General features: G+C 68.4%; 42 protein-coding genes and 1 pseudogene. 20 read left to right on the plus strand and 23 right to left on the minus strand.

Going from position 1 to position 50,133, the window contains the following annotated elements; genetic code table 11:
- Both MMB92_RS27805 and MMB92_RS27810 read right to left on the minus strand, forming a co-directional pair.
- Positions 1–303: pseudogene (locus tag MMB92_RS27805) on the minus strand (hypothetical protein); the annotation flags it as partial.
- 13 nt (positions 304–316) lie between these two features.
- The gene (locus tag MMB92_RS27810; protein ID WP_048987733.1) at positions 317–643 is read right to left on the minus strand and encodes a hypothetical protein; all 327 of its coding nucleotides are present in this window, start codon (positions 641–643) and stop codon (positions 317–319) included.
- Between the two features lie 469 nt (positions 644–1,112).
- Here MMB92_RS27810 and MMB92_RS27815 point away from each other — a divergent pair, with 469 nt between their 5' ends.
- The 3 genes from MMB92_RS27815 to MMB92_RS27825 are packed head-to-tail and all read left to right on the plus strand — an operon-like array spanning position 1,113 to position 3,713.
- On the plus strand, positions 1,113–2,525 hold the full coding sequence (locus MMB92_RS27815; RefSeq protein ID WP_034203182.1) for a cytochrome ubiquinol oxidase subunit I: 1,413 nt from the start codon (positions 1,113–1,115) through the stop codon (positions 2,523–2,525).
- 29 nt (positions 2,526–2,554) lie between these two features.
- A complete protein-coding gene (gene cydB / locus MMB92_RS27820) occupies positions 2,555–3,562 on the plus strand; it encodes a cytochrome d ubiquinol oxidase subunit II (protein ID WP_006494372.1) in 1,008 nt (335 codons plus the stop codon).
- A complete protein-coding gene (locus tag MMB92_RS27825) occupies positions 3,534–3,713 on the plus strand; it encodes a hypothetical protein (RefSeq protein ID WP_034187692.1) in 180 nt (59 codons plus the stop codon). Before cydB ends, MMB92_RS27825 begins: the two co-directional genes overlap by 29 nt.
- A 196-nt stretch (positions 3,714–3,909) precedes the next feature.
- Here MMB92_RS27825 and MMB92_RS27830 read toward each other — a convergent pair whose 3' ends face one another.
- On the minus strand, positions 3,910–4,104 hold the full coding sequence (locus MMB92_RS27830) for a YqaE/Pmp3 family membrane protein (protein ID WP_034203179.1): 195 nt from the start codon (positions 4,102–4,104) through the stop codon (positions 3,910–3,912).
- A gap of 179 nt (positions 4,105–4,283) precedes the next feature.
- Positions 4,284–5,960: an alkaline phosphatase family protein gene (locus tag MMB92_RS27835; protein ID WP_006487965.1), complete on the minus strand. Its 1,677-nt coding sequence runs from the start codon at positions 5,958–5,960 to the stop codon at positions 4,284–4,286.
- A 251-nt stretch (positions 5,961–6,211) separates the two neighbouring features.
- Here MMB92_RS27835 and MMB92_RS27840 point away from each other — a divergent pair, with 251 nt between their 5' ends.
- Entirely contained in the window at positions 6,212–6,433 is a 222-nt protein-coding gene (locus tag MMB92_RS27840; protein WP_034203178.1) for a hypothetical protein, read from the plus strand.
- A 68-nt stretch (positions 6,434–6,501) separates the two neighbouring features.
- Here the strand turns inward: MMB92_RS27840 and MMB92_RS27845 are convergent, their stop codons facing one another.
- Positions 6,502–10,323, minus strand: a complete 3,822-nt coding sequence (locus MMB92_RS27845) for a DUF748 domain-containing protein (RefSeq protein ID WP_275524826.1) — start codon at positions 10,321–10,323, stop codon at positions 6,502–6,504.
- Between the two features lie 151 nt (positions 10,324–10,474).
- On the minus strand, positions 10,475–11,911 hold the full coding sequence (locus tag MMB92_RS27850) for a DUF1254 domain-containing protein (RefSeq protein WP_006486342.1): 1,437 nt from the start codon (positions 11,909–11,911) through the stop codon (positions 10,475–10,477).
- A 448-nt stretch (positions 11,912–12,359) separates the two neighbouring features.
- On the opposite strand from MMB92_RS27850, the gene MMB92_RS27855 reads away from it, so the two are divergent.
- On the plus strand, positions 12,360–12,683 hold the full coding sequence (locus MMB92_RS27855; RefSeq protein ID WP_006494366.1) for a toxin-antitoxin system HicB family antitoxin: 324 nt from the start codon (positions 12,360–12,362) through the stop codon (positions 12,681–12,683).
- Positions 12,684–12,872: 189 nt separating this feature from the next.
- Positions 12,873–15,923 carry a heavy metal translocating P-type ATPase gene (locus MMB92_RS27860; RefSeq protein ID WP_277563074.1) on the plus strand — a complete coding sequence of 1,017 codons (3,051 nt, stop codon included), beginning with the start codon at positions 12,873–12,875 and terminating at the stop codon, positions 15,921–15,923.
- 134 nt (positions 15,924–16,057) lie between these two features.
- Here the strand turns inward: MMB92_RS27860 and MMB92_RS27865 are convergent, their stop codons facing one another.
- The 4 genes from MMB92_RS27865 to MMB92_RS27880 form a co-directional block, all read right to left on the minus strand.
- Positions 16,058–16,537 (minus strand): GNAT family N-acetyltransferase, encoded by a 480-nt coding sequence (locus MMB92_RS27865; protein ID WP_034203175.1) that lies wholly within the window; start codon positions 16,535–16,537, stop codon positions 16,058–16,060.
- 174 nt (positions 16,538–16,711) lie between these two features.
- Positions 16,712–16,867: a hypothetical protein gene (locus MMB92_RS27870; RefSeq protein WP_006481665.1), complete on the minus strand. Its 156-nt coding sequence runs from the start codon at positions 16,865–16,867 to the stop codon at positions 16,712–16,714.
- A gap of 175 nt (positions 16,868–17,042) precedes the next feature.
- Entirely contained in the window at positions 17,043–18,407 is a 1,365-nt protein-coding gene (locus tag MMB92_RS27875) for a flagellar hook-length control protein FliK (protein ID WP_277563075.1), read from the minus strand.
- Between the two features lie 92 nt (positions 18,408–18,499).
- The gene (locus MMB92_RS27880) at positions 18,500–19,198 is read right to left on the minus strand and encodes an MgtC/SapB family protein (RefSeq protein WP_006481660.1); all 699 of its coding nucleotides are present in this window, start codon (positions 19,196–19,198) and stop codon (positions 18,500–18,502) included.
- A gap of 115 nt (positions 19,199–19,313) precedes the next feature.
- Here MMB92_RS27880 and MMB92_RS27885 point away from each other — a divergent pair, with 115 nt between their 5' ends.
- Positions 19,314–20,423: an AGE family epimerase/isomerase gene (locus MMB92_RS27885; RefSeq protein WP_012493609.1), complete on the plus strand. Its 1,110-nt coding sequence runs from the start codon at positions 19,314–19,316 to the stop codon at positions 20,421–20,423.
- On the opposite strand, the gene MMB92_RS27890 is transcribed toward MMB92_RS27885, so the two are convergent.
- A complete protein-coding gene (locus tag MMB92_RS27890) occupies positions 20,396–22,015 on the minus strand; it encodes a methyl-accepting chemotaxis protein (RefSeq protein ID WP_060211041.1) in 1,620 nt (539 codons plus the stop codon). The genes MMB92_RS27885 and MMB92_RS27890 overlap by 28 nt on opposite strands.
- Before the next feature lie 281 nt (positions 22,016–22,296).
- Here MMB92_RS27890 and MMB92_RS27895 point away from each other — a divergent pair, with 281 nt between their 5' ends.
- Positions 22,297–22,740: a PaaI family thioesterase gene (locus MMB92_RS27895; protein WP_006480333.1), complete on the plus strand. Its 444-nt coding sequence runs from the start codon at positions 22,297–22,299 to the stop codon at positions 22,738–22,740.
- A gap of 57 nt (positions 22,741–22,797) precedes the next feature.
- Here MMB92_RS27895 and MMB92_RS27900 read toward each other — a convergent pair whose 3' ends face one another.
- Together MMB92_RS27900 and MMB92_RS27905 are read right to left on the minus strand one after the other, a co-directional pair.
- Positions 22,798–23,850: a CaiB/BaiF CoA-transferase family protein gene (locus MMB92_RS27900; RefSeq protein WP_277563076.1), complete on the minus strand. Its 1,053-nt coding sequence runs from the start codon at positions 23,848–23,850 to the stop codon at positions 22,798–22,800.
- 125 nt (positions 23,851–23,975) lie between these two features.
- A complete protein-coding gene (locus tag MMB92_RS27905; protein ID WP_048987749.1) occupies positions 23,976–24,725 on the minus strand; it encodes a helix-turn-helix domain-containing protein in 750 nt (249 codons plus the stop codon).
- 134 nt (positions 24,726–24,859) lie between these two features.
- Here MMB92_RS27905 and MMB92_RS27910 point away from each other — a divergent pair, with 134 nt between their 5' ends.
- The 7 genes from MMB92_RS27910 (at position 24,860) to MMB92_RS27940 (ending at position 32,374) form a co-directional block, all read left to right on the plus strand.
- Positions 24,860–25,642, plus strand: a complete 783-nt coding sequence (locus MMB92_RS27910; RefSeq protein ID WP_006481671.1) for a crotonase/enoyl-CoA hydratase family protein — start codon at positions 24,860–24,862, stop codon at positions 25,640–25,642.
- Positions 25,643–25,722: 80 nt separating this feature from the next.
- Positions 25,723–26,943 carry a CoA transferase gene (locus tag MMB92_RS27915; protein WP_006481673.1) on the plus strand — a complete coding sequence of 407 codons (1,221 nt, stop codon included), beginning with the start codon at positions 25,723–25,725 and terminating at the stop codon, positions 26,941–26,943.
- Positions 26,940–27,737, plus strand: a complete 798-nt coding sequence (locus tag MMB92_RS27920; protein ID WP_006481661.1) for an enoyl-CoA hydratase-related protein — start codon at positions 26,940–26,942, stop codon at positions 27,735–27,737. Before MMB92_RS27915 ends, MMB92_RS27920 begins: the two co-directional genes overlap by 4 nt.
- An 81-nt stretch (positions 27,738–27,818) precedes the next feature.
- Positions 27,819–28,871: a porin gene (locus MMB92_RS27925; protein WP_277563077.1), complete on the plus strand. Its 1,053-nt coding sequence runs from the start codon at positions 27,819–27,821 to the stop codon at positions 28,869–28,871.
- 10 nt (positions 28,872–28,881) lie between these two features.
- Positions 28,882–30,204: an MFS transporter gene (locus MMB92_RS27930; protein ID WP_006481669.1), complete on the plus strand. Its 1,323-nt coding sequence runs from the start codon at positions 28,882–28,884 to the stop codon at positions 30,202–30,204.
- Between the two features lie 38 nt (positions 30,205–30,242).
- Positions 30,243–31,397: an acyl-CoA dehydrogenase gene (locus tag MMB92_RS27935; protein WP_006481666.1), complete on the plus strand. Its 1,155-nt coding sequence runs from the start codon at positions 30,243–30,245 to the stop codon at positions 31,395–31,397.
- 38 nt (positions 31,398–31,435) lie between these two features.
- Positions 31,436–32,374: an alpha/beta hydrolase gene (locus MMB92_RS27940; protein ID WP_006481650.1), complete on the plus strand. Its 939-nt coding sequence runs from the start codon at positions 31,436–31,438 to the stop codon at positions 32,372–32,374.
- Between the two features lie 58 nt (positions 32,375–32,432).
- Here MMB92_RS27940 and prpF read toward each other — a convergent pair whose 3' ends face one another.
- The 4 genes from prpF to prpB all read right to left on the minus strand — a co-directional run bounded on the left by prpF (position 32,433) and on the right by prpB (position 38,434).
- Positions 32,433–33,623 (minus strand): 2-methylaconitate cis-trans isomerase PrpF, encoded by a 1,191-nt coding sequence (gene prpF / locus MMB92_RS27945; RefSeq protein ID WP_058902414.1) that lies wholly within the window; start codon positions 33,621–33,623, stop codon positions 32,433–32,435.
- Positions 33,624–33,647: 24 nt separating this feature from the next.
- Complete coding sequence (acnD, locus tag MMB92_RS27950; RefSeq protein ID WP_060265551.1) at positions 33,648–36,242, minus strand: Fe/S-dependent 2-methylisocitrate dehydratase AcnD; 2,595 nt, start codon at positions 36,240–36,242, stop codon at positions 33,648–33,650.
- Positions 36,243–36,327: 85 nt separating this feature from the next.
- On the minus strand, positions 36,328–37,500 hold the full coding sequence (gene prpC, locus MMB92_RS27955) for a 2-methylcitrate synthase (protein WP_006491569.1): 1,173 nt from the start codon (positions 37,498–37,500) through the stop codon (positions 36,328–36,330).
- A gap of 40 nt (positions 37,501–37,540) precedes the next feature.
- Positions 37,541–38,434: a methylisocitrate lyase gene (prpB, locus tag MMB92_RS27960; RefSeq protein ID WP_006481649.1), complete on the minus strand. Its 894-nt coding sequence runs from the start codon at positions 38,432–38,434 to the stop codon at positions 37,541–37,543.
- A 170-nt stretch (positions 38,435–38,604) separates the two neighbouring features.
- Between prpB and prpR the strand changes: the two genes are divergently transcribed.
- On the plus strand, positions 38,605–40,593 hold the full coding sequence (gene prpR, locus MMB92_RS27965) for a propionate catabolism operon regulatory protein PrpR (protein WP_059722160.1): 1,989 nt from the start codon (positions 38,605–38,607) through the stop codon (positions 40,591–40,593).
- A 15-nt stretch (positions 40,594–40,608) separates the two neighbouring features.
- On the opposite strand, the gene MMB92_RS27970 is transcribed toward prpR, so the two are convergent.
- Positions 40,609–41,238, minus strand: a complete 630-nt coding sequence (locus MMB92_RS27970; protein WP_006494358.1) for an ABATE domain-containing protein — start codon at positions 41,236–41,238, stop codon at positions 40,609–40,611.
- Between the two features lie 121 nt (positions 41,239–41,359).
- Here MMB92_RS27970 and MMB92_RS27975 point away from each other — a divergent pair, with 121 nt between their 5' ends.
- Together MMB92_RS27975 and MMB92_RS27980 are read left to right on the plus strand one after the other, a co-directional pair.
- Positions 41,360–41,485 carry a hypothetical protein gene (locus tag MMB92_RS27975; RefSeq protein ID WP_006494357.1) on the plus strand — a complete coding sequence of 42 codons (126 nt, stop codon included), beginning with the start codon at positions 41,360–41,362 and terminating at the stop codon, positions 41,483–41,485.
- Between the two features lie 29 nt (positions 41,486–41,514).
- On the plus strand, positions 41,515–41,898 hold the full coding sequence (locus tag MMB92_RS27980; RefSeq protein WP_006481651.1) for a VOC family protein: 384 nt from the start codon (positions 41,515–41,517) through the stop codon (positions 41,896–41,898).
- Between the two features lie 186 nt (positions 41,899–42,084).
- On the opposite strand, the gene MMB92_RS27985 is transcribed toward MMB92_RS27980, so the two are convergent.
- Entirely contained in the window at positions 42,085–42,933 is an 849-nt protein-coding gene (locus MMB92_RS27985) for an ureidoglycolate lyase (protein ID WP_006481667.1), read from the minus strand.
- A gap of 663 nt (positions 42,934–43,596) precedes the next feature.
- On the opposite strand from MMB92_RS27985, the gene MMB92_RS27990 reads away from it, so the two are divergent.
- On the plus strand, positions 43,597–44,418 hold the full coding sequence (locus MMB92_RS27990; protein ID WP_006490143.1) for an IclR family transcriptional regulator: 822 nt from the start codon (positions 43,597–43,599) through the stop codon (positions 44,416–44,418).
- 176 nt (positions 44,419–44,594) lie between these two features.
- Positions 44,595–45,146 carry a hypothetical protein gene (locus MMB92_RS27995; RefSeq protein ID WP_034178622.1) on the plus strand — a complete coding sequence of 184 codons (552 nt, stop codon included), beginning with the start codon at positions 44,595–44,597 and terminating at the stop codon, positions 45,144–45,146.
- Positions 45,147–45,801: 655 nt separating this feature from the next.
- Here MMB92_RS27995 and MMB92_RS28000 read toward each other — a convergent pair.
- From MMB92_RS28000 to MMB92_RS28015, 4 genes are all read right to left on the minus strand, one after another.
- The gene (locus MMB92_RS28000; RefSeq protein WP_277563078.1) at positions 45,802–48,159 is read right to left on the minus strand and encodes a GNAT family N-acetyltransferase; all 2,358 of its coding nucleotides are present in this window, start codon (positions 48,157–48,159) and stop codon (positions 45,802–45,804) included.
- A 581-nt stretch (positions 48,160–48,740) separates the two neighbouring features.
- Positions 48,741–49,046: an H-NS histone family protein gene (locus tag MMB92_RS28005; RefSeq protein WP_062885051.1), complete on the minus strand. Its 306-nt coding sequence runs from the start codon at positions 49,044–49,046 to the stop codon at positions 48,741–48,743.
- Between the two features lie 103 nt (positions 49,047–49,149).
- The gene (locus tag MMB92_RS28010; RefSeq protein ID WP_012493616.1) at positions 49,150–49,422 is read right to left on the minus strand and encodes a hypothetical protein; all 273 of its coding nucleotides are present in this window, start codon (positions 49,420–49,422) and stop codon (positions 49,150–49,152) included.
- Positions 49,423–49,483: 61 nt separating this feature from the next.
- Positions 49,484–50,011, minus strand: coding sequence for a BON domain-containing protein (locus tag MMB92_RS28015; RefSeq protein ID WP_062885052.1), 528 nt, complete (start codon positions 50,009–50,011; stop codon positions 49,484–49,486).
- Between the last annotated feature and the right edge of the window lie 122 nt (positions 50,012–50,133).

Genomic DNA, 50,133 nt, shown 5'->3' on the forward strand with positions numbered 1-50,133 from the left:
CGCGCCGACCGCCGCGCCGGTGCCGCCGTTGAACGCGGCGCCGGCCGCCGCGCCGAGCGCGGTGCCGACGGCCGCGCTGCCGACCGCGCTCGCGGTCGACGCCTGCCCGGCGCTCACGCCGCCCGATTGCTGGAACGCATACTGCCGGCAACTGCCGTCGTCCGCGCGGAACTGGTCGAACGACTTGCCGGTGCCCGGCAGCGCCATCACGCTCGGCCCGCTCGGCAGGTAGGCGCACGCGCCGAGCAGCGCGGCCAGCGCCAGCACGGCCGGCACGCGCAGCGGTCGAAATACGGTGTTCATCGTCGCGCCTCCGTCATTGCGGCCGCGCCGGCACCGCGCGCCAGCCCGACTTGCAGGTCTTCACATGCGGGTAGTAATGCTTCGACGCGTCGCAGTAGTACCAGAGGTCCGCGTCGCCGTCGTCCTGCGGCTGCCCCTTCTCGACATACTCGGGCGGCGGCGGCGGAGCGACCGGCACCGCGACGACGGGCGGCGGGTAGTAGTACGGCGCAGGGACGACCGGGGCGTAATACGGGTAGCCGGGGCCGATATAGACTCCGACCCGGGCGGCATGCGCCACGCCGCCCGTCGCGACCGCGAGCGCGGCCGCCGCGCCCAGCGCGAGCTTCAATCCATTCACGTCACGTTCTCCGGCAGGCCGGTTCGGCGATCCGAACCCGGCATCCCGAACGCTACGCCGCACGCGCTCGGGGATCCATTACGGGCCGGCGCGCGAATGTTGCGCGACGTTACCCGTGTGACAGACGCCCCGCCCGTTCGAACGCTCGCGTTACGCGTTTAACGCATCGAAACCGATCGCCGTCCCGGCACACGGTTTTCGTCTGCGCAAAACCGTTCCGATGACGCGACGCGCCATATTGACGCATGTGCGTCAGACCGCCACGCCGCGACCGCGCGCGCCGCGAACGACGTTCTTGATACGAATCAACGATTTATCCCGAAATCGCGCGCGACGGACTGGACATCTGCGACGAGTTGGCGCATTTCGCGGTGCAACATCGCGGCACATACTCCAGCCAACCCCGACGCCTGTCCGCCGGGGTCCGCCGGCACCCGCCGGCGGGTATCGTCAGCCTCGGTCATCTGGTATGGACACCGCACTTTCGGCCCTCGATCTGGCCCGCCTGCAATTCGCGTTCACCGTCTCCTTTCACATCGTCTTTCCGGCGCTGAGCATCGGCCTCGCCAGCTTCATCGCCGTGCTCGAATATCGCTGGCTCAAGACCGGCAAGCAGTACTACAAAACGCTCTGCCTGTTCTGGTCGAAGATCTTCGCGGTCGCGTTCGGGATGGGCGTCGTGTCCGGCGTCGTGATGAGCTATCAGTTCGGCACCAACTGGTCGGGCTTCTCGAGCTTCGCCGGCGCCGTCACCGGCCCGCTGCTGATGTACGAGGTCATGACCGCGTTCTTCCTCGAAGCCGGCTTCCTCGGCATCATGCTGTTCGGCTGGAACCGCGTGAGCCCGCGCGCGCACTTCGGCGCGACGCTGATGGTCGCGATCGGCACGCTGATCTCGACGTTCTGGATCCTCGCGTCGAACAGCTGGATGCAGACGCCGCAAGGCTTCGAGATCGTCGACGGCCGCGTCGTGCCGACCGACTGGTTCGCGATCATCTTCAACCCGTCGTTCCCGTACCGCCTGTTCCACATGGCGATCGCCGCGTTCATCGTCGCCGCGCTGGTGGTGGCCGCGACGGGTGCGTGGCACCTGCTGAAGGGTCGCCGCGACAAGGGTGTGAAGAAGATGTTCTCGATGGCGCTGTGGCTGCTGCTCGTGCTCGCGCCGCTGCAGGCCGTGATCGGCGACCAGCACGGCATCAACACGCTGAAGCACCAGCCCGCGAAGATCGCCGCGATCGAAGGGCTGTGGGAAACCGAAAAGGGCGGCACCGCGCTCAACCTGTTCGGCATTCCGGACATGCAGGCGGAAACGACCCGCTACGCGGTGAAGGTGCCGCACCTCGGCAGCCTGATCCTCACGCACAGCTGGGACGGCGAGATCCGCGGGCTGAAGGACTTCCCGCCGGAAGACCGCCCGAATTCGACGGTCGTGTTCTGGAGCTTCCGGATCATGGTCGGCCTCGGCTTCGCGATGATCGGCCTCGCCGCGCTCGCCTGGCTGCTGCGTCGCCGCGGCCGCCTGTATGAATCGAAGGGGTTCCAGCGCTTCGCGCTCGCGATGGGCCCGACCGGCTTCGTGTCGCTGCTCGCGGGCTGGGTGACGACCGAAGCCGGCCGCCAGCCGTGGGTCGTGTATGGCGTGAAGCGCACTGCGGAGGCCGTGTCGCCGCTGTCGGTGCAGCAGGTCAGCCTGTCGATGATGACGTTCGTGATCGTGTACTTCCTCGTGTTCGGCACCGGCGTGTACTACATGCTGAAGCTGATGAAGGCCGGCCCCGCGCTGCCCGACATCAAGCACGACGACGAACCCGATACGCGCCCCGATCACACCGCGCGCCGCCCGATGTCGGCCGTCGACGAGCTGATCGAGACCGTCTGAGCCCACTCCTTTCGCTTACGAGAAAACCTATGGACGTCACCGTAATCTGGGCCGCGATCATCGCATTGGGGCTTTTCATGTACGTCGTGCTCGACGGCTTCGACCTCGGCATCGGCATCGTCTTCCCGTTCTTCCCGGACGAGAAGGAACGCGACCTGATGATGAACACGGTCGCGCCCGTGTGGGACGGCAACGAAACGTGGCTCGTGCTCGGCGGCGCCGGGCTGTTCGCGGTGTTCCCGGTCGTCTATTCGACCGTGCTGTCGGCGCTGTACCTGCCGCTGATCTTCATGCTGGTGTGCCTGATCTTCCGCGGCGTGTCGTTCGAGATCCGTGCGAAGGCGCGCCGCACGAAACAGCTGTGGGATCTCGCGTTCATCGGCGGCTCGGCCGGCGCGACGCTGTTCCAGGGCATCGCGCTCGGCGCGTTCCTGCAGGGCATCGACGTGAAGGACGGCGTGTATGCCGGCGGCGCGTTCGACTGGCTCACGCCGTTCAGCCTGCTGACCGGCCTCGGCCTGATCGTGACCTATGCGCTGCTCGGCTGCTGCTGGCTCGTCGCGAAGACCGAAGGCGACCTGCAGCGCCGCCTGCATCGCGTCGTGTGGCCGCTGACCGTCGTGCTGCTCGGCTTCATCGCGATCGTCAGCCTGTGGACGCCGCTGCAGGACCCGGCCATCGCGCAGCGCTGGTTCGATTCGGGGTTGTTCTGGCGCCTGCTGCCGGTGCCGTTCCTGGTCGCCGCGTGCGCGGCGTGGATGCGTCGCGCGGTGCGCGACCGGCACGACATGACGCCGTTCGTGCTCGCGCTGGCGCTGGTGCTGCTCGGCTACGTCGGCCTGCTCGTCACGCTGTTCCCGTATGCGATTCCGCAGACGATGACGATCTGGGAAGCGGCGGCGCCGCGTTCGAGCCAGACCTTCACGCTGGTCGGCGCAGCGGTTATCCTCCCGATCATCATCGCCTACACGACGATGGGTTACTGGGTATTCCGAGGCAAGGTGCGCCATGAAGACCAGCATTACTACCACCACTGATTCCGCCGATCGCCCACCCGAGGCGCCGCGGCCGAGGATGCGCGGCTGGATGTGGTTCGTCGTCCTGTGGGCGGGCGGCGTGATCGGCGCCGTCACGCTCGGCTATGCGTTCAAGATCTTCATGAACCTGACGCTGTTTGCGGTGAAGTAGGTAAAGCGGCCGCCCGGTCGAACGATGGACCGGGCGGCCGCTTTGTCATTGCGGCCGCAGCTTCGGCCAGATGCGTCGGGCATCCGCCATTTAGGCAGAAATCTATATAAATCACATCGTCGATGTGAATAAGAAGTATAGATTTTTACCGAAATACGAACCACGCGGCCGAATCACCCCACCGCGCACTGCGCGTCTACGGCCGCCCGCGCAGCGCCGCCTCGATCTTGCGATCGGTCTTGTACTGGCTCAACGCATACACCGACCAGATCGCGGCCGGCAACCAGCCGATGACCGTGAGTTGCAGGAGCAGGCAGATAATCCCGGCGATCGGGCGGCCGATCGTGAAGAACTGGAACCACGGAAGCAGCAGGGCAAGCAGCAGGCGCATGAGCGATCCTCTCGGTACGTCGTTGAACGGGTGATGCGCGACGAATATGCCGGTGCACGCGCCTGAATTCAAGCCATGCACCGGCATCGCGGCGCCATGATCCGCCCGGCGCCGCGTTCACCCCACTCAACTTCCGAAACGCCCGCGTCATGCCGCGGACGCACCGCCCTTCCCCACGCTCAACGCCCGATACCGAGCCCCGGCAGCACGCGCGTGTTCTCGGCCACGACCGCCTGCAGCAAGCGCGGGTCGGCGCCGAGCAGCGCGAGGATCGTCGGCGCGACCTGCTTCGTGCCGACGAGGTCGTTCACCGTGCGCGCACGATGAATGCCCGGATACGACACGAGCAGGCCGAGGTGGCTGTCGTCCGGCGCGTTGCCGCCGTGCTCCTCGTCCTTCTTCGTGCTCGACGTGTAGATCACGCCCGGATTCGGCTGGACGACGATGTCCGGCGTGCGGCCGTTGGCCGGATCGCCGAAGCGCTCGGCGAGCGCCGCGCCGTACAGCACGTATGCCTGCGGGCCGTCCGCGCAGATCCCCGGCGCGTTGCAGCCGAGGTTCGCCTTCAGCGTCTGCACGACGGCCGTGCGCTGGCTGCGGTCGCGCAGCCAGATCAGCCCGACGTCGTCGGTCTGCACGAAGCCCGTGCCGACCAGGCCCGAACCGTCGTTCAGGTTGCCCGTCGTCGTGTTGTTCTGGCCGAAGTTGCCGTTCGGGTCGAGGAAGTTGTTCGCTTCGAGCAGCTTCGTCAGCGTGTCGCCGTTCTTCACGAGCTTCGTGTGATCGCTCGGCGACTGGCCGTGCTTCGACGTGACGATCACGGCCGTCGACGAATACAGGTTCGCCTGCTTCAGCGCCGCGACGACATGGCCGATCGCGTCGTCGACATACGTGATCGCGTTCGCGACCTGCCCGTTCGGCGTGAAATCGGCGTCGAGATAGCCGCCGCCCTTCGCGACCGGCGCCTTCTGCGCGACGCTCAGCGTCTGGAAGTTCGCGCCGAACAGCGTCGGCACCGGTGCGGTCTTCGTGCCGGTCGAATCGCGGCCGCCGATCTGGTTGATCAGCGCCTGCACGTGCAGGTTGTCGAAGCGCGCGGTGTGCGAATAGACGTCGGTGTACGCGGTGTTGGTCGCCGGGTCGATCGAATTGATCTCGGTGCGCATCAGGTCGTCGACGCCGGTGCCCGACGGGCCGTTCAGCCAGTCGTAGCCCCACGCGTGCTTGTCGGCCCACGCGGTGCGCGCATTCGGCACGCCGGCCTTCACCGCCTCGAACACCGTGTTGGTCTTCACGTAGTTGTGCGGGTAGACCGGCACGCACTGGCCGTTGACCTTCGCATGCGGGATCGCCTGCGGATTGAACGCGCCGCCGCCGTCGAGGTGCACGAGCGCGCCGCCGTTCTGCGCATCGATGCCGGTCGTCTCGTCGAACACGACGTTCCAGCCCTGCTTGCCCGAGCACGTGGTGTCGCTCGGCGCGTACAGGTTGCGGTCGTACGACACGTCGTAGAACAGGCCGGCCGTCTTCGGCGAGCCGCCCGTCACGAGCGCGGCGAGGCCCGGGAACGAATCCGACAGGCCCGGCGTATACGCATTCGCATACGTCACACCGCTCTTCGCGAGCACCGCGATGTTCGGACACGTATTCGCGCCGATGCAGCGCGCGAGATCCTGTTCGTGCAGGCCGTCGATGCTCAGCAGCAGCACGTGCTTCACGACGCGGCTCGCCCGGCCGTTGTCCCCGCCCTGAGCGTTGCCGTCCTGTTGCGCCGCATGCACGCCCGCGCTGGCGAGCGCCAGCGCGCCCGCCACCATCGCCGCCATTTTCCGTTGCTTGATGAACCTGGAAATCATCACCCCACCTCACCGATTGATGTTGAACCACGTGACCTGCCTTCAGGCGCGCAAAATATCGCCGGATCGTGCGGCGCTCGGATGAAGCGGGGCTTTCTGTTCTCTGTCAAACGTAACCAATCGCAAATGACATCACGCGGTCGCAATCCGCGGCCCTCGCGTGCGCCGGCCCGTGCGGCGGGATTTTTTTTCGGGTTGGCCCGCGACTATTGGCGTGTGATAAAGGGTTTTCCCTGACCCGGAGCACGAGTATGTCGACCCTGGAAGCTCTCCGGTTCGTGCTGGACGATGCACGTACCCCTGAAATCATCCGTCATCACGTCGTCGACGCGCTGCAGTACGCGTTGCGCAACTACGGACCGGTGTTCACCGCGAAGGAAGTCGAATGGCTGACGCAGTGGGACGACGCGCGTCTGCCGCTGGCCGCGAGGAAGGAACTGGACAAGCGCGAACCGGCGATCGCCGGCCGCTGAAAAAAAGCCGCCGCGCCCGACGAATGCGGGCGCGGCGGCGGATGCGGGATGACGGACGGCGGTAACGCTTACTGCAGCCCGAAGTCGACGCGGGTCGTCGCGCCCTTGTCCGAGATGCCCTTCGCATCGAGCTTCGGCGCGACGACGAACATGCGGCTCGAATCGATCTTGCCGTCGAGGTACTGGCGCACGGCCTGCGCGCGCTGCTGCGCGAGCGCACGCAGCGCGTTGTCGTCGGCCGGCGCGTGATCGGCGAGCGCCTGCTTCATGTCCGCATCGGGCAGCGTCTTCTGCAGGCCCACCAGGTTGCGCGGCTTCTTGAAGTCGGCGGCCTTGTACGCGCGCGTCAGGTACTTCGAGTATTCGGCCTTGTCGACCTTCACCGACATCGGATCGACGCTCTCGCCCTGCCCGACCACGTCCTTCAGCTTCTGCTGGCGCACCAGCCGCTCGACGTACGCGTCACGCAGCCCCGGCGTGTCCTGCGCCGGATCGACGCGGCCGATCAGGTCGAGGCGGATCGACGGCTTCTCGGTCAGCATCTTCACGACCGTGTCGAGCTTCTTCTGCTGCGTGTCGGTCAGCGCATACGAGCCCGGCGCGAACTCGACGTAGCCGAGATCCTCGCCGCCTCCGCCGAACGCATTCGCGAGCAGCGTGAACGGCGACGTGACGGCCTTCGCGATCAGGTTCAGCACCGCATGCCAGATCAGCCCGCCGACGCTGAACTCCGGATTCGACAGCGAGCCCGACACCGGCAGGTTCACGTCGATCTGGCCGCGCGTGTTTTTCAGCAGCGAGATCGCCAGCTTCACCGGCAGCTTCGTCGCGGTGTCGTTTTCAACGTGATCGCCGAACGTGAGCTGGTCGATGAAGATGTGGTTGTTCGCCGACAGCTGGTCGTTCGCGAGCTGGTAGTGCAGGTCGACGTTGAGCTTGCCCTTCGTGATCGGATAGCCGGCGTACTTCGCCGAATACGGCGTGAGGTTGGTCAGCTCGATGTCGTGCGCGGTCGCCGTGAGGTCGAGCGCCGGCTTCTCGATCAGCGGGTTCACCGAGCCCTTGATCGAGATCGGCCCGTTGCCCGCGAGGTTCGCGGCGACGTCGACCGGCGCGGACGTCGTCGAATCCGTGCCGAACGCGCCGACCGTGCCCTTGATCGCGACGAGGTTCGCCGTGTAGTTCGGCTTGATGAAGTTGTCCGTGTACGTGACGCGGCCGTTCTGCAGCACCAGTTCGCCGAAGTGCATCCGCACCGGGTTCTGCGGCTGCGGCGCGGCCTTCACGACCACCGTCGCCGACGCGGCGGCCGGCACGGACGCCTGCTGCGCGGCCGCGGCCGATGCGGCCTGCGCGGCGGCCGGCGGCGTCACGCCCGGCGACAGCGGCACGGGCTCGCCCTTGCTCGCGTCGCGCGTGAGCGACTGCGCGGGGCCCGTCTCCTTCGCGACCACGTCCTTCAGGTTCAGCCGCCCCTGCGCATCGAGCAGCACGCGGCCGTAGAAGTTCGAGAACGTCACGCGCGCGGCGTCGACGTCGGTGCCCTTCTCGTCGTAGTTTGCCTTCAGGTTCGACAGCGCGAGCGAGCGCCAGCCGGCGAACGGGTCGGACGTCGCCTTGTCGAGCATCCGCACGTCGACCAGCGCGACGTCGCCGCGATAGGTCGCGCGCGGCGTGTCCTTCACCTGCGCGAACGTCAGGTTGCCCTGCGCGTTGAGCAGCGCGCTGGCGATCGTCGCGTTCAGCGCGCTGCCGAAGTACGGCTCGAACGCGGCCGCGTCGAGGCGGTTGCCGTTGATCTTCAGGCCGAGCTTCAGCGGCTGCGCGGTCACGTCACCCGTCACGTTCAGCGAGCCCTTGCGGTTCAGCGTCGCTTTCAGTTGCACGGGCAGCGGCTTCGTCAGGTCGTCGCTCACCTTCTGCACCGACAGCTCCAGCGGCTTGATCGCCAGCTTCACCGGACGCGGCGTCGACAGGTCGGTGAAGTTCGCGGACGCCTCCTTCACGTTCAGCGCGTCGATCCGGTAGTGCCACGACGGCGCGGCGGCCTGCGCCTTGCGCGCGACCGTGCGCTTCGGCACCGCCGCCTGCGCGGGTTCGGCGAGCGCCGCGAGGTCGATCTTGCCGTCCTTCAGGCGCTTCACGTCGAGCGCGAGCCCGCTTGCGTCGACGCTCGCGATCTCCGCGGTGCGCGCCGCAACGTCGACCTTCGCGATCTTCGCGCTCGCGTCGGGCAGCACGATCGCGGGCGCCTTGTTGTCCGGCGCGGCGATCTTCAGCGACTTCAGGCTGACCGTGCTGTCGGCGACTTCCGCGGCAAGCGGCGTCTTGCCCCAGTCGGTCTTCGCGTTGACGGTCGCGCCGAGCGTGCCGTCGAGCACGCGTGCGCGCGTCGCCTCGCCGAGGTACGGCTGCAGCGCCGGCAGCGCGAGCGCGGCGACCGTCAGCTTCGTGTCGGCCTGCTTCGCGGCGAGATTGAACGCGCCTTCGGCCGTCACGTCGCCGCCGCGCGACAGCGACGTCGACAGCGTGTATTTCGCGGGCGTCTTGCCCTGCAGCGAGAAACCGTCGAGCGTCGCGGCGAGCTTCGTCAGCGACATCGCGGTCGGCGTCGCCGGCACACGGTCGTCGACGTTGATCGTGCCGCCGTCGATCGCGACATGACGGATCGTCAGGTCGAGCGGCGGCGCTTCCTTCGCGGCGGCGCTACGTTCGGCCTTCGCGCCGCTGGCGGCGGCGACGGCGCCGGACGCACCGGATGCGGCGGCGACGGCCGACGCGGCCGGCTTGCCAGCCCCGGCCTCGACCTTCGGCGCGGCGGCCGGTTGCGCGACGAGCTTCTCGACGTTCAGCACGCCCTGCTTGTCGCGCGACAGGTCGACCACCGGCCGGTCGATCCGGATCTCGTCGAAGTGCATCGCGTTGCGCAGCGGCTCGAGGCCGGCCGCCGCGACGTGCACGCCGCGCGCGGCGAACAGCGGCGCCGACGCGCGGTCGGTCACCTTCGCGTCGTTCAGGTCGACGGTGCCCGACACGCGCAGCGCCGGCGTCTCGCCGCTCATCACGAAATTGACCGTGAGGTTGCTGCTGAGCAGGCCGCTCGTCACGGCCACCGGCAGCTTCGCCGGCACGTACGAGATCAGCTTCGGCACGTCGAGGCGGTCGAACTTCAGCGCGATCTCCGATTCGCGCGACTGCGCGAACGGCTTGGTCTTGCCGTCGATCGAGATCGGGCTGCCGTCGAAGCGCGCGCGCAGCTTCGGCTCGACGAAGATGTCGGTCTTCGAGGCGAGCGTCGCGATGTACGGGATGCCGAGCGTCCAGTTGTCGACCACGTGCTTTTCGTTCAGCAGGCGATCGTCGAAATCGATCCGGCCGTCGTTGACCTGGATGTTCGACACCGAGAATTGCGTCGGCTTGCTGTCGGGCTTCGGCGTCGGCGACGAGAACTTCTCGATCAGGTCGGTGAAATTGAAGCGCTGCGCATCGTAGCGGACGATGTGAAAGCGCGGCGAGTCGAGTCGGACCTCGTTGACGATCGGCGCGCCGCGCAACAGCGACGACCACGACGGCCGCACGACCAGCTTGCCGATGTCGATGAAATCGCCCTGGCCGCCGCGCTCGCCGAGGTGGATGCCGTCGGCTTCGAGGTTCAGCGTGTACGGGTTCAGCGCGATGCGCTGGATCGTGGCCGGCCGGTCGAGCTGCTTGCTCAACTGCTGTTCGGCGACATGGCGGATCAGCGGCGGCGCCGCGAAGAAGCCGAGCAGTCCGAATAAAACGACGAAGATCAGCACGCCGATGCCGATACGCCGGGTGCGGCGCGAGCGTGCAACGCCGCCGAGGGCATGGAGGGTCGAGGGTACGGTTTCTTTGTCTGCGCTTGCCATGCTTGAATGCCTCGGGAATGGATGCCGGGCCGCACCGGATAACCGGGCGGCCGCGCACGCTATCCCGAAAGTATAGGCTCAGGAGGTGACGGTACGGAGGTCGGGCGCCGCCGCAGCGCCCGCCGGTCGGACAACGGCGACGGTCAACCGTTCATTTCCGGACGATGACGGGCGGCATCCAGGACCCGTCGCTCGCCTGCGGCTTCGGCGCGTACAGGCGCAACGCGAGCGCGAAATCGGTACGCGGCGCCGGCAGCCAGTTGGCCGCATGCGTGCCGCCCGGCGACGCCGACACGACGATGTCGATCGAGCCGTCATGGTTGCGGCGCAGCCGGTCGCGATCGCCGAGCGAGCGGCGCGCCGACCCGACGTCGGGCAGCGCGCCGTTGGTCGTGTACGGCGTGAGCGTCCAGAATGCGCGCACCGGCGGCAGCGCGCCCGGCGCGAAATGCAATACGTAGCGGTTCGCGCCGTTCAGCGGATGGCCATCGCTGTCGACGCGGGCGACCGCGAGCGTCTCGTCGTCGCGCGTCGCGGTGCCGAACTGCGTGTAGGCCGCGTACGCGCGCAGTGCGTAGTCCTGGCCGTACTTGCCGGCCGTATCGCCGATCCAGCTCCAGCCGTTCGCGTTCAGCAGGTTCGACGGCGCCGCCGCGAGCCGCGCGCGCGCCTCGGCGACGCCGGCCGTCGCGGCCGTCAGACGGTCGCCCGTCCACAGCACCGGGTAGCCGGCCGTCACGCCGATGTCGGCGAGCGATTCCTGCGCGTGCGCGTCGTCGGCCGGCGCCGGATTGTCCTGCAGCGCCCGCGCGAAGCGCGTGAAGAACGCCTTCGGGTCGAGCGCGGCGACCTGCTCGGCCGGCGTGCCGCCCCCCACCGCCTCGGACGGCGCGCTGCCCGCATGGACCGCGACCGACGCACCGCGCTCGGCGCCGGTGTACACCGACAGCGGCACCACGCGGATCGCGCGCTGCAGCTTCTTCACGTTCGTCAGGTCGCGCCCGCCGCTCGTCTGCAACCGCACTTCGAGCCACGCATTGGCGGACGGCACGTCGACACGCAGCACGCCCTTCGGCAACGTGCCTTGCCAGTCCTTCGCGGCGAAGGCAATCGTTTGCGATCGGCCGGCACCACGGGGGCCGCGTGCGGCGACGCTCGACGACGACCACAGCACGTTGGTCCACATGTCGAGCGCACGCGCGTCCCAGTAGCGGCCGCGCGTGTCGGGCAGCGTGACGATCACGGGTTCGGCGGCGACATCGAGCCAGCCGGTCGAGTCGAGCGTGTCGACGCCCGGCAGCGGCGGGTTGACCGCGCCGACGGGCGGCAGCGCCTGCGCGTGGCGCAGCGTGTTGAGCGGCGCCTGCCCCGGTTGCGCGCCGTCGCCGCCCGTCGCAGCTTCCTTCGCGACGTCCATCAGCACGAGCGGATACGCATAGATATAGGAGTCGGCAACTTCCGCCCGCATCCAGCCGGTTTTCCGCTGGATCGCGTCCGGTTGCGACGCGCATCCTGCAAGCAACGCCGCAATGGCCAGCGACGCGCACGCGCGTCGCAGAGAAACTGATTCTCGCTGGTTTTCAATCATCGATTACTGGCCGAATATCGTTCTTTTCAGTCAACGCCCTGTTCGTCTCGCGAACGGCTAAAACAGGGCACCCCAGCGTACCCGGATGACCGTTTCGCTACGTTTCGTAACGGTGGGCGCTGATGTCAGGCCGGTATCATAGCGCCTAAGGGCATCCCCCAATATGCCGAATAACGGGTAAAACGGTAGTCGAACTATCAACGAATCTGAAATATTGCACAGGATTCGACAAAAATCTGAAACGGCGCCATCGCGCCGGAATGATGGCTGGACGAGGGCCGTCGACGATGATCGACCAATGGTGTCACTATTGGCACCACAGGCTACGCCAAGCGGATGGAAGAATCCTCGACCAAATGACGCGCAAGCCCGCGAAGGTGCGCTTCATCGATCTGTTCGAGATCTCGCAGGTTCTCGACGCGATCGATCGACTGAAGGAACAGAAATCATGACCCAAGACCACTTTACGTACCGCGTAACGTGGTCCCCGGAGGACGGGGAGCACGTCGGCCTCTGCGCGGAATTCCCGTCTCTTTCGTGGCTCGACGCAACACCGGAGGGCGCACTGGTCGGCATTCGCCGGCTCGTCGCCGACGTCGTGAGCGAGATGACCGCGAACGGCGAGACCGTGCCCGAACCGATCGCCGACCGAACCTACAGCGGCGAATTCAAGGTCCGCATCCCGCCGCAGGCGCACCGCGCGCTGGTCATCCAGGCCGCCGAGCAAGGCGTCAGCCTCAATCGCCTCGCGAGCGCCAAGCTCTGCGCCTGAGCGCACACACCCCGGCACGCTCGGTCGCCCGGTCGTCCGTCCGGAAGCCGGGCGATCGCTTTTTCCGCGTTGTGACAACCTGTGTGCATCGACCTGCGTCGCATCGTCGCCGGCGCTTGACCTTACCATCATGGGAATGTTGATACTGGAACCATTCGCGGCACGAACCGCGCTTTTGGGGAATCCGACATGACTGAACCACTTGCCTCCGCGGCACGGCAAACGATCGCGCTGAGCGTCGACGGCATGCATTGCGGCGGCTGCACGGGCCGCGTGCAGCGCGCGCTGGCCGCCGTGCCGGGCGTCGTCGATGCGGCGGTCGATCTCGATGCACAGGCGGCGACGGTCACCGCGCAGGACACGGTCGAGCCCGAGCGGCTCGTCGACGCGATCCGTGAGGCCGGCTACCACGCAGCGGTGCGCGACGCGGCCGTCGAAGCCGGTGCGGTCACGCCGGCGGCGCGCGAAGCAACGCCGCCTGCGCCGGCCGCCGCCGCGACGATCGAACTCGATATCGAAGGCATGACCTGCGCGTCATGTGTGTCGCGCGTCGAAAAGGCGCTCGCGAAGGTGCCGGGCGTCACGCGCGCATCGGTCAACCTTGCGACCGAACGCGCGACGGTCGACGCGTCGGCCGGGGTTTCCGCCGCGCAATTGGCAGATGCCGTGAAACAGGCCGGCTATGGCGCGACGCCGACAGCGTCGGATACCAATGCCCCGGCCGCCGCCCCGACCCGCCCCGCTACGCCCGCGAGCATCGAACTCGACATCGACGGGATGACCTGCGCGTCGTGCGTGTCGCGTGTCGAGAAGGCGCTCGCGAAAGTGCCGGGCGTCACGCGCGCCTCGGTCAATCTGGCAACTGAACGCGCGACGGTCGACGCGTCGGCCGACGTATCCGCCGCCCAGCTTGCCGAAGCGGTGAAACAGGCCGGCTACGGCGCGACACCGGCGGCCGTCGCCACGCCTGCGGCCCCCGCCACTTCCGCGGCCGCCGACGTCGAACTCGACATCGGCGGCATGACCTGCGCGTCCTGCGCCGGCCGCGTCGAAGAAGCGCTGGCCGCCGTGCCGGGCGTCGCGCGCGCGACGGTCAATCTCGCGACCGAGCGCGCGTCGGTGCACGGCGCCGGCGCACTCGACGCCGCCGCGCTGATCGCCGCCGTCACCACGGCCGGCTACCATGCATCGCTTCCCGCCGCGTCACCCGCCGGCGCAACGGCCGGCGCCGACGCGCAACCGGCCGGCCCCGCGCCGGACGCCGACGCACGCAAGCGCCGCGAGGCCATCCGCGAACGCAACCTCGTGATCGGCGCCGCCGTGCTGAGCGCGCCGCTCGTCGCGCCGATGCTCGCCGCGCCGTTCGGCCTCGACCTGATGCTGCCCGGCTGGCTCCAGCTCGTGCTCGCGTCGATCGTGCAGTTCGGCTTCGGCGCACGCTTCTATCGCGCGGCCTGGCATGCGGTGAAGGCGCGCACCGGCAACATGGACCTGCTCGTCGCGCTCGGCACGTCGGCCGCGTACGGGCTGAGCCTGTGGATGCTGCTGCGCGATCCCGCGCATCCGGGCCATCTGTATTTCGAAGCGTCGGCCGTCATCGTCACGCTCGTGCGCTTCGGCAAGTGGCTCGAATCGCGCGCGAAGCGCCAGACCACCGAGGCAATCCGCGCGCTGAACGCGCTGCGCCCCGACCGCGCGCGGGTCGTCGAGCACGGCGTCGAACGCGACGTGCCTCTATCGCACGTGCGCGTCGGCACGCACGTCAGCATCCGGCCCGGCGAGCGCGTGCCGGTCGACGGGCGGATCGTGTCGGGCCGCTCGCACATCGACGAATCGCTGATCACCGGCGAAAGCCTGCCCGTGCCGAAGGACGACGGCGACGCCGTCACGGCCGGCTCGATCAACGGCGAAGGCGCGCTCGTCGTCGCAACCACCGCGATCGGCGCGGAGACGACGCTCGCGCGCATCATCCGCCTCGTCGAATCCGCGCAGGCCGAGAAGGCGCCGATCCAGCGGCTCGTCGATCGCGTCAGCGAGGTGTTCGTGCCGGCGATCCTCGGCATCGCCGTGCTGACGCTGGTCGGCTGGCTGATCGCCGGCGCCGGGATGGAAACCGCGATCCTCAACGCGGTCGCGGTGCTCGTGATCGCCTGCCCGTGCGCGCTCGGTCTCGCGACGCCGGCCGCGATCATGGCCGGCACCGGCGTCGCGGCCCGGCACGGCGTGCTGATCAAGGACGCGCAGGCGCTCGAACTCGCGCAGCGCACGACCGTGATCGCGTTCGACAAGACCGGTACGCTGACCGAAGGCAAACCGTCCGTGACGGCGTTCGACGCCGTCGGCGTGCCGCGCGACGAAGCGCTCGCGCTCGCGGCGGCCGTGCAGCGGCAGAGCGACCATCCGCTCGCGCGCGCGGTGGTCGCCGCGCATGACGCCGACGTGGCCGCACAGGGCGGCGCAGCCGCGCCGGTCGTCGCGACCGATGCGCGCGCGGTGGCCGGGCGCGGTGTGGAAGCGCACGTCGGCGGGCAACAACTTGCGCTCGGCAGTACGCGCTGGCGCGACGAACTCGGCATCGCGGTACCGCCGGCGCTCGACGCGCGCGCGGCGGAACTCGAACGCGCCGGCAACACGATCTCGTGGTTGATGCGCGTCGATGCGCCGCGCGCGGTGCTCGCGCTGATCGCATTCGGCGACACCGTGAAGCCGGGCGCCCGCGACGCGATCGCGGCGCTGTCGGCGCGCGGCGTCGCGAGCGCACTCGTGACGGGCGACAACCGTGGCAGCGCGGCGGCCGTCGCGGCGGCGCTCGGCATCGGCGAAGTGCACGCGCAGGTGCTGCCCGACGACAAGGCACGCGTCGTCGCCGAGCTGAAGCGCACGCACGGCGGCGTCGTCGCGATGGTCGGCGACGGGATCAACGATGCGCCCGCGCTCGCCGCGGCGGACGTCGGCATCGCGATGGCGACCGGCACCGACGTCGCGATGCACACGGCCGGCATCACGCTGATGCGCGGCGACCCGGCGCTCGTCGCCGACGCGATCGACATCTCGAAGCGCACGTACCGCAAGATCCAGCAGAACCTGTTCTGGGCGTTCGTGTACAACCTCGTCGGCGTGCCGCTCGCGGCGCTCGGCTTGTTGAACCCGGTGATCGCGGGCGCGGCGATGGCGTTTTCCAGCGTCAGCGTCGTAACCAACGCGCTGCTGCTGCGGAGATGGAAAGGCCGCGCGCGTTGAGGCGGCAAGCGGTGAATGGCGGACGGCCGAACGGGCCGTTCGGCGTTCGATCGGCAGGAAGGATCGGGAAGACAGCCGGCTACGCAGTGCGCCGAACCGACAGCACGTGACGATGCATCGCGATGCCGGCGGATTCAGTTCGACACGACCGGTTTGATCAACGTCGTCGTGATCGGCGCGAAGCCGCATGCACGATACAGCGCACGCGCCGCCGCGTTGTGATTGAAGACCGACAGCCCGATCTCGGTGACGCCGTACCGGCGCGCCTCGGCATCGAGCGCATCGAGCGCGCGCGTGGCCCAGCCCTGGCGGCGCCGGGACGGGACGATGTCGAGGTCGTAGATGAACAGCGTGCGGTTCGGCCCTTCGGGGACGATCGCGTACCAGAGGTCGCCCACCGTGTCGCCGCTGGCGCCATCGATGAGTGTGACGAGGGTCTGGCCGGCGGTCAGCAGGCCGTCCGGCAGCAGCGTGTCGAAACAGGCGCGCGCACGGTCGGGCGCGTCTTCGACAGCATTTTGTCCGGAGGAAACGAGGTCGCGCGCGTAGCCGTCGATGGCTCGCGTGCGGTACGCGTGGAATTCGCCGGCCGTCATCGGCCGCATCTGCAACATGGCCCGGTCGCCGTGAACGGAATCGGACTTCCAGTGTAGCGGGACACTCGCACCGGCGCGCGATGCGGCGGTGGACACGGGCAGGCAGGTGCGGCGGACGCCGCGCCGAATCAGCGAATCAGCGAATCAGCGAATCAGCGAATCAGCGAATCAGCGAATCAGCGAATCAGCGAATCAGCGACGGTACAGGACGATCGGCACGAGGTGCGCACGACGCACGCGCTCGGCTTCGGCACGACGCGCGGCGTACGAGTATTCGGCGTCGAGCGGCAGGTGCGGGGACACGAACAGGTCGTCGATCTTTTGCAGCAGGGCGAGGATGAAGCTCATGTGAGACTCCTGACAGATGTGACTAGGGTTTTCCCTTAGATGACCTCCATTCTAAGGGTTTTCCCTTAACTCTGCCAGTGCGCTGCATCGGTTTGCCGCACGCACGCGACAGCCGCGCGTCGGTGCGAAACGGCGATCCTTGCTGCGCCGGGCTTCCGGGATAGGGTCGAAACGATTAACGCGTGCGGCGGACCCGCTTTGCGACGGCCGCCTCGCGGTTCGCGTTGCGTTGCAGCCGGTCGACTTGCGACAGCAGCGCTTCGTGGTGCTCCTCGAGCGTCATCAGCGTGGCCTGCTGCGTCGACAGGTCGGCCGCGAGACGATCGATCCGTTGCTGCTTGGTGGCGACGTCCTGCTTCAGATGCGCGATCTGCCGCGTTTGCAGCACCAGCGCGACGAGCCCCGCCAGCACGACGACGGCCAGCGCGAGCAGCAAGCGGTTGACGCGGCGCATCTCGCGATCGGCCGCGCGGGTCAGGCCGTCGACGTCGGCCTGCAGCGCGGCGAGCCGGTCGGTCAGCGGGCGCAGGTGGGTGTCCGGATCGAAGGCCGGCGCGGCCGGTTGCGTACGCTCGGACGATGGCCTGGTCACGAACGACGCGACGGATGCCACCGGCTGTGCAACCGGCGACGGCGAAGCGTCGGGCTGCGCCGCTGCGTCGCGAGGCTTCGCGAATGGCGTGGCGATGACCGGTTCGGGCGGCTGTGCGGACGGTGCCTGCGTCTGCGGCTCGGCCGGCGCAGCCGGGACCGACGGCGGGTTCGAATCGACCGCTTCCGGCTTCGAATCGACGCTCGGCGCAACCGGCACGGCCGGCGTCGCCGCCGCTTCGTTGGCACCGGCAGCCGCCCGGCGTTTGCCGCCCGACGACGCGCGGCGTTCCTTCGCGGCATCACTGGAAGATTTCCCTTCGCGGGATTTGACGACCGCCGCCTCGACTGCAGGCTTCGCGGCTTCGGCGTCCGCTGCTTGCGATTCGACCGTCCGCGCCGCAACGCCATCGGCGGCTTGCAGCTTCGTCGCCGCCTTCGCGGCGCCGTCGATCACGGGACCATCGATCTTCGTGGCGGCGCCAGCGCCCGCGGGCAAATCGGCGGCCTGCGTTGCACGACGCTCTGCGGATGCGCTGTAGACGTTCGCGGCCGTCCCGCCTTCAGGCGTCGAAACGGCCTCGACCGCCGCAACCGTCGCCGCCGCACTCTCCGCATCCGCACGCGTTGCCACGGCCGCATCCGCTGGCGGACTGAACCCGTCCAGCATGGCCTGTCGACCGTCGTCGACACCGGCTGCCGCATCGCCCTCCACGCTCGCTTCATCGTGCGCCGCCACCGGCATGCGCTCGCCCGGCTCCAGCACCGGATCGCCGAACAGGTCGAGCGTCCGTTCGTCGCGCGGCGCGTCGCCGGCCGGCGCGCTGCCGGATCGTGCCGTCGCCCGGGCGGACGTGCTGCCTGCGGCAGCGGCCGAGCGCGGGCGCGAACGGGCCGACGAACGGGTGGAACGGGAGCGGGAGCGAGGCGTGGAAACGGATTCGGTCATGGAAATCGGATGGCGGGGCCCGCAGGCGCGGACCCGGATGTCGAACGGAATCGGTGATCGGCCATTGTCGCACGCCCCGCAACCGATTCACGCTATTCGTCGCCCGACAGCCCGTTCCCGCCGTCGAAACGCGTGACGCCCGGCAGCGCGCGCAGCTTGTCGCAGATCGCCTTGTATTCGAGTTCCGACACCCGCGCCAGCGCGATGCGCACCTCGTCCTGCTCGCCCGTGTCGTCCGCGCGCTGCACGATGAACTGCTTCACCCGCGCGCTGTCGGGACCGAGCGCCGCGTGCAGCGAATCGAACGTCAGCGTGCCGCCGGCCACCGTCAACGCGAGCTGGCGCCGCTGGCGCACCGTGAAATAGCGCCGCTCCAGCGGCTTGATGCCGGCCAGGATGATCAGGATGATGATGGTCGCCGAAATGGACGCGACATAGAGCCCGCCGCCCACCGCCAGGCCGATCGCGGCGACCGACCACAGGCTCGCGGCCGTCGTCAGCCCGCGCACGATCTCGCCGCGCAGCAGGATCGAGCCCGCGCCGAGGAAACCGATGCCCGACACGACCTGCGCGGCGATCCGCGACGGATCGAGCACGACGTGGTCGCTGGTGCCGAGCACGTCGGCGAAACCGAACGCCGACACGATCATGATCAGGGTCGAGCCGACGCACACCAGCATGTGCGTGCGCAGGCCGGCCGCCCACGACAGGCGCTCGCGCTCGAAGCCGATGACGCTGCCGAGCGCCGCCGCGAGAACGAGCCGCATCACGAGTTCCAGGTTGCTGAGCATCCTATTTCTCTCCTTTTTTTGGTGCCGGCCGCGCGGAATGTTTTATCCTTGGCCCCGGCCGCGCCGATTCTCCGGGCCGCGCCGACACGTTTCGATCCAAGCGCTCAACCCCGCCATGTCCGTTTCCGACTCCGCTTCCGCCCAGGCCGCCCAGCTGCGCCACCATTTCGCGCACGTCGTCTTGCCGATCTGGCGGGGTTCAGGGTTCGACCCAGCATTGCAACTGCCGTTCGAGGCCGTCGATCCGGCCACCCATGCGCCGCTGCCCGTGACCCGTTATCGCGCAATGGCGTGCGCAAGGCAACTGTTCGTGTTCGCGCAGGCCGGCGACACCGCGCACGCGGCCACGCTGTTCGACGCGCTGTGCCGGCACTTTCGCGACCCGCGCCACGGCGGCTGGATCTACAGCGTCGACGCGCAGGGCGCGCCGCTCGACACGACCAAGGATCTCTATACGCATGCGTTCATCGTGTTCGCATGTGCCGCGTGGCATGCGGCGTCGGGCGACGCCGCCGCGCGCACGGTGGCCGAAGCAACCGCCGCGCTGATCCAGGACCGCTTCGCGCCGCGCCCCGGCGACGCGCTGCTCGATGCCGCGCGCCACGCCGATTTCTCGTCGTCCGGCAGCGGCGCGCTGCAGAATCCGCTGATGCATCTGACCGAAGCGTGGCTCGCGGCCGCCGATGCGTTCGGCGATACCGCGTTCGACGATGCGCTCGCGCGCACCGCGCAGGCCGTCGAGCGCACGTTCGTCGATGCGGCGACCGGCTGCGTGGCCGAGCTGCCGCTCGGCGCGGCCGACAACCGTTTCGAGCCCGGCCATCAGTTCGAGTGGTTCTATCTGGTGGATGCGGCCGGTGCGCGGCTCGCGCGGACCGGGCTGCCCGCCGCGCTGTCGCGCGCGTTCGCGTTCGCCGAGCAGTACGGCGTCGATCCGCAGACGGGCGGCGTGTGCGCGGCGCTCGACGCGCACGGCGCATGCATCGACGGCACGCAGCGGATCTGGGCGCAGACCGAATACCTGCGCGCGCTGGCGACGCACGGCGGCACGCCGGCCTCCGCGCCGCTCGCGCGGCAGATCGAGCGGTTCGCCGCGCGCTTCCTGCATCCGCGCGGCTGGTTCGAGTGCAAGACGGCGGACGGGCAGGTGTCGCGCGCCGACATGCCGTCGACGACGCCCTACCACCTCGCGACCGCCTACGCGGCGCTGCCGACCGGCGCGTAACCCGCCGCGGCGAACGACGGCGCCGCGCGCTCGCCATGCGCGGCGCGCCCGTCGCCCAGTTCGAACACCGACACCGCCTGCATCAGGTGCGCGGTCTGGTCGTTCAGCGACGCGGCGGCCGCCGCGACTTCCTCGACCAGCGCCGCGTTCTGCTGCGTGAGCTGGTCCATCTGCGTGACGGCCTGGTTCACCTGCTCGATCCCGACGCTCTGCTCGACCGACGCCGCGGTGATTTCCGACATCGTCTGCACGACCCGCGTGATCGACGCCGACACCGTGCGCATCGCGTCGCCGGCGCGCTCGACGAGCGCCGCGCCGCCGTTGATCTGCGCGACCGAATCCTCGATCAACGCCTTGATCTCCTTCGCCGATTGCGCGCTGCGCTGCGCGAGCGAACGCACTTCGCCCGCGACCACCGCGAAGCCGCGCCCCTGTTCGCCGGCCCGCGCGGCCTCGACCGCCGCGTTCAGCGCGAGGATGTTGGTCTGGAACGCGATGCCGTCGATCACCGAGATGATCTCCGCGATCCGCCCCGAACTCTGCGCGATGCCGCGCATCCGGTCGATCACGCTGTCGACCACGCCGCCGCCGTGGCTCGTCGCTTCGAGCGCCGCGTCGGCCAGCGCGCTCGCCGCGCGGGCGCTGTCGGTGTTCTGCCGGACCGTCGCGGTCAGTTCCTCCATGCTCGCGGCGGTTTCCTCGAGCGACGCGGCCTGTGTGCCCGTGCGCGCCGACAGGTCGGCGTTGCCGCCCGCGATCTCGCCCGCGCCGAGGTGAATCGCGTCGGACGCCTGGCGCACCGTGCGCACGGTGCCCGCGATGCTCGTCTGCATCGCGGCGAGGCCGCGCAGCATCCGGTCGATCTCGAACACGCCGCCCGCCTGCACGGCTTCGTCGAGACGGCCTTGCGCGATCCGCTCGAAATGGCGGCCGGCCTGCTCCAGCGGCGCGACGACCGCGCGCCGCGCGGCCGCGTAGATCGCCGCGCTCGCCGCGAGCATCGCCACCAGCAGCACGATGCCGACCGACTTGAACCACAGCATGCCGCCGTCGATGGTGTCGAGCGCCGCGCGGCTCGACGTGCCGCCATAGTCGGTGAAGCGATGCAGCTCGGCGATGTACGCGTCCTGGAAGCCCTGGGTCGGCTGGTCGAGGAACGCCTGGATGTTGTCGGCGTCGAGGAACTGCACGAGTTCGCCCAGCGCGCCGCGCAGCGCGCGATAGCGCTCGGTGAGCGCCGCGACGCGCGCGCGGTTGGTGTCGTCGACCGCCTGCGCGGCCGTCAGTACGGCGAACGCCTTGTCCGCTTGCGCGAGCGACGCGCCCGCATGGCGGATGATGTCTTCGGGCTTCGGCCCGCCGCGCACCATCCGCGTGCCGGCACGCGACAGGTTGATGCGCGCGTCGAGCAGTTGCTCGGTCGCCCGGCTGGCCGCGTCGACCTGCGCGATCGCGACATTCGACAGATCGTCGACGCCGCTGCGCGTCGACGTGAGCGCCCAGAAGCCGAGCGCTTCGATCGCGAACAGGAAGAGACAGAACACGGTCAACACGCCGAGCAGACCCGACGCGAGCTTGATTTTTCCGAACATGGGGGATTCCTGGAGAGCGGACGATGAGGCGATGCCCCGGCATTAGCGGCATTTCTTCGTCGGACTTTAGGCGGAATCAGCGGCAACGCAGGTCAAGTGCGCGCTTCGCTCGCGCATTCGCGTCGAATCGCCCGCAAACGCGGAGATCTTGTGTATTCGACGCAATAATCGCGTTGCATCGCGCCGGGATTTGCACGAAACGCGGACGAATTTCCTTGCTTATCCGGAGCCCCCTTCCTAGAGTTCAGCGCAAGCGGGCACGCATTTCGAAGGAAAGTTCGATGACCGACATCACGGACCACGCGCGCGGCGCATTGCGCGCGCAGCCGTTCAGCATGCTGCTGGGCACGGAGCTGATGCACATCGGCGACAACGAAGTGTCGCTGTGCCTGCCCGTGCGCGAGGAATTGCGGCAGCAGCACGGTTTCGTGCACGGCGGCGTCATCAGCTATCTCGCGGACAACGCGCTGACGTTCGCCGGCGCGCTCGTGCTCGGCCCGCGCGTGATCACCGCCGAATACAAGATCAACTATCTGCGGCCGGCCGTGAACGGCACGCTCGTCGCCCGCGCGAAGCTCGTCTACGCGGGCCGGCACCAGGCGACCTGCCAGTGCCATGTGTTCGTCATCGACGGCGATCACGAGCGGCTCGTCGCGATCGCGCAAGGCACGATCAACCGCGTCGGCGACGGCAAGATGCCGGATGCGCCGGTGGAAACGGCGTGAGAACGGCCTGACGGCCGGCGCCCAATATCGCGGCCGCCTGGCGCCCAAGTCGCGCCGCTAGGCCGCGTCGTCCCCCACCAGCGGCAAAAACCGCGGCGCCACCCGCGCCCGCACGTTCCCGTGCTCATCCGTCCGATAGATCCCGCGCGCCGCGTTGTGCGGGTGCACGGCCGCGTCGGCCACGCTCAGCACCGGCGCGAAACACGCATCGGTGCCTTCGAGCAGCGCGCGCCAGTGCGCGGACGGCTGCCGCGCGAACACGTCCGCGAAACGCGCCTTCAGCGCGGGCCAGCGCACCCGGTCGTACTGCGACGCGGGATCGACGTCGGTCAGCCCGAGCCGTTCGACCAGCAGCGCATAGAACGGCGGCTCGAGCGCGCCGATCGTCACGCATTCGCCGTCCGCGCAGCGATACACGTCGTAGAACGGCGCGTCGTGGAACAGGCTCGGCTGCGCGCCGTCGAGCTGGCCGTTCGCGCGCGCCCACAGCGCGAGCGAACCGAGCATCGACACGATGTCGACGATCGCGCCGTCGACCACCCGCCCCGGCCCGCCGCCGCGCACGTCGAGCAATGCGCAGACGATGCCGAACGCGAGCCCGAGCGCGCCGCCCGCATCGCCGACGACCGTCGGCGGCACGCCGGGCCGACCGTCACGCGGCGCGGACAGCGACAGCAACCCGGTCAGCGCGACGTAGTTCAGGTCGTGCCCGGCCGCGGCTGCCAGCGGTCCATCCTGGCCCCAGCCGGTCATGCGCCCGTAGACCAACTTGGGATTGCGGCGCGCGCAAACGTCGGGCCCGAGGCCGAGCCGCTCCATCACGCCGGGCCGCAAGCCCTCGATCAGCGCATCGGCTTGCGCGATCAGATCGAGCGCGGCGTCACGCCCGGCCGGCGCCTTCAGGTCGAGTTCGACGATCGTCTTGCCTTCGCGCAGCAGATCGCCGTCGCGAGCCCGCAGCGCGTCCGGCGCGCTGGTTCGGCCGGACGGGCGCGCGATCAGCGTGATGCGCGCGCCCATGCCGGCGAGCATCCAGCCCGCGAGCGGGCCGGGGCCGAGCCCTTCGAATTCGACGATGTGGATGCCGGCAAGCGGCGCGTTCAATGACATGGTGACCTCGCTGAAATGCAGTCGGAACAGGGGCGGCGAAGCTTTCCGATTCTATGCGAATGCCTGCGCCCGCCAGCTTCGCGCGACCAGCGCCTGTTCACACCGATAACGGGCTTGCGCGGGCCCTACGCCCGCTCGGCCAGCGCCGCCTGCATCGCGCGCACGATCGCGTCCCGATGCGGGTCGATCCGCTCGACCGGCCCGGCCACGCCCATCGCCAGCGGCAGCCCGTTCCAGCCATCCGCGATCACCATCGAGATCATCGCGGCGCCCTGCGTCACGGTGTGCGCCGAATACGAATAGCCGAGCCGGCGGGTCTGTTCGACCTTGTCGAGCACGACGTCCTCGTCGATCGTCCTGCCCGACTTCCCGATCCGGCGGATGCTGCGTGACACGAGCCGGCGAATCGTGCTGTCGGGCTGGATGCTCAGCAGCGCCCAGCCAAGGCCCGACATGCAGATCTCGCGACGCGTGCCGATCGGCGCATAGAACTGCACCGGAATCGAATGCGAGCCCTCGACCGCGTCGATGTACTGCACGTACAGGTCGCTCTGCACCGCGATCACGACCGCCTCGTGCGTGCGCGCCGCCAGCCGCTTCGCGACCGCATGCCAGTGCCGCCGGCTGCCGGCCGCCGAATCGACCAGCGCTTCGCCGAGATTGACGAGCCGCGCGGTGGGCGCATACGCATGGGTTGCATCGTCGTAGGCGAGATAGCCGAGCGTCTTCATGCTGGTCAGCAGCGCCGCCGCGCTCGACCCCGGATACCCGCAGCGCGTCGCGATCTCGCGCACGCTCAGCGGCCGCTGCAAGGTGCTGAAGAGTTCCAGCACCTCGAACACGCGCGCCGCGCTCTTGACCACGTTTCCGCTCATCCCGCCCTCTCCGCAGCGACCGGCACGGGCCTTCCACGTATGTGGAACGGAATTTCCCGCCGCCAACCGTCGTGACGATACTAGGCTTCGGCCCGCGGCGTGAAGTCCCGCGGCACAGAACACACGGAGACAACATGGCAGCCTTTTTGATCCGTGAACGGCAGGGCGCGATCCTGACCGTCACGATGAACCGCCCGGACACCCGCAACGCAATTTCGGACACCGATGCGATCGACGCGCTGACCGAATGCTGCGACGAAGCAAACCGTGACGAATCGATCCGCGTGCTGATCCTGACCGGCGCCGGCACGACGTTCTCGTCGGGCGGCAACGTAAAGGCGATGCGCGCGTTCGTGGAAGCGGGCCCGCACGACCCTGCTGCGATCCGCACCAGCTATCGCCGCGGCATCCAGCGGCTCGCGCATGCGTTCGAGCACCTCGAAGTGCCGGCCATCGCAGCGGTCAACGGTCCGGCCATCGGCGCCGGCACCGATCTCGCGTGCATGTGCGACATCCGCATCGCCGCCGAGCGTGCGCGCTTCGCGGAGAGCTTCATCGCGCTCGGTCTCGTGCCGGGCGACGGCGGTGCGTGGTTCCTGCCGCGGATCGTCGGCGCCGCGGTCGCCGCGGAAATGTCGTTCACCGGCGATGCGCTGGACGCGCAGGCCGCGCTGCGCTGCGGACTCGTGTCGCGCGTCGTGCCCGATGGCGACCTCCTCGCGCATGCGCACGAACTGGCCGGCCGCATCGCGCATCACTCGGGCACCGCACTACGCCTGACCAAGCGGCTGCTGCGCGAAGGCCGCCACGCAAGCCTCGACACGCTGCTCGACCTGTCGGCGTCGTACCAGGCGTTCGCGCACGCCAGTCCCGACCATCGCGCGGCCGTCACCGCGCTGTTCGCCGCGCGCGGCTGAACCCGCGACGCATCGCGGCCGTGCGGCCGGCACAGGCCGGCCTGCCGGCCCGTCGAACCCACATCGAAGGAGACATCGTCATGACCAGCAGCAACGAAGGCGCACTCGCAGGGGTGCGCGTGGTGGACCTGAGCCGCGTCTATGCGGGGCCGTTCTGCGCGCAGACGCTCGCGGACCACGGCGCCGACGTCATCAAGATCGAACCGCCGCAGGGCGACGAAACGCGCGACTGGGGCCCCGCGATGCCGAACGGCATCTCCAGCTACTACTGGGGGCTCAACCGCAACAAGCGCAATCTCGCGCTCGACCTGTCGCATCCCGACGGACGCGACGTGCTGTTCCGCGTGCTCGAAACGGCCGACGTGCTGATCGACAACTTCAAGCAGGGCACGCTCGAACGCTGGGGCATCGGCTACGAAGACTGCCTGCGCGCGCGCTTTCCGCGCCTCGTCCACTGCTCGATTTCCGGCTACGGCACCGACGGCCCGCTTGCGCGGTTTCCGGGCTACGACGCGGTCGCGCAGGGTCTCGCCGGCTTCATGTCGATCAACGGCGAACCGGGCGGCATGCCGCTCAAGGTGCCGTTTCCGGTCGTCGATTACGCGGCCGGCCTGAGCGCCGTCTCCACCATTCTGATCGCGCTCGTCGAGCGGACACGCTCCGGCCTCGGGCAGCACGTCGACATCGATTTGTTCAGCACCGCGCTGTCGATGCTGCATCCGGTCAGCACGAGCTGGATGGCAACCGGCGACGTGCCCGTCGCGACCGGCAACGTATACGGCGCGATTGCGCCGTACGGCGTCTATCCGTGCAAGGACAAGCCGGTCGCGACCGGCGCCGGCAACAACCGCACGTTCGCGCGGCTCGTCGACGCGCTGGGCGTGCCCGAGCTGGCGCGCGATCCGCGCTTCGCGACCAATGCACAGCGCGTCGCGCATCGCGATGCGCTCGACTCGCTGCTCGGCCAGCTGACCGCCGAACTGCAGGCGGACGACGTCGTCGAGCGGCTGATGCACGCCGGCGTCGCGACGGGGCCGGTGAACACCGTGGCCGATGCGTTCGGCCATCCGCAGGCGGCGCGCAACGCGATGTTCGTCGACACCGACACGTACATCGGCGCGGGCATCCCCGCCAAGCTGTCCCGCACGCCCGGCGCGATCCGCCGGCCGCCCCAGCCGTTCGCCGCCGACACAGACGCCGTGCTCGACGCATTCGGGATCGACGCGGCGCGCCGCGACGCGCTGCGGCAGGCGGGCGTGCTGCCCGACACGCGGGCAGACGTGGCCGGGAGCGCGTCATGACCGCCCCGCGCTTTTCTTCACCGACGGACGACGATGCGCCGTCGATCCTGCGCGACGACGCCGACGGCGTCGCGTGGCTGACGATGAATCGCCCGCACGTCGCCAATGCGCTGTCCGCCGACGCGATCCGGCGCCTGTGCAACGAACTCGTCACGCTCGACGACAACCCGTCGATTCGCGTCATCGTGATCCGCGGCGCGGGCGAACGCGCGTTCAGCGCGGGCGTCGATCTCGGCGACCCCGAGATCCGCGGGATGCAGCCGATGCGCGGACTCGCGCGCAACGTCCACGAGCTGATCCTGGAACTGCGCAAGCCGACCATCGCGGCCGTCAACGGCCATGCAATCGGCGGCGGCTGCGAAATCGCGCTCGCGTGCGACCTGCGGATCGCCGCCGATAACGCGACCTTCGCGTTGCCCGAAGCGCGGGTCGGCATGGGCGCGAACTTCGCTAGCGTGCTGCTGCCGCGCATGTTGCCGCACGCGATCGCGATGGAGCTGCTGTTCACGGGCCGCCGCTTCGACGCAGACGAAGCGCAACGCGTCGGCCTGCTGAACCGCGTCGTGCCGGGCGCCGCGCTCGACGACACCGTGCGCGAGCTGGCGCAGACGATCGCCGCGAACGCACCGCTCACGATCCGCCGCATCAAGGAAACCGCGACCCGCAGCCAGGGGCTGCCGGTGGCCGCCGCGCTGCGGCTGGACGTCGGCCCCGACGTCTACGCGAGCGAGGACCGGATCGAGGGCGCCCGCGCGTTTCTCGAGAAGCGCAAGCCGGTGTTCAAGGGGCGCTGAGCCCGGCACCGCACCGCGACACCCGCGCGCACCGCTCCCAGAACGCGGGCGCGCCAATAAAACATGGACGGAGACACCTTCATGCAACGAAAAGCATTCCTGGTCAGCGCGTGCGTGCTGTGCGCCACGCCGGCGCACGCGTCGTCGGTCACGCTGTACGGGATCGTCGACAGCTACGTCGAATTCGATCGCGTCGGCAGTTTGTCGAGCATGCGGCAAAGCGGCGGCGGCGCGTCGACGAGCCGCTTCGGCCTGACGGGCGTCGAGGATCTCGGCGGCGGCACGTCGACGAAATTCGTGCTGGAAAGCGGCTTCTCGCCGGCCGACGGATCGTTCCAGGGCGGCACGCTGTTCTACCGGCAGGCATACGTGTCGCTGCAGAACGCGCGCTACGGCGACCTGCGGCTCGGCCGGCAATACACGCCCGCGTTCTACGTCGTGTACGACGGCGATCCGTTCGGACTCAACGAGCGGCTGTCGCCGCTCGCGCTGCTCGCGACGTCGACGGACACGATCACGAACAACACGACGCCACCGATTCCGCGCTTCAACCAGGCGGCGTCGTACCTGAGCCCCGACTGGAACGGCCTGCGCGTGATGGCCACGTACGGCTTTCCGACGCCGAACGCGCTGTCGACACAGGCTGGACGCAACTACGGCGCCGGGCTGCAGTACCGGATCGGCGGCCTCTATGTCGGCGCCGGCTTCCAGGGCGATACGTCGGCCGGCAACCTGGCACCCGTCGTCGCGCCGTCGACGACCCGCCACTACGTGTTCGCGACCAACTACGCATTCGCGCGGGTCAAGCTGTACGCCGCGTTCCTGTACGGCGTCGGCACGGCGGCGCGCCTGCCCGCGTTCTCGACCGCGAGCGTCGGTGCGTCGATCAACGTCGGCGCGCTCGATCGCGTGCTCGTGTCGGTGGTGCGCCGCGACGTGAAGGGTTCGGCAAACGACGCGACTGCGCTCGGCGTCGGCTACGACCATCCGCTGTCGAAGCGGACTTCGCTCTACGCCCGCTATCTCTACATGAAGAACGGCGGCGACGCCCGCAATACCGTCGTCGCCGGCCTGCAGCCGCAAGCAGGCGGCACCGAGCAAGTGTTCGCGCTCGGCATCGTTCACCGCTTCTGACGGAGTGCCCATGACCCCGACCCTTTCGACCCACCCGGCCGTCGACGACGACGGCGCGACGCAGGCGCTGTATCGCCGGATCTCGCGCCGGCTGCTGCCGTTCCTGATCCTCTGCTACACGCTGTCGTTCATCGACCGGATCAACATCGGCTTCGCACACGCGCAGATGGCCGCCGAGCTGCACTTCTCCGACGCCGTCTACGGGCTCGGTGCGGGCATCTTCTTCATCGGCTACATGGCGTTCGAGATTCCGAGCAACGCGTGGCTCGCGCGGATCGGCGCGCGGCGGACGATTGCCCGGATCATGGTGCTGTGGGGCCTCGGCTCGGCCGCGACGATGTTCGTCACGACGCCCGCGCAGTTCTACGCGTGCCGCTTCCTGCTGGGCGTGTTCGAGGCCGGCTTCTTCCCCGGCATCCTGTTCTATCTCGGCGCGTGGTATCCGCCACGGCAGCGCGCCAAGGCGTTCGCGCTGTTCATGACCGCGCTGTATCTCGCAGGGTTGATCGCCGGCCCCGTGTCGGGCGCGATCCTGTCGTACTTCGACCGCTTGGGCGGCCTGAGCGGCTGGCAATGGCTGTTCGTCGTCGAAGGGCTGCCGAGCAGCGCGCTCGGCCTCGTCGCGCTACGCTTTCTCGACGACCGGCCGGATGACGCACGCTGGCTGTCGGACGCAGACAAGGCCACGCTGCGCGCCGCGCATGCGCAGGCCGAAGCCGATACGCCGGCCGCGAACGCGGCGCGGTCGTTGCTCGCGCACCGCGATTTCTGGCTGCTGTGCGCGGCCAATTTCGCGATCGCGGCCGCCGGCTACGCGCTGGTGTTCTGGATGCCCGTGATCCTGCATCGCGGCGGCTTGCATGGCGCGATGCAGATCGGGCTGATATCCGCGCTGCCGTACCTGTGCGGCATCGTCGGCATGCTCGCGATGGGCTGGCGCACCGAGCGCCGGCGCGAATGGCGCAAGCACGGCGCCGTCGCGATGCTCGCGTGCGCGGCGGCGCTCGCTGGTCTCGCGAGCAGCGCCGGCACGTCGCATCTGATGATCGCGCTGTGCATCGCGGTCGCCACGCACGCCGCGGCGCTGCCCGCGTTCTGGGTGCTGCCGGGGCTCGCGCTGCCGAAGCGCTCGATGGCGGTCGCGATCGCGGCGATCACGATGACCGGCGCGATCGGCGGATTCGCGAGCCCGTTCCTGATGGGCGTGCTCAACACGGCCACCGGATCGATGCGCGGCGGCCTCTATTTCAATGCCGCGCTGCTGGCGGCCGGCGCGCTCGCGTTGCTCGGGACGCTGCGCGCCCGCGCGGCGGCGCGCGCGAACGCCGGCTGACGGCACGGCTTCTTCCTCTCCTGTACGCACCTACCCACATGAATTTCGAACTCGAACTCGAACACCGGATGATCCGGGATCTCGTCGCGCGTTTCGTGAAGGACGAACTGATTCCGCTCGAAGCGGCGGTGATGGCGCGCGAGGCCGACGGCCAGCGCTTCGGGCTGCTCGTCGACGAACGTGCGCACCTCGACGAGCGCTCCCGGCAACTCGGCCTGTGGGGACTCGACGCGCCGCTCGACGTGGGCGGCTCGGATCTGCCGGCCGTCGCGATGGTCGGCGTGAACGAGGCGATCGGCACGACCGTCACCCCGTACATCCTGCCGCCCGACTCGCCGAACCTGCGGATGCTGTGCGATGCGGCCGACGATGCGCAGCGCGCGCGCTATCTCGACCCGTACGCACGCGGCGCCACGCGTGCCGCGATGGCGATCTCCGAGCCGGGCGCCGGCTCCGACCCGGGCGCGCTGTCGACGACCGCCGTGCACGACGGCGACGGCTGGGTGCTGAACGGCCGGAAGATCTGGATCAGCCACGCGGCCGATGCCGACTGGACGATCGTGATGGCGCTGACCGATCGCAGCAAGGGCAAGCGCGGCGGCATGTCGGCGTTCATCGTCGATCGCGACACGCCGGGTTTCATCATCGAACGCCGGATTCCGATGATCGGCGGGCTGTCGACCTACGAAATCGTGCTGGAAGACTGCCGCATTCCCGCCGCGCAACTGCTTGGCCCGGAAGGCGCCGGCTTCACGCCGATGCAGGCCCGGCTCGCGAACCGGCGGCTGGAGATGGCCGCGTGGTGCATCGGCCGCGCCGAGCGCGCGGTCGCGCTGCTGTGCGACCATGCGAAACAGCGCACGACCTTCGGCGTGCCGCTCGCGGAGCGTCAGGCGGTCCAGTGGTGGGTCGCCGACGCGCTCACGCAGATCCACGCATGCCGCCTGATGACCTACGAAGCGGCCGCGCGCGTGGATGCCGGGCAGGATGCCCGCACGCAGATCTCGATGGTCAAGGTGTTCGCGACCGAAATGGCGTGGACCGTGATCGATCATGCGATGCAGACGCTCGGCGCGATGGGCATGACGAAGGAAATGCCGTTGCAGCAGATGGCCAGCGAAGCGCGGCTGATGCGCATCTTCGAAGGCCCGACCGAGGTGCACCGTTGGGTCGTCGCGCGCAGCGTGCTCTGACCGCGGCGCGCCGCCCACTTCCACGATGGAGCCCTGCGTTGAACACCCTGCATCTCGTCGATCCTGAAATCCGCCCGCTGCTCGAGACCTGGCCGACCGTCACGCTCGATGCCGACAACCTCGCGCAGTCGCGCCAGCGCGTGCTGCCGCTGCCGCCGCCCGACCCGACCGGCAGCACGCTCGAACGCCGCACGGTGCCCGGCCCGTCCGGCGCGCCGGACGTCCCGGTCCTCGTCTATCTGCCCGACGGCCACGCGCGCCCGCTACCAGCGATCGTCCACCTGCACGGCGGAGGCTTCGTGCGCGGCGCGGCGAAGGAGCTCGAAGCGGTGCACCGGTTGCTCGTCACACACCTCGGCTGCGCGCTGATCTCGATCGACTATCGCCTCGCGCCGGAAACGGTGTTTCCCGGTGCGATCGAAGACTGCTACGCGGCGCTCGCATGGGTGTTCCGTCACGCCGATACCCTCGGCATCGACGCCGCGCGGATCGGCGTGGCGGGCGAAAGCGCGGGCGGCGGGCTGGCCGCCGCGCTGGCGCTGCTGGCCCGCGACCGCGGCGAATTCCCGCTCGCGTTCCAGCACCTGATCTATCCGATGCTCGACGATCGCACCTGCACGCGCCCGCCGCATCCGCATGCCGGAGAATTCATCTGGCATGCGGCCAACAACCGGTTCGGCTGGACCGCGCTGCTCGGTCACGCCCCGGGCATCGACGGCGTGTCGCCGTACGCGGCGGCCGCGCGCGCCACGCGGCTCGACGGCCTGCCGCCCACGTTCCTGTCGGTCGGCTCGCTCGACCTGTTCCTCGACGAAAATCTCGACTACGCGCAGCGCCTGCTGCGCGCAGGCGTGCCGACCGAACTGCACGTGCTGCCCGGCGGCGTCCACGGATTCGACCTCGTGCCCGGCGCGCGAGTGTCGGAAACGGCGCGCCGCCTGAGCCACGACGCGCTGCGCCGGTTCCTGCACGGCTGACCAAAACAATGCGGGCGGCCGAAGCCGCCCGCATCCGCGCCGATCCCGACGACCACGCTCAGAACGCATCCCCCGGCACCCGCACCCACCCTTCCATCAACACGCGCGCGCTGCGGCTCATGATCGCCTTCGTGACGGTCCACTCGCCGTTCTCGCGCCGCGCTTCCGCGCCGACGCGCAGCGTGCCCGACGGATGGCCGAAGCGCACCGCGTGGCGTTCGCCGCCGCCCGCCGCGAGATTGACGAGCGTGCCGGGGATCGCCGCGGCCGTGCCGATCGCAACCGCCGCCGTGCCCATCATCGCGTGATGCAGCTTGCCCATCGACATCGCGCGCACCAGCAGGTCGACGTCGCCCGCGTTCACGCGCTTGCCGCTCGACGCGACGTAATCGGCCGGCTTCGCCACGAACGCGATCTTCGGCGTGTGCTGCCGCGTCGCGATTTCGTCGAGCGTGTCGATCAGGCCCATGCGCAGCGCACCATGCGCGCGGATCGTCTCGAACTTCTCGAGCGCCTTCGGGTCGCCGTTGATCGCGTCCTGCAGCTCCGTGCCCGTGTAGCCGATCGCTTCCGCGTCGACGAAGATCGTCGGGATGCCTGCGTTGATCATCGTCGCCTTCAGCGTGCCGATGCCCGGCACGGCGAGATCGTCGACGAGGTTGCCGGTCGGGAACATCGAGCCGCCCGCGCCTTCTTCCTCCGCGGCCGGATCCATGAATTCGAGCTGCACCTCGGCGGCCGGGAACGTGACGCCGTCCAACTCGAAGTCGCCCGTCTCCTGCACCGCGCCGTTCGTGATCGGCACATGGGCGATGATCGTCTTGCCGATGTTCGCCTGCCAGATCCGCACGGTCGCGACGCCATCGCGCGGCACGCGCGCCGGATCCACCAGCCCGCCGCTGATCGCGAACGGGCCGACCGCCGCCGACAGGTTGCCGCAGTTGCCGGTCCAGTCGACGAACGCGCGGTCGATCGCGACCTGACCGAACAGGTAGTCGACGTCGTGCCCCGGCCGCGTGCTCTTCGACACGATCACCGTCTTGCTGGTGGACGACGTCGCGCCGCCCATCCCGTCGATCTGCTTGCCGTACGGATCGGGGCTGCCGATCACGCGCAGCAGCAGCGCGTCGCGCGCGGCGCCCGGCGTCTGCGCGGCGTCCGGCAGATCCTGCAGCCGGAAGAACACACCCTTGCTGGTGCCGCCGCGCATGTAGGTCGCGGGAATCCTGATTTGAGGAATATGAGCCATGTCTGTGTTCTCAATGTGCGCCGGTCAGGCTGCCTGCGACGATTCGAGGAAGTCCTGCGCGAACCGCTGCAGCACGCCGCCCGCTTCGTAGATCGACACTTCCTCGGCCGTATCGAGCCGGCACGTCATCGGCACCTCGACGCGTTCGCCGTTCTTGCGGTGAATCACGAGCGTGAGATCGGCGCGCGGCGTGCGCTCGCCGATCACGTCGAAGGTCTCGGTGCCGTCGATGCCGAGCGTCGTCCGGTTGGTGCCCGGCTTGAACTCGAGCGGCAGCACGCCCATCCCGATCAGGTTCGTGCGGTGGATGCGCTCGAAGCCTTCGGCGGCGATCGCCTCGACGCCCGCGAGCCGCACGCCCTTCGCGGCCCAGTCGCGCGACGAGCCCTGGCCGTAGTCGGCGCCGGCCACGACGATCAGCGGCTGCTTGCGATTCATGTACGTCTCGATCGCTTCCCACATCCGCATGACCTTGCCTTCCGGCTCGACGCGCGCGAGCGAGCCCTTCTTCACCGCGCCGTCGACGACCGCCATCTCGTTGACGAGCGTCGGGTTCGCGAAGGTCGCGCGCTGCGCGGTCAGGTGGTCGCCCCGGTGCGTTGCGTACGAGTTGAAGTCCTCTTCCGGCAGGCCCATCTTCGCGAGGTACTCGCCGGCCGCGCTGTTCGGCAGGATCGCGTTCGACGGCGACAGGTGGTCGGTCGTGATGTTGTCGCCGAGCACCGCGAGCGGGCGCATGCCCTTCAGCGTGCGCTCGCCGGCCAGCGCGCCTTCCCAGTACGGCGGACGGCGGATGTACGTGCTCTGCGCGCGCCAGTCGTACAGCGGCGCCGCGCGCTCGCCCGCATCGGCGCTGCGCGCGAACATCGGCTCGTAGACCTTGCGGAACTGTTCGGGCTTCACGCTCGACGCGACGATCGCGTCGATCTCCTCGTCGGTCGGCCAGATGTCCTTCAGCGTGACGGGCTGGCCGTCCGGATCGTGGCCGAGCACGTCACGCTCGATGTCGAAGCGGATAGTGCCGGCGATCGCATACGCGACCACGAGCGGCGGCGACGCGAGGAACGCCTGCTTCGCATACGGGTGAATGCGGCCGTCGAAGTTGCGGTTGCCGGACAGTACGGCCGTCGCGTACAGGTCGCGATCGACGATCTCCTGCTGGATCTTCGGATCGAGCGCGCCCGACATCCCGTTGCAGGTCGTGCACGCGAACGCGACGATGCCGAAGCCAAGCTTCTCGAGTTCGGGCAACAGGTTCGCTTCTTCCAGATACAGTTCGACCGCCTTCGAGCCGGGCGCGAGCGAGCTCTTCACCCACGGCTTGCGCGTGAGGCCCTTCGCGTTCGCGTTGCGTGCGAGCAAGGCGGCGGCGATCACGTTGCGCGGGTTGCTGGTGTTCGTGCAGCTCGTGATCGCGGCGATGATCACCGCGCCGTCGGGCATCTCGCCCGGCTTCTCTTCCCACTGGCCGGCGATGCCGCGCGCGGCGAGATCCGACGTCGGCAGCCGCTTGTGCGGGTTCGACGGGCCGGCCATGTTGCGCACGACGCTCGACAGGTCGAACGTCAGCGTGCGCTCGTACTGCGAGTTCGCGAGCGTATCGGCCCACAGGCCCGCTGCCTTCGCGTAGGTCTCGACCAGCTTCACCTGCTCGTCGCTGCGGCCGGTGAGGCGCAGGTAGTCGATCGTCTGGCCGTCGATGAAGAACATCGCGGCGGTCGCGCCGTATTCGGGCGCCATGTTCGAGATCGTCGCGCGATCGCCGAGCGTGAGGCTCGCCGCGCCTTCGCCGCGGAATTCCAGGTACGCGCCGACCACTTTTTCCTTGCGCAGGAACTCGGTCAGCGCGAGCACCACGTCGGTCGCGGTGATGCCGGGCTGGCGCTTGCCGGTCAGCTCGACGCCGACGATGTCGGGCAGGCGCATCCACGACGCGCGGCCGAGCATCACGTTCTCGGCTTCGAGCCCGCCGACGCCGATCGCGATCACGCCGAGCGCGTCGACGTGCGGCGTGTGGCTGTCGGTGCCGACGCAGGTGTCCGGGAACGCGACGCCATCCTGCGCCTGGATCACCGGCGACATCTTCTCGAGGTTGATCTGGTGCATGATGCCGTTGCCCGGCGGGATCACGTCGACGTTCTCGAACGCCTTCTTCGTCCACTCGATGAAGTGGAAGCGATCCTCGTTGCGGCGATCCTCGATCGCGCGGTTCTTCGCGAACGCGTCCGGATCGAAGCCGCCGCATTCGACGGCGAGCGAGTGGTCGACGATCAGCTGCACCGGCACGACCGGGTTCACCTTCGCCGGGTCGCCGCCGCCGTCCGCGATCGCGTCGCGCAGGCCGGCGAGATCGACGAGCGCCGTCTGCCCGAGGATGTCGTGGCACACCACGCGCGCCGGGAACCACGGGAAATCGCGTTCACGCTTGCGCTCGATGATCTGCTTCAGCGAATCGGCGAGGATCGCCGGATCGCAGCGGCGCACGAGGTTTTCGGCGAGCACGCGCGACGTGTACGGCAGCGTGTCGTACACGCCGGGCGCGATCGCGTCGACCGCGGCACGCGCGTCGAAATAGTCCAGCGACGTGCCGGGCAGGGGTTTGCGGTTGGCGGTATTCATGATGTGGGGCGGAAATCTGGGTATGACGTTCCGCGCGCGCCGGCGGCCCGCATCCTCACGGGCGCCGGCACGCGCGGCGGGCGTTTCAGCGCTTCTCGATCGGCACGAACTGCAGGTCTTCCGGGCCCGTGTAGTTCGCGCTCGGGCGGATGATCTTGTTGTCGATGCGTTGCTCGATGATGTGCGCGCTCCAGCCGGACGTACGCGAGATCACGAACAGCGGCGTGAACATCGCGGTCGGCACGCCCATCATGTGATACGACACGGCGCTGAACCAGTCGAGGTTCGGGAACATCTTCTTCGCGTCCCACATCACCGATTCGAGGCGCTCGGCGATGTCGTACAGCTTCAGGTCGCCCGCTTCCTTCGACAGCTTGTGCGCGACGCCCTTGATCACCTTGTTGCGCGGATCGGAGATCGTATAGACCGGGTGACCGAAGCCGATCACCACTTCCTTGTTCTCGACGCGGCGGCGGATGTCGGCTTCGGCGTCGTCAGGCGAGCTGTAGCGGCTCTGGATTTCGTACGCGACCTCGTTCGCGCCGCCGTGCTTCGGCCCGCGCAGCGCGCCGATCGCGCCGGTGATCGCCGAGTAGATGTCCGAGCCCGTGCCCGCGATCACGCGCCCCGTGAACGTCGATGCGTTGAATTCGTGCTCCGCGTACAGGATCAGCGACGTGTGCATCGCCTCGACCCACGACTTCGACGGCGTCTTGCCGTGCAGCAGGTGCAGGAAGTGGCCGCCGATCGAATCGTCGTCGGTTTCCGTTTCGATGCGCTTGCCGTTGTGCGAGAAGTGATACCAGTACAGCAGCATCGAGCCGAGCGACGCCATCAGGCGGTCGGCGATGTCGCGCGCGCCCGGCAGGTTGTGGTCGTCCTTCTCCGGCAGCACGGTGCCGAGCACCGACACGCCGGTGCGCATCACGTCCATCGGATGCGCCGACGCCGGAATCTGCTCGAGCGCGGCCTTCAGCGCGCTCGGCAGGCCGCGCAGCGCGCGCAGCTTGGTCTTGTACGCAGCCAGTTCGGTCAGGTTCGGCAGCGTGCCGTGCACCAGCAGGTGCGCGATTTCCTCGAATTCGCACGATTCGGCGACGTCGAGAATGTCGTAGCCGCGATAGTGCAGGTCGTTGCCGGTCTTGCCGACCGTGCACAGCGCGGTGTTGCCGGCCGTCACGCCCGACAGCGCCACCGACTTCTTCGGCTTGAATGCGCCTGCGGCGGCCGGTGCTGCTGCGTCTTTCGTCTCGCTCATGTTTTGTTTCTCCAATGGGTATCGGGGGATGCGGGCCGCGTTACTTCTTGCCCTGCGCGAACAGTTCGTCGAGCTTGCGCTCGTATTCGTGATAGCCGAGGAAGTCGTACAGCTCGGCGCGCGTCTGCATCGTCGGCACGGCCGCCTTCTGCGTGCCGTCGCGGCGCAGCGTTTCGTAGAAGTTCAGCGCGGCCTTGTTCATCGCGCGATACGCGCCGCAGCAGTACAGCGCGATGTCGACGTTCGCCTCGCGCAGCTCGTCGACGGTGAACAGCGGCGTCGAGCCGAATTCGGTCAGGTTCGCGAGGATCGGCACCTTCACGGCAGCCTTGAAGCGGCGGTAGTCGTCGAGCGTCTTCATCGCTTCCGGGAAGATCATGTCCGCGCCGGCTTCGACGTACGCGACCGCGCGCTCGATCGCCGAGTCGATCCCTTCCGCGGCGGCCGCGTCGGTGCGCGCCATGATCACGAACTGGTCGTCGGTACGCGCATCGACCGCGGCCTTCACGCGATCGACCATTTCGTCGATCGGCACGACTTCCTTGCCAGGACGGTGGCCGCAACGCTTCTGGCCGACCTGGTCCTCGAGGTGCACGGCCGCGACGCCGGCGTTGATGAACGAGCGGACCGTGCGCGCGATGTTGAATGCACCGCCCCAGCCCGTGTCGATGTCGACCAGCAGCGGCAGGTCGGTCGCGTTGGTGATCCGGTTCGCGTCGATCAGCACGTCTTCCATCGTGCTGATGCCGAGGTCGGGGATGCCGAGCGAGTTCGCGGCGACGCCGCCGCCCGACAGGTACACGGCCTTGAAGCCGACGGCCTGCGCCATCTTGGCCGCGTACGCGGTGATCGCGCCGACCACCTGCAGCGGCTGCTCGGCCGCGACTGCCGCGCGGAACTTCGCGCCGGCGCTCTGAAGATGCGTATTGCTCATGAACGGCCTCCTGATGGAATGCCCGATAACAGCAAGGACCGGGCCAGCTTGCGAAACGTCGCTAACCCACTGATTCTTAAGCACCCGCCCCGGGCGAGGCGGCGCCGGAAGATTTCAATTCAGCAATTTCGTGTTTCAAAAATGAAATCGCGCGCGCATAATCGGCGGTCATGGACCTCTCTTCGACCAAGCCCGTCGGCCCGGCCGACCGCACGGTGCGTCCGCGCATCTGGGCAATGGGCATCAGCCGCCTGCGCGACCTGTTTCGCGAGATCGCCGGCGAGTTCGACGAACGCGCCGACGTGCGCATCGTGACACGCGCCTATGAAGATGCGCTCGGCGCGATCGCCGAGGCGGGCACCGCGCGGCCCGACGTGATCGTCGCGGCCGGCTCGAACGGCGGCTTCCTGAAAACGCGTGCGCAGGTGCCGGTGGTGGTCGTGTCGCCGACCGGCTTCGACGTGATGCAGGCGCTCGCGCGCGCGCGACGCGACGCGACGCGGATCGCGCTAGTCAGCGCCGGCGAAACGCCGCCCGAAGTGCGTCGCTTCGTCGCCGCGTACGGCCTCGACGTGCAGTTTGCGTCATATCAGTCCGCGCAGGAAGCGGAAGCCTGCGTGCACGACCTGCGCGATCGCGGCATCGAGACGATCGTCGGCCCCGGCCTCGTCACCGATCTCGCGGCCAGCGCCGGCATGGGCGCGGTGTTCCTGTATTCGCACGCGTCGGTGCGCAAGGCCGTCGAGACGGCGCTCGAAGTCGCGTATGCGACGCACGCCGAGGCATTCCGCCGCCAGCGGCTCGACACGCTGCTGCAGCATCTGCGTGACGGTGTGGTCGCGCTGGACGCGCACGGCCGCGTCGAGGCGATCAACGAACGGCTCGCGTCGGCGCTCGGGGTCGAACCCGCGGCGGCCGTCGGCCGCGCGCTCGTCGACCTGCGGCCCGAACTGCGCACGCTGCGCGGCGAGGACGGCGACGCGCTCGCGACCGTGCGCGGCGTGCGCTACGTCGTGCATCGCGGGCCGCTGGTCGATCGCGGCGTCACGTCGGGCAGCGTGCTGACGTTCCAGGAATCGCGCGCGGTCGAACGGCTCGATCGCGCGCTGCGTTCGCAACCGACCACGCAGCAGTTCGCGGCCCGCTATGCGCTCGACGACGTGGTCGGCGCCTCGGCGCCGATGACGCGCGTACGCGAGCTCGTGCGCCGCTATGCGAAATCCGACGCGACCGTGCTCGTGCTCGGCGAAAGCGGCACCGGCAAGGAAATGATTGCGCAGAGCCTGCATGCGCTGTCCGCGCGGCGCAGCTATCCGTTCGTCGCGGTCAACTGCGGCGCGTTTCCGGAAGCGCTGCTCGAGAGCGAACTGTTCGGCTATGAGGAAGGCGCATTCACCGGCGCGCGGCGCGGCGGCAAGACCGGCCTGTTCGAGGCCGCGCATCGCGGCACGCTGTTTCTCGACGAAATCGGCGAGATGCCGCCGTCGCTGCAGAGCCGGCTGCTGCGCGTGCTGCAGGAACGCGAAGTGATCCGCCTCGGCTCGACCGAGCCGATCCGCATCGACGTGCGCGTGATCGCCGCGACGCACCGGCCGCTGCTCGCGGCCGTCGAGGCCGGCACGTTCCGCGCGGATCTCTATTACCGGCTCAACATCCTGAACGTCGGCCTGCCGCCGCTGCGCGAACGCGCGGCCGACATTCCCGCGCTCGCGGCGACGCTGCTCGTGCAGGCCGCGCGGCGCGAGCCGCGTCTCGCCGAACGCGTGCGCGACACCGACGACGCGCTGCGCGTGCTCGGCGCGACGCAAGCGACGCTCGCGCGCTACCGCTGGCCGGGCAACGTGCGCGAGTTGCAGAACGTGGTCGAGCGGATCGCGGTGGAGCTGGCCGAGGACGTCGACGAGAGCGATCCTGACGCCGCGTGTGCGGCGCTCGCCGCCGGCGCGCTGCAGGTGATCGCGCCCGAGCTGTTCGCCGCGCCGCCCGACGCCGGTGGGGGCGCCGACGACGATGGACAAACGCTCCACGCACGCCGCCGTCGCGCGGAAGCCGACGAGATCCGCGCGGTACTCGACGCGTGCGGCGGCGACCGCGATCGCGCCTGCGCGATGCTCGGCATCAGCAAGACGACGCTGTGGCGCAAGCTGTCGGCGAAATAGGTTCGGGCCGCCCCGTCATTCGGCCTTGTGATAGTGGCGATACGCCTTCGCGCGATTGCCGCACGACGACATCGAGCACCAGCGTCGGCTGCCGTTCTTGCTGTCGTCGATGAACAGCCACTGGCATGCATCGTTCGCGCAGCGCTTGACCTTCGCGAGCCGCGCGCCGCCGAGCAGGTCGATCGCCGACCACAGCACCGGACTCAGCAGCCCCGCGAGCGTCGCACCTGACGCATCGATCCGCCACGCGTAGCGGCCGTCGACGCGCGCCAGCGCAACGCGCGGCGACGCTTCCGCCAGAAAGCCGCCGAGCAGCGCGAGATCGTCGGGCTGTGGCTCGCGCTGCTCCGCTTGCGCGTGAAAGAGCCGGTAGAGCGCCTCGCGCAATGCGAGCGCCTGCGCGAGCATCGGAGGCTCGTCATTCTTCTTCGGGTTCGGATATTGCTCACGACACGCGTCGACCAGCCCGGCCGGTACGCCGGCCTGCTCGCGGCACCACGCGAGCAGGTCGTCCAGCGCGCCGAAGGTTTCCGTCGGCGGGTCGCTGCCGCGCCAGTACAGCGTGTTCGCGAAATCGAGGCTCAACGTCTCGGGCGGCGCCGGGATCAGGCAGTCGATCGCGACGGAAGGTTGCGTTTTTCTCATGACGCGATCGTATCTAACCACCATGCCGGTTGACAAGCGCCGGAGCGATTTCTAACATAACCGGCATGGTGGTTAAAAAAGGTTGCTGCACCGACGCTCCCTTCAATCCAAGGAGACACAGATGATCGATCGCTTTTCGTTCAGCGTTATCCACACCGTCGCCGGCCGCACGTACGAGGCGAGTACGCTCGGCGCGCTTCGCTGCAAGCGGCTGGCATGGTGCCTCCAGGCAGGTTTGCCGTTCTGACGTCCCCCTCAGTTCAAGGAGAACCACAGATGATCGATCACCTTTCATTCGGCGTTGCACACGTTGGCCGCAGCCGCACCTTCTACGACAGCACGCTTGGCGCACTCGGCTACAAGCGTCTGTATAGCGACGACAACGCGATCGGGTACGGCACGACCGAGCCCGAGCTGTGGTTGCAGCACGCGGCTCGCCCGGTCGTCGCCGATCCCGATTCGGGGTTGCACCTGTCGTTCAAGGCCGCGTCGCCGGTCGAGGTCGATGCGTTCTACCGCGCCGCGCTCGAGCACGGCGGCAAGGACAACGGCGGCCCCGGCAAGCGCGAGCACTACGGCCCGGGCTACTACGCGGCGTTCGTCGTCGACCCCGACGGATATCGGCTCGAAGCGCATTGCGAACTGGACAACGTGGTCTGATCCGCTTCGCACCGCCGCGGACATGCGACAAGGGCCGATTCCGCATCGCGCGGAATCGGGCCCCTGGTTCGAGCTGTCTCGTCGTTCGGGGCGCGCCGCTCGCCGCCGGCATTCATGCCGACGTGGCGGGCAGCATGGCCAGCGCGGGGGGCTGCGTCCTCCAGCCGGCCCGCGTCGCTCACGCGCTCATTGCGCGTGGCGCGTGCTCTGCAACTGCTCGCCGAGCCCGTCGATCCCGAGGCGCACCATCTGGCCGGCCTTCAGGAATACCGGCGACGGCTTGATCCCCATGCCGACGCCCGGTGGCGTACCGGTCGTGATCACGTCGCCCGGCTGCAGCGTCATGCAGGTCGACAGATACGCGATCAGCTGCGCGACGGTGAACACCATCGTGCGCGTGTTGCCGTTCTGATAACGGTGGCCGTCGATTTCGAGCCACAGGTCGAGACGCTGCGGATCGGGTACCTCGTCGCGTGTGACGAGCCACGGGCCGATCGGGCCGAACGTGTCGAAACCCTTGCCCTTGTCCCACTGGCCGCCGCGCTCGATCTGCCATTCGCGCTCGGACACGTCGTTGACGACGCAGTAGCCCGCGACGTAATCGAGCGCGCGCGCTTCATCGACGTCCTTGCACTTCGCGCCGATCACGACGCCCAGCTCGACTTCCCAGTCGGTCTTGACCGAACCCTTCGGGATGTCGATGCCGTCGTTCGGGCCGCAGATCGAGCTCGTCCACTTGCCGAATACGACCGGCTCCTTCGGCACCGGCATGCCGGCTTCGGCTGCATGATCGGCATAGTTCAGGCCGATGCCGATGAACTTGCCGACGTGACCGACGCACGCGCCGATGCGCGGCTCGCCCGACACGAGCGGCAGCGTGGCCGGATCGATCGCGCGCAGCCGTGCGAGACCCGCGTCGGACAGCACCTCGCCGGCAAGATCCGGCACATGCGCGGACAGGTCGCGAATCCGGCCGGCCGCGTCGAGGATGCCGGGCTTTTCCTGGCCGGGCGGGCCATAGCGAAGCAGTTTCATCGTGCTTAACCTCTGTTGTCGAATGGGACAGGATACCGGCCGACGCGGCCTTTCGCAGCCGCGCGCCGGACTGATTGTCGATCGTCGATTGCACGCGTCGGCGCCGCATGCGGGATGCCGTCGACGCGCGAGGGTCGCGCGGGCGCAGCGATCGCGGCGCCGTACGGAAGTACGGCGCGCATCGAACGGGCGGCCGCCGGTCTGCGCATCGGCGACGACGGCCCGGCATCCGCGACGCGTGCCGGTCCATGCCGGCCGGCTGCACGCGCGGCCGCGCCGTCGCTGGCCCGCAAGCCTTTGTACCATCGGCCGCGCGCCGTGAAATGACGCGCGACGGATACCGACTATTGGTGCGCCTGCCGACGCTGCGGCGCAGCACGCGCCGCACCGGCGTCGGTGGAACGACCATCGTTCGCAGTGGCGCCTGCCATCGGTGCATGAATACTGGCTATTCGGGGTGCCCCTGTCATCGGAAACGTTTGCCCATCCGTTCTTGTCCGGTAATGATCGGTAAAAAGACGCTGCATTGCACACTGTATGTTTATTGCTAAGCTCATACGGATGGCTTTCATTGCCATCCGCGGGCCCGCCCTATACGCGTGCAGAACCGGCCAGCGTGCGTCGCCAACCGATCGACGGTAATCCCCCAACCTCACACCGACAATGCAGACAACCAACGACCCGCTTCCCGGCAGCGACGCACGGGAATCGATGGCCGCTATCGACCGCTATCGCGCACCCGCGCTCGACAAGGGCCTCGATATTCTCGAACTCCTGTCCGAGCAGAAGGAAGGACTCACCCGCACCGAAATCACGAAGGAACTCGGCCGTAACGCGAGCGAGATCTACCGGATGCTCGAACGCCTCGTCGCACGCCGCTACGTGATGCGTTCGACCGGCGGCGACCGCTATACGCTCAGCCTCAAGTTGTTCGCGCTTGCGCACCGGCATCCACCGATGAACCGGCTGATCGCCGAAGCGCTGCCGCCGATGCAGCGCTTCGCCGATGCCGCCGAGCAATCGTGCCACCTGTCCGTCTACGATCGCGGCAACCTGCTCGTGATCGCGCAAGTGGACGGGCCTGGCCCGTGGGGCGTGTCGGTCCGGCTCGGCTCGCGCGTCGGGCTCGCCGATACCGCGTCGGGACGCACGCTGCTGGCGTTCCAGGGCCCCGAGCAACGCGCGCACATGCTGGCCGAGCACCGCAAGGTCAAGGGCGAAACGCCGCTGAACGAGCAGGAGCTCGCGAATGCATGCCAGTCGATCCGGCAGTCCGGCTACCTGCGCCAGGACAGCCGCCAGGCCTACGGCGTGACCGACCTGACCGTGCCGATCCTCGGGCCCGCCGGCCATGCGATGGCCGTGCTGACGTGTCCGTACATGCGACGGATCGATGCGCACATGGCGCCGACCGTCGACGTGGTCGTCGACGCACTGCGCGACACGGCCGCCCATCTGTCGATGTGCCGCACCGAGACCTGCTGACGCGCGGGTTCGCCGCCAACGCGCACCGGGCATCGCGCAGCGGCGCCGGGTGCGATTGCGCACGACGCCCGCGCGGTGCCCGATGCGCGATGTCGCATCGGGCAGCCGCGGCGCTACGCTAGAATAGCGGCCCTCTCAAAAACTACGGCGGCCGGTTGTCGCGGCCGTCGTGTCCGATGGATGTCATGGCCAAACTTCTGAACGATCAAGAATTCCAGCGTTTCTCCGAACTTCAGCAGAAGCAGGCAAGCTTCACGATCACGCCCGAGGAAGCGGACGAACTGCGCGATATCGTCGCGCGCGCGCAGAAGAAGCGCGACGATCGTGCCGCCGCAATGCAGGCGATCGAGAACTACATCGAGCAGTTCGACATCACGCCTGACGAACTCTTCTCGCCCGAGCAGATCGGCGACGCGGCGCGCACCTACGGGCTCATCACGGCGACCAAGAAGGAACGCACGCTGCCGCCGTCGATCACGTTCAACGGCAAGCCGTATCAGTGGACCAAGACGCTTCCGGACGACGTGCGCGGCGCACTGTTCGACGCGTTCACGTCCGGCGAGTCGGTCAAGCGCTTCATCGCGATGCCGAAAGACGCCGCGCGTTGTGCGCTGACGATCGCCCGTCTCGAGCGCGAAACCGGTGCCGTCTATGCCGATCCACACCTCGAGGAACTCGCGATTTCGCGTGATCAGGTGAACGACGCGGCGTCGAAACTCGCTGCGTGAATGTGATCGTGGGCACACTTCCTGCGTGCCCACACCTGCGCGTCACGCCGGCATTGGCCGGCGCTGCGCCCGCGGCAGGCGTGCGTTCGCATGCTCCCGAAAAAGCTCACCTCGGCATCCCGCAAGCGCTCACCGCAGTCTCCCGTAAAGTCTCACCGAAGGCTCCTGGAGACGCTTACTGATGCCTCCCGAACATCCTCACCGATCGCTCCTGCAAGTGCTCACCGAGGTGTCCCGGAAAGGCTCACCGGCCTTTCCCGCAGGCGCTCATCGGCCGTTCCCGGGAAAGCTCACCGAACGCTCCCGTATCGGCTCACCGCGCTGTCCCGGAAAAGCTCACTCGCCGCTCCCGAAAAGTCTCACCTTCGTGATGGCTTTGCATGTGCGAAGCCGGAATAGGGCCACGAATGCGTGCAAGCACATCGCTTGAAACGGTTGCGCAGGGCGAATTTCGCAGCACGCTGGCGCGCCTCTGCCGACATGATGCGGGCTTCACGATATCGCCTCGACCGGCAGGTTCGCCACGTCGGCGAGCGCTTCATGCCGGATACTGGTTTCAACTCCTTTGCATTCCTGAGTGACCGTGCGGCATGGCGAGACATTGCAGCATCGACGCCATGCGTTACCTTCGCAACGTGGGACCACAGACTGACGCCTACGGCTGCAACTTCATCCTGAACCCGACGACGCCCGGCTCCTCCGTCGTCGATACCGCAAACCCGCACGATTTCGCGAGCGAAATCATCGCCGTATTCTCGCGCAACGCCTCGCCGACCATCCACGCGGTGCCGCGCGAGCGTGCGTAGTCGATGATGCGCATCATCATCAGCCGGCCGAGCCCCTTGCCCTTTTGGTCGGGCCGTACCGCGATCGCGAACTCCGCCGTCTCGTTGTCGGGATCGGCGACCGCGCGCGCCACCGCGAGCGTGTGGTCGCGCCCCGACACGTCGGTAAACGACACGATGAACGCCATCTCGCGGTCGTAGTCGATCTGCGTCATGCGCGCCACCTGCGAATGATCGAAGCTGCGCACCGCGCCGAAGAAACGCATCCGCAGATCTTCCGGCGTCATCGCACCGAGCAGCTCGTTGTGTGCGGCCTCGTCCTCCGGACGGATCGGACGGATCGTCACCGTCTCGCCATGCCACTCGAGCGTCTGCTCGAGGTGCCGCGGATACGGCATGATCGCGAGCCGGCTGCGCCCTGCAGCCAACGTGATGCGCGGCGCGACGACCCATGCGCGGTCGGACAGCACGCGCAGCGTGACCGACATCGCAACGACTTCGCGCACGTCGCAAACGACCTGCGACAGCGCCGTCAGCGCGTCGAGCGTCGGCTCGACGGGCGTGCTGCGCGCATACGGCGAGCGCTCCATCACCGCGCGGGCGAGCACGGTGTTCAGCGGCGGCAGACCGTAGACGACGAACGGCGCCGATACGCCATCCGCCGGCGGCACGGCGTAGCGAAACACCGGACCGAAGTTCGAATCGTCATACATGTCGACCGTGATATCGACGACCTTCTTGCCGGCCGGCTCGCTGGATTGCTCGCCCCGCAGACCGAAATGGGACAGCCAGCGCAGCGCGGCTTCGCCGGCCAGTTCATGCTGCCCGGCTTCGACCATGCGGCGCGCGTCGGCCTGGGCGGACGCCACGCATTCGGCCGGCTGCGGCGGCGTGCCCTCCGGCGTCTGCATCAGCAGCTGGCGCCCGAGGTTGTAGTCGACGAGACGCGCATACGCACGTGCGAGCCGCTGCGGCGTCGTGTGCACCGGAATGCCGTTCGCGTGCAGCGCATCGCGTGTCGCCGCATCGACCGCGCCGAAGAAACACGCGAGGATGCCGCGATGCGCGTACTGCCGCGAATCGATCAGCGTGCGCGCGACCAGGTCGGCCGGCGCACTGTGTGAAGTGGAATGAACGACGAACAGCGTGCCCGTCTGCGGAAACGGGGCGAGCGCCTTGATCGCCGCGGCAAAGTGTTCGGGGCGTGCATCGTCGCCCAGCGTGAGCGGATTGCCCGGCGCCGCGAGATGCGGCAGCGCGGCCGCGACGGCCGACGTGGCCGCGGGCGACCAGTCGGTCAGCACGTCGCGCACCTCGGCCACCGCATCGACCGCGAGTTTCGCCACGCCCGCATCGCTGGTCACGAGCGTCGCCGCCCCCCGTGCGGTGACGCGGCCCACGCCGAGCGTCTCGATTTCGTCGAGCAGGTCGTCGAGCGCATCGACGCGCACCATGCCCGCGCGCTGGAACGCCGCCGTGTAGAGTGCATCGCCGGGATCGGCACGGCCGGTACGTAACGCGAGCACCGGCTTGTTGCGTGCGGCCGCGCGCGCCGCCGACATGAACTTGCGCGCCGCGCGCACGGTATCGAGCTCGAGCAGGATCGCGCGCGTGCCGGGATCGCTCGCCAGATAGTCGAGGACGTCACCCGCATCGACGTCCGATTCGCTGCCGAGCGCGACGACATGCGAAAAGCCGAGGCCCCGCGCATGGGCCCAGCCGAGCACCGCGTTCGTCAGCGCATTCGATTGCGATACCCATGCAACGCCGCCCGATCGCGCCGTATACGCAGGCGCGCCGAAATGCGCATGCCGCGCCGGCGACAACACGCCGAGGCTGCCGGGCCCGACGATACGGAGCACGAACGGCTTCGCCGCCTTCAGCGTGCGATCGACCGCGGCGCGATCGGCATCGGTGCGCGCCTCGCCGACGATCACCGCGACCCGCGTGCCCAGCTCACCGAGCTTGCGCACGATGCCGGCCCAGGTCGCGGGTGGCGTGCAGATCACGGCAACCGACGGCGGCGCGGGCAACCGGTCGACATCCGAGACGACCGCATGCCCGTCCAGCTCGCGATATTTCGGATTGACCGGCCAGACAGGCCCCTGGAACGCGCCGTCGAGCACACGCGACCACACCATCGCGCCGATACTGCCCGCGCGCGACGACGCGCCGACGACCGCAACGGACTTGGGCTGGAACAACGCATCGAGATGGCGAACGGTCACATCGGCTCCCTGCGGTGGCGAAAGACGACACGATCGGCATGCGGCCACGCGGGCCGTGCGCCGATCGACGCGAACCCCAAGCATAGGCGAAGCGCCTGCGACTGCCTATATGCCGAACGGCCGACTATTCGACGGACGTCAACGCTCGCATCATGGGTCTGCAACACACGCGGCACGGCATCGCAGTGCCGCTCGCACGATGCAGGCAACGCGGCACGATGCTGCAGTCGCGCGCTCAAAGGTGAGGTTTTACAGGAGCCATGGTGAGTATCTTCGGGAATCGCACGACATACCGCGCCAATACGCGAAAGGTGATGAAAGTCCGCGTCGCGCATGCACCGCGAAAATGGCGAATGCCAATGCGCGTGCATTGCGCCATTACGCGCCTGTTTACGGAAATTCCCCGCAATATGCAGTCGGATCGCGGCGAATTCGCAAAACGGGATCCGTTCATTGCGCGACATTGCACTTCAATTCGCGACGGAAAATCGCATGGCGACCGCCCAAAAACAAAACGGTGCGAAGGCCGCATGGCCGTTCGCACCGTCAGTCGATACGCGAAAGGTGAGGATTTTCGGGAGTCAGTCCTTGATCAGGAAACGTCCGCGATTCTTGCCGAGCCATGCCGGCGCCCGCCCGCGACCACTCCAGGTCTCGCCCGTCTTCGGGTTCAGGTACTTCGGCGGCAAGGTCCGCTTGGGCTTTGTGGCGGCAGCGGCGGCGGCCGATCCTGCCGGGCGAAAACCGAGCTCTTCCGGCGTAATGTCGTATTCGTCGATTTTCGCGCGGATTTCGGCAATCGCGTCGGCAATCGCCTTTTCACGTTCCTTGTCGATCTTTTGCTGAAGCCGTTCGAGCTGTGCGGACAGTTGCCTGTAGGTCGCCATATGGATGGGACTCCGTGAGTGTTATTCGTGAAAAATAGGTAACACCAAGCAAACAGAAAAGCGCTTCGCCCGATCGTGGTCTCCTCAGCCGGTCATTTCGGGATCAATAACCGCTCTTCTTCTTGCACGCGAAGAGAAGATTTCGCACGGCGTCATCCGTCGATTGCTGGATCACGTCGAAATCTCCGTTGCACATGGCCCGGGCATTGTCCGTGCAATTGCTCCAGTCGCTGCCGGTGCATTGCACCTGAGTGGTCGGGCGCCCGTCCGAAGTGAACAGCGGAGCACCGCCACCGCACCCGCCGAGCCCTGCAACCAGAGCCAACATCACGGCCGCCCGAGGCCACCGACAGACCGACGCAAGCATGTGTTTCATTATGGTTCCCGTCAACCTTTTTTTGAATGTCGCGAGTATGCCATGGGCGGCCCGTCGAGCGTCAGTCCGGCGCGCGGTCGGGTTGTCCGCGCGCCTTGTACGGCAAGCGCTTGCGCGGATCGTCGGTGATGCGAATGAACACCTGCTCGACGTCCGGAAGCGCCTCGAATTCGCGTTGCAACGCCTGGCGATCGACGCTCGTATCCGCACATCCTTCGACGTAGATGAAACGTCGCTGCACGGTGATCCACAGGCTCGTGCCGCGCAGACGATCGGAGCCGGCGAAGTGCGCCTTCGCCGCATCGGCGATCGACGCGTCGTACATATACGAGTTCGGCTTCGTGCAGCGATGGGCGAGCCAGCAGGTCGTGCCGCGTTCGGCGCGGTAGTGCGCATCGTCCGTCATCTCGGCGCGCGTCATCCACGGGCCGAGCGGCAACGGGCATTCGGCGACGTCCTGCGACAGCGCGACGAACGGGTCGTTGTACCAGTTGCGCCGCGCGTCGGCCGTGTCGGCGTCGCCGGCCTGCGCGAATGCGAAGCTCGCCAGCAACATGGTCAGCCACCCTGCGATGCCGATCCGCTTCATCGTGATCTATATGAACGCGTCCCGTTTGCAACAGTTTTCGTGTGTTCAGACAGACAGGATGGGCTGCAGCTCTATATCCGGCCTTGTTGCAGCCAGTACTGCCGCTGCGGGCCCCTATGAAA

Source organism: Burkholderia sp. IO2 (assembly GCF_029522185.1).
Lineage (GTDB): Bacteria > Pseudomonadota > Gammaproteobacteria > Burkholderiales > Burkholderiaceae > Burkholderia > Burkholderia cenocepacia.

Excerpts from the sequence above, each read along its gene's own strand:
- MMB92_RS27815 (WP_034203182.1), top strand. The coding sequence starts at position 1,113 with ATGGACACCGCACTTTCGGCCCTCGATCTGGCCCGCCTGCAATTCGCG.
- cydB (WP_006494372.1), top strand. The coding sequence starts at position 2,555 with ATGGACGTCACCGTAATCTGGGCCGCGATCATCGCATTGGGGCTTTTC.
- MMB92_RS27825 (WP_034187692.1), top strand. The coding sequence starts at position 3,534 with ATGAAGACCAGCATTACTACCACCACTGATTCCGCCGATCGCCCACCC.
- MMB92_RS27830 (WP_034203179.1), bottom strand. The coding sequence starts at position 4,104 with ATGCGCCTGCTGCTTGCCCTGCTGCTTCCGTGGTTCCAGTTCTTCACG.
- MMB92_RS27835 (WP_006487965.1), bottom strand. The coding sequence starts at position 5,960 with ATGATTTCCAGGTTCATCAAGCAACGGAAAATGGCGGCGATGGTGGCG.
- MMB92_RS27840 (WP_034203178.1), top strand. The coding sequence starts at position 6,212 with ATGTCGACCCTGGAAGCTCTCCGGTTCGTGCTGGACGATGCACGTACC.
- MMB92_RS27845 (WP_275524826.1), bottom strand. The coding sequence starts at position 10,323 with ATGGCAAGCGCAGACAAAGAAACCGTACCCTCGACCCTCCATGCCCTC.
- MMB92_RS27850 (WP_006486342.1), bottom strand. The coding sequence starts at position 11,911 with ATGATTGAAAACCAGCGAGAATCAGTTTCTCTGCGACGCGCGTGCGCG.
- MMB92_RS27855 (WP_006494366.1), top strand. The coding sequence starts at position 12,360 with ATGACCCAAGACCACTTTACGTACCGCGTAACGTGGTCCCCGGAGGAC.
- MMB92_RS27860 (WP_277563074.1), top strand. The coding sequence starts at position 12,873 with ATGACTGAACCACTTGCCTCCGCGGCACGGCAAACGATCGCGCTGAGC.
- MMB92_RS27865 (WP_034203175.1), bottom strand. The coding sequence starts at position 16,537 with ATGTTGCAGATGCGGCCGATGACGGCCGGCGAATTCCACGCGTACCGC.
- MMB92_RS27870 (WP_006481665.1), bottom strand. The coding sequence starts at position 16,867 with ATGAGCTTCATCCTCGCCCTGCTGCAAAAGATCGACGACCTGTTCGTG.
- MMB92_RS27875 (WP_277563075.1), bottom strand. The coding sequence starts at position 18,407 with ATGACCGAATCCGTTTCCACGCCTCGCTCCCGCTCCCGTTCCACCCGT.
- MMB92_RS27880 (WP_006481660.1), bottom strand. The coding sequence starts at position 19,198 with ATGCTCAGCAACCTGGAACTCGTGATGCGGCTCGTTCTCGCGGCGGCG.
- MMB92_RS27885 (WP_012493609.1), top strand. The coding sequence starts at position 19,314 with ATGTCCGTTTCCGACTCCGCTTCCGCCCAGGCCGCCCAGCTGCGCCAC.
- MMB92_RS27890 (WP_060211041.1), bottom strand. The coding sequence starts at position 22,015 with ATGTTCGGAAAAATCAAGCTCGCGTCGGGTCTGCTCGGCGTGTTGACC.
- MMB92_RS27895 (WP_006480333.1), top strand. The coding sequence starts at position 22,297 with ATGACCGACATCACGGACCACGCGCGCGGCGCATTGCGCGCGCAGCCG.
- MMB92_RS27900 (WP_277563076.1), bottom strand. The coding sequence starts at position 23,850 with ATGTCATTGAACGCGCCGCTTGCCGGCATCCACATCGTCGAATTCGAA.
- MMB92_RS27905 (WP_048987749.1), bottom strand. The coding sequence starts at position 24,725 with ATGAGCGGAAACGTGGTCAAGAGCGCGGCGCGCGTGTTCGAGGTGCTG.
- MMB92_RS27910 (WP_006481671.1), top strand. The coding sequence starts at position 24,860 with ATGGCAGCCTTTTTGATCCGTGAACGGCAGGGCGCGATCCTGACCGTC.
- MMB92_RS27915 (WP_006481673.1), top strand. The coding sequence starts at position 25,723 with ATGACCAGCAGCAACGAAGGCGCACTCGCAGGGGTGCGCGTGGTGGAC.
- MMB92_RS27920 (WP_006481661.1), top strand. The coding sequence starts at position 26,940 with ATGACCGCCCCGCGCTTTTCTTCACCGACGGACGACGATGCGCCGTCG.
- MMB92_RS27925 (WP_277563077.1), top strand. The coding sequence starts at position 27,819 with ATGCAACGAAAAGCATTCCTGGTCAGCGCGTGCGTGCTGTGCGCCACG.
- MMB92_RS27930 (WP_006481669.1), top strand. The coding sequence starts at position 28,882 with ATGACCCCGACCCTTTCGACCCACCCGGCCGTCGACGACGACGGCGCG.
- MMB92_RS27935 (WP_006481666.1), top strand. The coding sequence starts at position 30,243 with ATGAATTTCGAACTCGAACTCGAACACCGGATGATCCGGGATCTCGTC.
- prpF (WP_058902414.1), bottom strand. The coding sequence starts at position 33,623 with ATGGCTCATATTCCTCAAATCAGGATTCCCGCGACCTACATGCGCGGC.
- acnD (WP_060265551.1), bottom strand. The coding sequence starts at position 36,242 with ATGAATACCGCCAACCGCAAACCCCTGCCCGGCACGTCGCTGGACTAT.
- prpC (WP_006491569.1), bottom strand. The coding sequence starts at position 37,500 with ATGAGCGAGACGAAAGACGCAGCAGCACCGGCCGCCGCAGGCGCATTC.
- prpB (WP_006481649.1), bottom strand. The coding sequence starts at position 38,434 with ATGAGCAATACGCATCTTCAGAGCGCCGGCGCGAAGTTCCGCGCGGCA.
- prpR (WP_059722160.1), top strand. The coding sequence starts at position 38,605 with ATGGACCTCTCTTCGACCAAGCCCGTCGGCCCGGCCGACCGCACGGTG.
- MMB92_RS27970 (WP_006494358.1), bottom strand. The coding sequence starts at position 41,238 with ATGAGAAAAACGCAACCTTCCGTCGCGATCGACTGCCTGATCCCGGCG.
- MMB92_RS27975 (WP_006494357.1), top strand. The coding sequence starts at position 41,360 with ATGATCGATCGCTTTTCGTTCAGCGTTATCCACACCGTCGCCGGCCGC.
- MMB92_RS27980 (WP_006481651.1), top strand. The coding sequence starts at position 41,515 with ATGATCGATCACCTTTCATTCGGCGTTGCACACGTTGGCCGCAGCCGC.
- MMB92_RS27985 (WP_006481667.1), bottom strand. The coding sequence starts at position 42,933 with ATGAAACTGCTTCGCTATGGCCCGCCCGGCCAGGAAAAGCCCGGCATC.
- MMB92_RS27990 (WP_006490143.1), top strand. The coding sequence starts at position 43,597 with ATGCAGACAACCAACGACCCGCTTCCCGGCAGCGACGCACGGGAATCG.
- MMB92_RS27995 (WP_034178622.1), top strand. The coding sequence starts at position 44,595 with ATGGATGTCATGGCCAAACTTCTGAACGATCAAGAATTCCAGCGTTTC.
- MMB92_RS28005 (WP_062885051.1), bottom strand. The coding sequence starts at position 49,046 with ATGGCGACCTACAGGCAACTGTCCGCACAGCTCGAACGGCTTCAGCAA.
- MMB92_RS28010 (WP_012493616.1), bottom strand. The coding sequence starts at position 49,422 with ATGAAACACATGCTTGCGTCGGTCTGTCGGTGGCCTCGGGCGGCCGTG.
- MMB92_RS28015 (WP_062885052.1), bottom strand. The coding sequence starts at position 50,011 with ATGAAGCGGATCGGCATCGCAGGGTGGCTGACCATGTTGCTGGCGAGC.